Below are 54,760 nucleotides of genomic sequence, written 5' to 3' on the forward strand. Positions count from 1 at the left end.
CAGAGCAATTAAAATCCAGCCCGACAAATCAGTTACCGATGTATGCAGAAAACGCGGCGCCGGCAATCAGTAATAAGCATAAGGCTGAATTTATCGATGTTTTACATTCAAGACTGGATGAAATCGAGAAAGACTCCAAGAGAAAACGTGTAGAGAAAGTCATTAAAAAGTTGACAGTGAACAGTTGACAGTTAATTTGCTGAAACGTAAAACGAGCGTCTTAAATGCTGCGAAAACAACTTTACACACCAATAAACACAAGTTTTCAGCTTTGGATTTTCAATTTTCACATTTCACATTTCACGTTTGAAGGGCATTGTTAACTGTCAATTGTCAACTGTTCACTATTTGAATCAAGGTTTGGCTTAAAAATTGCTGATAATTTTATCTGGAATACCATTTCTATATCAATCAAATAATTATTTTCGCGGAATGAACAAGACTTTGATCATCACCGGTGGCGCCGGGTTTATTGGTTCTCATGTAGTACGCCTGTTTGTAACTAAATATCCGGACTATAAGATCATCAACCTGGATGCGCTGACTTACGCCGGAAACCTTGAAAACCTGAAAGATATCGAGCATTCGCCTAACTATACTTTTGTAAAAGCTGATATCACAGATGCAGAAACCATCCGCCAGATTTTCCAGCAATATCAGCCTGACGGTGTAATCCACCTGGCGGCAGAAAGTCACGTGGACCGTTCTATCGTTGATCCAAATGCGTTTATTCAAACTAACGTAATGGGCACCGCGAATCTTTTGAACGCTGCAAAAGAACTGTGGAAAGGCAATTACGAAGGCAAACGTTTCTACCACGTTTCTACAGACGAAGTTTATGGCTCACTGGGTGAAACTGGCTTCTTCCTGGAAACTACTCCATACGATCCACAATCTCCATATTCTGCTTCTAAAGCTGCTTCTGACCATCTGGTGCGTGCTTATGGCAATACTTACGAACTTCCGTTTGTACTGACCAACTGCTCTAATAACTATGGTCCGAACCACTTCCCGGAAAAACTGATTCCGCTCTTCATCAATAATATCCGTAACAATAAAGCATTGCCGGTTTATGGCGACGGTAAATATACCCGCGACTGGCTGTTTGTAATTGACCATGCCCGTGCGATTGATACAGTATTTCACAACGGCCGCAACGCAGAAACATACAATATCGGTGGTTTCAACGAATGGCAAAATATCGAACTCGTGAAATTGCTCTGCAAAACGATGGACGAAAAACTGGGCCGTGAAGCCGGTACTTCTGAAAAACTGATCTCTTATGTAAAAGATCGTCCGGGTCACGACAAACGCTATGCAATTGACGCAACCAAGATCAATAAAGAACTGGGCTGGGCGCCATCTGTAACGTTTGAAGAAGGTCTGGCGAAAACAATCGACTGGTACCTCGCTAATGAAGAATGGCTGGAGAACGTAACAAGCGGCGATTATCAAACTTATTACGAGAAGCAATACGCATAAACAGCGCTTCTTGCATCTTAGCAAAAATCAACTCAACGACTTCGCATCAATATGAAAGGAATTATCCTTGCCGGCGGTTCAGGAACCCGCCTCTATCCACTTACGATTGCCGTCAGCAAACAGCTGATGCCGGTTTATGATAAGCCAATGATCTATTATCCGCTCAGTACACTGATGCTGGCGGGTATCCGTGAAATACTGATCATTACTACCCCAGCCGATCAGGAAGGTTTCAAAAAATTACTCGGCGACGGCAGCAATATCGGTTGTCGCTTTGAATATGTAGTGCAGCCAAGTCCGGACGGTCTGGCGCAGGCATTTATCCTTGGCGACAGCTTTATCGGCAATGATCCGGCGGCGCTCGTTTTGGGTGATAATATCTTCTACGGCTCCGGAATGGGCACCATGCTGCGCAAAAAAGCTAATCCTGATGGTGCTGTGGTTTTTGCCTACCAGGTTCACGACCCGGAACGTTATGGTGTTGTTGAGTTCGATAAAAACTTCAAGGCATTAAGCATCGAAGAAAAACCGACACAACCTAAATCAAACTATGCTGTTCCCGGCCTTTATTTCTACGACAACGATGTTGTAAATATTGCCAAATCCATTAAGCCATCTCCTCGTGGCGAACTCGAAATCACAGACATCAATCGTGTGTATCTCGAAGCAGGTAAACTGGAAGTTGGCGTACTGGATCGCGGCACTGCGTGGTTGGATACAGGTACGTTTGATTCACTGATCCAGGCTGGTCAGTTTATCGAAGTAATTGAAAAACGTCAGGGACTGAAAATCGGTTGTATCGAAGAAATTGCTTACCGCAACGGCTGGATTAATGACGAGCAAATGAACAAACTCGGCGATCTGTATCTGAAAAGCGGCTACGGCAGTTATCTCAAGCAAATGATCGGCACGCTGTAATACTAAATCAAAAATCAAAACCTGTTTTTTATAAAAAACTGCATCTTTTAGGTGCAGTTTTTTTGTGTAAGACCGATTAAAGATTTGGCGTGCTGCCCAATACTCTTTTTAGCCTTACAATCATTTTATCGCAAAACGATTTACCGAAAAACAGCAAGCTGTAATAATAGATATAATAATAAAAAGATTGGTTGATATCGATCCGCTCTTCCAATTGTTTACAATAGTTCCGGAATGTTTTACTCCCTTTATTTCGCTGTATGGATATTACCGGATAGGCATATTTCGAAAAACTCCGTTTCATAAAACCGGATGATCGCAATCCATATTTTGCATCGATATAAGCGGTTATTTTAAAGAAACCATCCATAAAATTCAAAGAATTCGCAACAGTTATCTCACCTGGTTTATAGAGGCTTTTCTCCGTGTCCGAGCTTCCGAACAGAGGAACAGCCCTCAGGCTTTCGTCCTGACAGGTTAATGGAATGGAGCAAAAAGCGGAAGGATGATGGAGCGTAACCTCCGCCAGCAAATAAAGCTGATATAGCAACGTACCATCAAACTGATCCGTCTGCAACAGCGCTGCATAAGCACGTTTTACACAAAAGCCAGAGATCAGCACACTCTTCCGGAAAAGTGTCTGGTACGCATCTACACCTTTTTCAAAAAATTTATCCTCGGGAAAATATTTAAAGAGTTCCTTCGTGCCATCTCTGTGAATGAGCGTATGCGTTTTAAGAACGTAACCTAATTCAGGATGGTTTTTCAGAAATTGAATAAATGAAGGCAGGTTTTCAGTTTCAAACAAATCATCGTCACCCATAAAGATGATAAACTCACCACTCGCCTTTTCAACCAGCCGCCTGAGATTTGCATCATAGCCAAGATTCTTTTCGTTCAAAAACAATTTCACGTCAAGCACTGATGCCTGCATGAAGCTTTCCACCTGCGCAACAATCTGCTCACGTTGCAGACTATCATTTTCGCAGATCACTATCTCGATATCTTTCGCGCAAGCGGTGTTTATCGTCTTCAACAAACGCACCAGCTCAAGCGGGCGATTATAGCTAGGGATACATATGGAGACGAATGGCGGCATAAATGATTTACAGCGCAAGTGGCCTCCTCTAACTCCTCCAAAGGAGGAGGACACCCAACCACTCGCCACTCACATTTTTTAACTTTTGATTTAGACGCTCAAATTTAATTAAAACCCCTAACCCCTGAAGGGAAATCTCTGCGCGAGGCGTTTCCCGTCAAGATGCATAAAAGATAAAAATTACCATCTACACAAACACATTCCCCACATTCATTACATTCCAACACATTTATTACCGCATTGTCACATTTCCTTGAACCCCGCCTGTATGAATACAAAGGATTTTCGCATCGCGATCAAATTCGCCGCGGGCAATCATTTCCTGCAAACCGAACATCATTTTTCCTGTATAAACACGATCGAGCTGAATGTCTGTTTCTGAAAAAAATGAATCCATGAAAGATTGCAATGCCGGTGTAATTTTCCCGAAGCCACCGAAATGCCATTCATCCGTAATGTGGAAAGTATCGTGCTTTTCTTCTGATAAAAACGGTTTGATTTCCTCTTCAAGATAATGACCGCCTTTCATCGGCGCAAAGCCAATTACATGCTGATGCACTGGTAATATACTCCGGATTCCGGCAAGCGTGGTGCCTGTTCCAGCAGACAAACAAATATTAGTGTATTCATCACTGATCATTTCAGCAATTAATGCACTACCCTTCCTTCCAGCTTCGTTGGCGCCGCCTTCGGGAATAATAAAAGGTTGATTGAATTGCTTAGACACTGCCGATAAATAGTCGCTATCATTTTTCAGCTTGTATTCTTCTCTGGTCACGCCGTGTAATTGCATGCCATAAGCGATACAGTCTTTTAAAGTCACCGTCGACTGCGGCTCCATGCCGCGAACAATACCGATAGCACGGAATCCATATTTTTTTGCGGCAGCAGCGGCAGCAACGAGGTGATTAGAAAACGGTCCGCCGAAGGTTAGAATCGTAGTAAAGCCTTGCTCTTTTGCGGCTTGCAAATTATAAATCAGTTTATACCATTTATTACCGGAAATAACGGGATCAAAAAGATCAAGCCGTAGCATATCGACTCGTATGACACTGGCTCCAGTCCAGCTTTTCAGCGATTGAACCGGCAAGTTTTTTGCGGCTAACGTGGCTTCACTAATTATATCCATATTCACGGAGATAATTCTCATTGTCGCGCCATTTCGGACGCACCTTAATGAAGAGCTCGAGATGTACTTTGGCTTCGAGGAATTCTTCTATTTTTTTGCGCGCATTAATGCCCAGCTGTTTAATCATACTTCCACCCTTCCCGATCATGATCACTTTCTGTGTTTCGCGACTGACGATGATCTCGGCTTTGATCACATTCAGCGTTGGCTTTTCTTCAAACGACTGAATGATTACGGCACTATGATAAGGAATTTCCTCGTGGTATAAATTATAGATCTGCTCGCGGATCAGCTCACTGACAAAGAAACGAACCGATCTGTCGGAGATACTATCTTCCGGATAATATGGTGGCGCTTCCGGCATATGCTTCAATACCGCCGGAATGATTTTTTCAATATTCTTTTTCTTCGACGCAGAAACCGGCATCACTTCCCATTTCGGAAATTTCTCCTGAAACAGTTTTATCCGTGCTTCGATCTCTTTCTTATCCTTAACCGTATCAATTTTATTGAGCAACAGTATGGTCGGGACTTTCAGGCGCAACATCTCTGCAATGGCTTCCATCTCTTCGATCGGCTGCGCAATATCGTGCACCAGAAGGGCTACGTCCGCATCTTCCAATGCACTTTTCACATGCAGCATCATTTTGTTGTGCAGTTTGTATTTCGGCTCCACAATACCCGGCGTATCCGAGAAAATCAGCTGATATTCCGGTTCCGTAAGGATACCCAGAATACGGTGACGTGTGGTTTGCACCTTGGGCGAAGTGATCACTAATTGTTCGCCCAGTAAGGCATTGAGCAATGTAGATTTACCCGCATTAGGTGCACCGAATATATTAACGAAGCCAGATTTATGAACTGCTGCCATGTGCGCAAAAGTACTATCTGTAATGGGATTTAAAGAATTACCCGAAATAATATGTGATAAAGGCTTGGATTTTAAAAAGTTTGCTCTACTTTTGCATCCACATCGCGAGATAGAGCAGCGGTAGCTCGTCGGGCTCATAACCCGAAGGTCACTGGTTCGATCCCAGTTCTCGCTACAGATTAAAGGCCGGATTCCATCCGGCCTTTTTCTTTTATCCAGCCAAAAGCAACTTCCGATTTTTAAAGAACCTACATATTCAGGAAAGCGCCATCATGCTTTAAGGCATTCACCATAATACCTGCAGTTTCTTTTCTCGCCCAATCACGCTGCAACTCACAGGCCAATTGGGCAATGCTGATCATTTTAGCGCCCGCCTGCTCTATGCGCCGTAAAGCCATTTCATGTGCCACTACAGAAGTACCGCCAACCGCATCTGCAAGCACGTAAACATCGTATCCTTCCCGCAGTGCATCGATTGACGGAAACGTAAGGCATGCTTCTGTCCACAATGCTGCAATAATCAGTTTCTTTCTGCCGGTGGCCTTTATGGCATCGTTATATTCTTTGTCTTCCCAGGCATTGATGCTCGTTCTGTCATAAACAGGCAGATCTTTTAAAACATTGGCCAACCTTGGAATCGTAGGCTGATTAATGCCAGTCGCCACGTTGACAGTAGAAAGCACGATCGGAATCTTAAAGCCGGAAACGAGTTCCGCTGCCACGACAATCTTATCAATTAACTCCGCACGATTCATCGAGTTGATGGAATTTACCTGTACCGGCTGATAATCAATTATGGTCATTGCCGCATTGGCCGGCGTCAGCAAATGATCTGTCTTTGGATCGCGAATTGGAGCACTGCTCATAACGGTTATGTTTGAAGTGGATGTGTAAGCAAACTGCTTTTTCTGCAATGAAAAAACATCTTACTGTTCTACAAGTAAGTTAAGGCAAACTGGCGATAAAGGAATCCGAAACCAATTATTAATGTCTTACTCCGGATACTCGGGCTCAGGTTACCCCGTAAGTTGAAAACGTCTTGCATTTGAGGTGCAACATCCTACCTCTAAGGTGCAACATCGTGCCTTTTAGCTAGGATTTCCTGCCTCTTAGGTTCAACGTCCTGGCTTTGAGGCAGGATATCCTACCTCTAAGGTGCAACATCCTGCCTTTTAGCTAGGATTTCCTGGCTCAGAGGTTCAACGTCCTGGCTTTGAGGTAGGATATCCTGCCTCTAAAGTGCAACATCCTGCCTTTTAGCTAGGATTTCCTGGCTCAGAGGTTCAACGCCCTGGCTTTGAGGTAGGATTTTCGCACGCACAAAAAAAGCCCCTTCAAATGAAGAAGCTTTTACTGTTATCATCAGTCAAAAATTAAAACTCTGGTGTCTCCGTCAAAAATTCACTTACATAGTTATTAAAATCGGCACTGTCCTTTACCGGATAATGAAATAGCATGATACTGTTTTTAGGTTTGTCTTTTTCATAAATGACCATGTATTGATCACCGATATTCACACCTGATTCCGGCACATTGTAAGTTCCGTCGTTATAGCTCCTTGTGTAGGTTGATGAACCCAGGTAAAATTTATAGCTGACTCCAGAAGGGTAACTCCCTCTGCTGGAACTTCCCGGATTATTCGCCTTGTTGTATTTTGTTACGATACCGATTGCGTATGCCGGGTCATTCAGAATCTCTTTTCTCTTTTCCTTTTTGCAGGCAGAAAAACTAAACAGCAGTGCTGAAATGATGAGATACGCGCCATATCTCGCAACAGGGTATAATTTTCGACTTTGGAACATTTATCAGTCGTTTTAGCTGACGAATAAATGTAATGCTCACTATCTGAATCAACTGTTAAAGTCGGCCGAAATGCTTATCTCTTTCCATTGTGCATTTTATGTCCTGATCGATAAAAATACTTTCAGGCAACCGTCTAATATAAAGTTCATATTCTCTGATAATTGATCATCCTTTCTGAAACGACGACTTGAAATGGATATGCACATAATCAAACTCATCCCGCTTGAGCACGATGAGTTTAGGGTAGCGCTTGACTTCTTTATGCGAACTAAACAATCCATCCGACACCGTTTCGATATATTCTGCGCTGCTGTCAATGCTGTCATTGCCCAACCCAGTTCTGCAAGCCCAACAATAGATTAATGCATCTTTTGTAAAAGCTTCGGGGTTTATACGACTCAGCTGGCTTGTGGCAGTTCCTTCGTCACAGAGAAGTACGGCCTGTTCGGTTATTTTTTGTGGCATAGAATCTATTTTTCGAATTCCTCCAAATCCTCTTTTATTACCGTTCCGTTATAACCGTCAATTGTAATTGTACGTAATGCAAACTCGTCGTTTCGTTTAATCTTATAACTGATCCACCATACGGCCCTCATACCAGCCTCCCATGTGCGGCTAATTGAAGTATGCTGATCCTCTACATCTATGTTATTTTCCTTCAAAAAGGCCCGAATCTCTTCCCAACCAAATTTGAACCATAAGTCGTAGTTAATTTCTTTTGTAGTGCGTCCTGCAGCATCATTAAATTTCCAAATTCCTTTATAAAAATTTCCGCGGAGAAAACTTAGACCTGTTTTCTTTAAACTTCCGCCAGGATAAAATTCTTTGTAAAGGAAAAATAAACTGTCTGGATAAGTAATCTGCTCAACATAACCAGTTTCATAATTTCCAAATTGGAGAACATGGTTCCGCCCTTCATAAAATTCGTAGACTTCGTTTTTTTTGTGTTTATCGAATGTCTCGATGTCGAATACCTCAAACATGACCGACTGTTGATTTAGTAATTTATTTTTTTTCCCACCTTTTATCTGCTGTCCTGTACATGAGATTAACTCAGCAAAACAAAGAATGCCGACGATAATAATTTTTTTCATTTTCTATTCCTTATCGAGTGTACCATGTAAAATCTCCCACTGATATTTGTGACTTGCAACAACAGGTATCCCTACCATGTCTGAATAGTCCATAATATTGTTTGTATGATTTTGTTCGAAGGTGAATCGGCTATCATTATCGAAAGTATGTAGTAGGCCCATCGCGTGCAACAATTCGTGAGCCGTTGTGGAATCATTAAACCCTTTAGCATAGACGACAACTTCCCGGACTTTGTTATTTAAACTTCCGATATCGCGCGAATGACCATATAATCCCCCAGACTGCTCGTTTATGAAAAATACCTTGTAATAATCCTCATAATTTGTGTGCGAGTTCACCGGGTACTTCTTAATAAAAGCATTTAAAAGATAATTGTGAATTGAAATTGTCGGAGAAATTTGTTTTGTCCCAAGGGGTCTCATTACGCCAAGTGCCGTATACTGTTGCTTAAATGTGGCATCATTAGAAATATCCAATGAAAGAGTCACAATATTGGGCGTTACATAAGCTTGATTGAGATATTTTTCCAACTCGGTTTCACGCCCCGATGGCTGTCCAATCCTCATTATATTACCTAATTGCGTTTTTACCTGAACAAAAACAATATTTGCTTTGTATCTGTGAGGTTTGTCGTTCGCTAATATTGTTAACTTTCCGGCTAATCGCGTAGAACCGTCCTCCGTTATTGCTATTACCTCAACATTCTTACTTTTTGAAAATTCCTTTTTGCATTCAATTGTGAGCCCGTCAGGAATAAAACGTTTACCCTTTGTTTTTTTAGTAATTGTGGACACACTAAAATGTAAATCTCTTTCGTCATCCAGTTTTTTTCCATCACATATAAATTTCAATTCCGACGGCTCTTCGATGATATTTAACTTGAGAGAAAGCACGGCTTTGCCCCCCTTTAATAATGTCATTACGGGTACATCATATCCATAATATTGGTTATTTGCCTGCTTTAGAAATAAGATGTCCAACATTTCGAAACCTCTACAAAGCATCTGATACGCCCTGCTATCAGAAACCAACTTTATCGGAGGATTTAAATCTCTTTTAGTTCCGATATCATACACCTGCTGCAACACCTGTAGCTTGTTTTTATATCTACCTACAATTGGTTCATATTTTATATCACCAAGTTGCATAGTGTCTCCAATTCTTACCCAATCAAAACCATACTCTCCTTGGTAAGAACTTCCTACTCTAAATTTAACCGTACATTTAGCATCAAGAATTTTTCTCGTTGTTTCGTATTTATCAGCTTCGTTGCTATGCTTATTACCATTAGCACCACGTATTTCAACTGTCCCTTTACTGTTCGCAGTTAAAGCTTCGTCACTATGCAGCAGCATTTTATTTTGACCAGCTGCAGTTACCTCTTTTGCTTCAATTTTAATTTCTCCGTCCAATGAATTGATCAACGCCTTACCGGCCTGCGTATGGAAATACTCCGCAATCAGCTGTTGCATCACTGGTGTTTCAATCAGCATCTGCTGCATGATATTTAGTAATGCCTTATTGCCCACATTAAAGGTCATATTGTTACCCACATTCACATCCAGATTCGCTCCGGCAGTCATTGTAATGTTCTTCGGCGCAGTCAAATTGATATTTCCCTTCCCATCCAGATAGAAACTGTTACCACTTGGGTCCTTGACGGTAATGCTGCCCTGTCCGTCGGCATCATCAAACTGTACGGTGCAGCCGCTGCGGGTAATAATGCTTTTGATATGGTTCCCCATCATACCACCTATCCCATTTTGTCCATGAAACATGCCACCTAATACAAACGGTTTATCCGGATTGCCATTTTCAAAGCCTACCATCACCTGGTCGCCCACTTCAGGCACAAATACATGTCCCCTGTTTTTATTGACGGCATCACTGCTGCCTGCATCTGGAGTCATTACGCGGATGAAATCCGTCGGTTCATCCTGCCATGGGAACTGCACTTTTACACGACCGTTTGCTTTCCCATATTTATCATCGGTATTAGCAACCACTGTAGCTAGTTGCGGCTCCGCAACCGGCACGGTGAACTGATGAAATGGAAGATTCTCTGTCTTCTGGGGAATGCCCACAAACTCGCAGTCATAACTGCCGTCGTAACTCAATGTCTGCCTTAGTTCAGTAATGATCAGCGTGGCATAGTGTGTCTTTTTATTGGTACTTACGTCGCGGATTTCTAATATCACATTGCAACCAGGAAATAAATATGGATTGGTGCTGCGCCCTTTTATGTTGAACAGTTCTGTCGCCTTAGCGGTTGCATAACTTTTCTGCGAAGCGGTAACATCCATATCACCCACAGCACGGATCGGCGCTACTTGCCGTGTCGGCGTTTTAAACATTTGTTCACTGGCGGTGAGCGCCTTCTCGCCAAAGTAATCGACACCGGTTATATCAAACGTGTGATGGCGCAGTGCTTCGTTAAACGAACTATTATAACCATAGTGTTCTGTCTTGGTATGACGGGCGTTCATACTGGCTTCCATGTCGTATACATCGCGGCCTAATACCAGTTTTACATCTGGTTTAAAGAATGGTTTACCAAAGTAAAGATCTTCGCCATCGTACCAAAACCAGTCGCCATAACCCGCGGCCAGCCTTGCCAGATAATTGTAGTGTGTTTCATTGTACTGACAAGAATAGGGCAAATGGTTTCTAAACCGTGACTTTACATTTTTTGTATCCAAGCCGGCCTGATTTAAAATTTCGGTAGCTATGGATTGCACGGTCTTGTTGGTAAAACTTTGTGTATGCGGGGCCGCATCCAAAAGTAATGTAGGGCTGCCGCCGGAGATGACGATTTCACCAAAGCCATAGGTACAGCGGCGATAACTGACATTGGTTACGATACCTTCAAACCATCGTTTCTGATCAGGCCAGACATGATAATAAAAACCGATGCTGATTTTTTCGCCCATCAGTTTGCTGGCGTTCGCCAGCCATTGATCATCTACTACCGGACTGCCATCTTTTGAAAGCAACGCATCATGTGCTATGACAAGCTCAAAGGTATGATGCGCAGCTATGCTTTGTAAAAGTTGGAAAGACTCAAAAGACTTAATAGTGAAGCTTCCCACAAAGATATCGGCGCAGGTATACGCTGCTATACTATCGTGGTCATCCCAATTGATCTTTGTCTTTTTAGGACCGGAGTGAGCTGCTTCCTCGGGAGCAGAATCTGCCGAAGGCTTATTAATCTCAAATCCCGGTATTACAGGCTGTGTATCTCTGGTGATATAGCGATCTACATCTTCAATTTCCTGATTCCGCTGTTCAGCCGCATCATGCATCGTTATCGCAGACCGGCTTTTATCTGAAGGATTTGCCATAACTTCTGATCTTTAGTGTGATAAATAGAAGAACAACATTATTACTGATTAAAATCAACGCCATCAAAACTGAGCAACTGAGCGTTTAATGTGAAACAGCTTGTCAAAGAACCCGAATTATGGTTCTCACCTGTGTAGCTATTTCCAAATTGAATGCAGTAAGCATCTCCAAACTCCAGTACCTGATGGCTTCCGGCCATCACATTTACTTCATAAAATCTAATTGACCCTTCTTTTTTATCCGTCGGATTCATGATCCATTGAATCATTTCCTTCGGCGCAGGATTCTGAAGAGTTATGTTTATAGTTCCGCCGCGAACCTTCGTTTTAGGGACGCCGTCAATACGGGTATTTTGCAGATAGTTAAAAGAACAATGTCTAATTGGATAAACTGTTCCGTCAATAACCAATTCAGATTTAAATGAACTCATAAATAGTGATATTGTATTTTCGAGATAATTTGTAATTAAAAAAGGCCGACATTATCATGCGTCAGCAGATCTTCCTATAAACTTTAAAACTCCCTCCTGCACGCCATTTTACATACAGGAAGGAGTAACTAAACATTATAAAAGACCAAACTACTTAAGCCGTAGGCCACTTGCCATCATACTCAGAGTTACCATACTTAATGGTTTCTGCGTTGACGATAAAGCTTACGCGCATGCTGTATTCATTAACAGCATCAAAATTTACTTCATGCCTGGTAACATATCCTTCTTCCCAGCTCAATTCAATAAGTTTGCCTTCCTCGTTGCTCTTATTGAAAATAATGCTGCCTTTGCAAGGTTTGAATTTCGCGTTCAGCATGCTTTCAAGGATGTCACTGCTTTCTGTAGCTTCAATCGTTACTTTAACAGTAGCATCCGACGGATCTGATGCTACGCGGCCAGACGGATCTGCTTTGCGCGCTACATTATAATTTACCTCCAGCACTTTGTGGTCTTTGCCACCGTTGAATTTTAAAAGAGCGTTGTACGCCATAATTTTGAATTTTTTTAAGATTAAATAATCCTACAAAATTGGCCTGATGAGGTCCCAAAAAACTGCGCGAAATACTATATGGCTTCTAATTTATTTTCCCGCCTAAAGATTAGGCGCATCCGGCTTTTTCTAGTCATAGCCAACCAAGGTCATTTCCGCAGAAACATCTGATGTTTATCTGTTTTTTTTAAAACGCTAATCAATATTACCCCAATCCATATCGTCTATCACCGGATTAAATATGCTATCGCGACAACACCTTTTGTTTTTTCCTGCTTCGCAATAAAGCTTACAAACGCCATGCTCATATGCGTAAGATGCAAGACCGGTACGGCCGTTCAATCCGAGTCCCCTTATCATCCTGTCTATGTAAGTATCAATAGTGCGTTTGGATTTGCCCAACAGTTCTGCTATTTCGCAATTCGTATGCCCACTCGAAACAAGAGCGATCACGCGCAGATCAGTATTAGTAAATGGATATTCTTTTTTTGATTTGAATTCGGCAGGCAAACTGTAGGCATTAGACTTTGTCTTCCATTGCTCTACATACCGGTCATACGTAATTGGTTCACGTCTTTCTCCGTGCATCAGAAAATCGCAAATAACCTCTGCGCGACGCTCACAGTACAAAACGTTTCCAAGCTTGGAAAGCATTAGCGCAATATCCTCCTGGTAGGTAAAAGAACAGGCGATGATAAATACGCTTTCATTCTGTTTCCGTATCATTTGTATTGCTTCAATACCGCTTAAAAACGGAAGAAACAAATGCACGACAACATAGTCTGTTGGTCGCCTTCCGAACAGCGAAATTAGCTTCTCGCCGTCATTTGCGCAGAACGATACCTCATACCCGCTCTGCTCTGCCATAAAACGGCCAAGACGCTCTGCCGAAGCTACATGCTCATCAGCAATACCAATTGATATGGGTCTATTTTTCACATTCATCATCTTTCAGTTTGAATATTTAGAGGGAACGGCGTTTCGGTCCGACGCACCTTCCTCAAAAATATTTTTTCGAAAAAATATTTTGAGCACATCGTATTTCGCGCAGTTTTTAGCCTCGTCGAATAAATAGGTTTGCATTTTAATAACGTATGCAAAATGCGTGCCGATTTTTTGTTAAAGAATGGTGAAGAATGAAACCTAAGAATTACAAAATCATAAAAAGACAAGCCTTTATTTTCTGGGCATGGTTCGGAATCCTCCTATTGTGCGCCTTCGCACCTGTTTATCTTTTTGTAAAAAGTCACCAGATACAGCAAGAATATATAGCTCGTGACGTTGACGATTATAAACAAATCCTTAACAAACAGATATTGTTACACGAGAAAGTGGATTCATTATATAAGTTGACAGACTTATTGAATAAAGATGCTGTTACGAATGAACAACTGCTGGAAATTTTAATCTCCAGCAAAAGAAATGAAACAATCAGCATAATAGGCGCCGACAGTGGGTCTTTCCCTCAATATTCATTTCTCTTAAGTCATATCGATAGTATCATAACGCTTAAAGACACGATTCGCGAGATGACCTACCGGAAAAGTGTAGCATTTAAAGATTTTAACGATTGTAAATCCAATACAAAAAAAGTGCAGCTCGACATTTCCGATGACCCCTCCCGGCACTTCTCCGCAAGTCATTAAAAATACATTTTCTATTTAACCGAAATAAAATCCAACACGATGCCCAGTACTTCGGTCGTTGAAAAAGAACATCAATATTACTTCTATTACCTACTACTGTTAGTAACGGCAGGCCTACTATTGCTTGCGTTTATTTTCCTGCGGGGAATGGAGTCACCCTTCAGTAATAATCTGGCTTTCGAAATGCGACTTCTGGAGGACCGGCAGCAAATGGATATCCTTCAGAAAGAAACCACCCAATATATTCCAAATCTATTTGAAAAAATCAATACCCTGCCAATCGGTCAGTTGAAAGGATCTACTAAATCAGATCTTAAAATTGACATCGCTAGCATTTCAAGCATTGCAGGAAAGCACGATTTAAATGACAGTCGCAAAGACAGCTACCGACAAGTCGCAGACTTCTTTGAGATGTATCTATTGGATAAAGAAATCGCTTTTGCAAGACTTCAGGACATAAATCTCTTCACAAACCTATGTAACGATTGCAATATTGGTTTTAAAGAAAAACAGCGGCAGCTGGCCCAGAAAAAAATCGCTATCAGCGCCAGAAGTAATTAATTCCCTCTAGCACATGGATCTCATACAAAGAACTAAAAAACAGATAATCGGGCTTACCATTCTGCTAATCTTATTTGCGGGTCTTCTATTTGTATGGCTGGAGAAACGTGTCATACACTCTAACGCGGATTTACAGGTGGTTGTATACCCACAGGATCTGACAATCGGTGACACCTTACATTTTGCAGATCATACCAGCTTCGCGAAACAGCACAGATGGGAATTTGGAGACGGGGGTCTCTCCTTTCTGGAGAGTGACAACTACTGCTATACAAAACCTGGCTATTATCAGTTGCGACTCATAGTAAACAATGACTATTTCCGAACCATCAACATACATGTAAAAGACCGCCCCAAAATAAATGCCCTTGCAGATTCCATAGCAACTATTTCGGCACAGACAGTCGCGATGCAGGATGAAACTATTGAATTTCGTTGCAATGCGCTGGATGCAACTTCGTTTCGATGGAAATTTGGCGAAACAGGTCAGGTTGACTCTAAGGAAAAAGTAGCTTTCTATAGCTATAAAACGCCAGGGGATTATACCGTGTCACTTCAGGTAAATACAAATCAAGGTCCTGTTGAGCATCACATCAGAATCTTGCCCTCCTTTAAAATTGGCAGCGATTCTATATCATTTGATGACCCTTACCAAAAAAAAGATAACGATTTCAAACAGCATTTGCAGCAGATAGCCAATGGCAACAGTTTTAATCTGCATTACAATTACCTGCTGGAAACATATCTGTGTAAAAATGAAAAAGCATCTGTAAAAATAAACGGAAGCATCGTGAGTGAATTTTATAGCTATTGCGCAAGACTACGGTTTGATAAGAATACTACAATACAATCGGTAAAATGTGGTTTCGACGACAGCCTCCGATGTGTTACAAGAGTAGACGTACAGCAAGGCAAATAGCCTGAAAAATTGATTGAACGACATGAAAAAAACTTTGTTTCACATACTAGCCGGATGGTTGATAGTATTAATGCTATCAGGCTGTGCACTATTGCAGCGAAAAATTATCGTGGTACTGAAAACGCCGCATAGCGAGAATTACGTGGTAGATGGAGATACACTCATCGAAGGGTATGCACTCAACCGAAACTACTGGATTGCCTATTCAGACAGAAACCCCAATGCTACCCGCACCAGCCGCGAAAATGAGATGCCTTTAAAAAAATTATCTTTTATGGAACCTGTTTGTGTTGTGCAGGAAAAAGGCGACTACGTAAAGATTCTCAAATACAATGCAGATGTGGACCTTGCCGAAACAAAAGGCAACGTCTCCCGGAAAACAGCCAGGAACTATGGCTGGATAAAAAAAGAACACCTGCTACTTTGGCCGGCTTCCCTGCAAAATAGCGCCACCCGTTACACCGTAAAAGCAGTAACTCATTTTGGGGGAAACGCTATTTTAAATCAACCTCAGCGTTTTATTACCAACGATTCATTACTGTTATTCACTACGCCTTCTTTGCAAACGCCGTCAGACAAAAAAATAAGCGCGGGCAAAATTGTATACCTATATAAGCAATCACAGGATGGGAAAAGTGTGCTTATTGGTTCTGAGTCACTCGTAACGCCCGAAAACGCAAACCAAATAATGTTGGGATGGATCAGCAAAGATGCTGTCGCAATCTGGGGCGCGCGGACCGCATTTAACTTATACGCCAATGCCCCCGATTCTATTGGCCTGTACCGAACGGAACAGGAACTGAATGTAACGGATGTTTTCAAGCCGTTGCTGAACAGCAATGGCCTTAGAGCACGTAGCACTTTTGAAAACATTTTTCCGGTACGCAATAAAAATTGCTATAACAGCAAAACGTTGCAGACCGGATATCTCGAAAATATTATGGACTATACCCACAACAGTGTGTACAATGTTTTGGGGCAAAGCATCGACTACCAGAAATATCAGAAAATTGTCAGCGACGGAGATCAAATCAACATCGTTTTCGTGTTCGACATATCGGACAACAACAAGAAATACTTCCCACTCATTAAATCTGTAATCCAAGATCTGCAGGTGTATTTTGACACAACCAATCAACTGAGAAATTGCAGATTCGGTGCGGTAACCTACCGGCACAATACACATGACGGAGACACGGTCGCTAGTGTCCTGCCGCTTTCCCGAAATTTGCAACAAGTAGAAAAATACATCGATAAGAAATTCGCCAAAAATCTCTATGCCGACGAATCTATCTATCAGCCTTTGTTTGCGGGTTTAAATGAGGCCTGCAACATGTTACAACCGGTAAAAGATCAGACCAATATTATCGCCGTAATAGGAACCACGGGCAACGACGATGCCGCTACGACATACAGCATGGAACAGGTAATCAAAAAGATCATCTATGTACAAGCGCGGATGCTGTTCTTTCAAACCATCAACAAAACCGCAGACGCTTACAATGACTTTATGCTGGATGCAGAAAAAATCATTTTTAACTCTGCAACAAGTATTGCGGAATTAAAAAAGCAAAAACTCGTCGACATCAACGATGTTATTACGACACCTTCCTACAATATAAGTAATGGCGATTCTGGCATTTACAGTCTGGATTATCCACGCCAAAGCATGACGCAAGGCTTTGCCGTCTTCCCCAAAAAGGGAACTGTGATGCAAGCCGGCGTTTTCCGGAAATGTTTTGACAGCCTGGCTAAACAAGTAACGAGTGACAACCGGAATGTCAGTCAAAAACTAACAGAATATTTCCGAACGATTGGTATTAAAAGCACGTCATTCCGACCTGAATTTGCTGGATACACAGAGAAAGTAAACCTGAATCCAGACATGGCAAAATCATTTACTACCAGCGGCAACAGCTTTTTTATACCTGCCTATGTCAAAGCCGAACCAGGAAGTTTAGACATGCAAAATGTTTCATTTGGACTGTTTCTTAATGAAGCAGAATACGATAAACAGATGGAGCTGTTCTACCACATTTATGCGAAAACAGCTTCCGGAGAAAAATTCAGGAAGAAAAAAGCCTGTCGCAGGTATACGCGATTTATAAAACATTATCTGGCCACTAATAAAATTCATACTGATGAGAAAGTAAAATGGATGACACTGGGTAATGTACTGTATTCCTATACCGGTTTTATTTCACCAAATCTGCTTTACAATAAAGTAACACTTTATAACCTCAAAAGTCTGAGCAAAGAAAAAACACTAAACATCTTCAACAGTTACAAATACGCTGCAGACGCAATGCAAGAAAAAAAGAACACGGCCCGCGTCAGAATAAATAATAACGGACATAGCTACTACTGGATTTCAGAAGATATGATGCCCGGAACAGTGCAGATGACAAAAGCTGAATAACGATTCCAAATAACTATCCTGAAAAACTGATACATGAGCGTACCATTTGCAAACGACGCAGTCAAAAACATACTACACATAGCGGCAGCCATCGCGCGGGAAAACTATAACCCGGATTATGGCGCACCACATTTGCTTCGTGCATTAATGCATCCCGACACAGGCATGCAGGATTTTTTGCGCACGCTGGATAAAGACCCTGCCTATTTCATGGATTGGGCCGAAGTGCGTATCGAAGAATACCGGAAAACAAACACACTTCCGGAGGTCGCTGAACAAAATGAGGAAATAGAACGGTTGCTGGACGAAGCGGATGAGGTACGCCTAAAACTAGGGCTGGGTGAAATATCCGCTTTATGCCTGCTTACTGCACTGGTAAAACCGCATGTGGTATTTACCTCCCTACAATTAAAATCTTTGCCGCTCCGCGAAAGCGAAATCCTGTCATTATTCGAAAGCAAAGAACAGAATAAAATTCAGAATGTATCTGAATTGATGACCGGGGCAAATCAACAGCACCGGCCAGACGGTGCGTTGCGTAAATATTGCATTGACAAAACAATCCTGGCCGCAAAAGGGAATATTGATCCGATTATCGGTCGCGAGCGGGAAACACGAATGCTCATAGAAATACTGGGTCGCAGGAATAAACCAAATGTGATTATTACCGGCGAGCCCGGAGTCGGCAAAACAGCATTAGCAGATGGCCTTGCCTTTGAGATCAATGCAAACAATGTACCGTTGCATTTGCAAAAAGCGATACTGCTTGAGCTGGACCTGGGTGCACTGATGGCAGGTGCATCTTATAAAGGAGAAATAGAAGATCGGCTCAAGAAAGTAATTACGGAATTAAAAACGCTGGATAAGGCAATTTTGTTTATTGACGAAATACACCAGCTACTGGACAGTAAAGGATCTCTTGGTACCGGCACCGCTAATCTGCTGAAGCCAGAATTAGCCAGAGGTGCTATTACCGTTATCGGCGCTACGACACAAGAAGAATACCGAAAAATAATAGAACCGGATCAGGCATTCAGCCGCCGTTTTGAAGTCTTACCGATTCTTGAGCCAACTGAAGAAATCTGTTGCAAAATGGTAGCGTTCCTGGCGCCTAAATATGAAGCGCATCACAAGATAGCAGTAGCGCCGGACGCCGTTGCAGAATGCGTGCGTCTCTCTAAAAGATATCTCAAGGAAAAACGATTGCCAGATGCCGCACTTGATCTGCTGGACAGAACTATGGCAGCCATCCGTATGCTGGAGGAAACCTCGCTGAGCGAACTGCAACTCTGGAAAGAGAAATTTGACGCGCTAAAGACTGACCATCACACGGACAGTACAACTGCAATAAAAGAATACCGCTGGTGCTACCAACTACTGCAAAATATGGTAAGCCCGATTTTATGGGGCAGTCTTGAAGAACAACCAGACATCAGCCGCATCGAAAATATTGCAGCGCTGCAGGCGATATTAGAACAAACCTATACAGTGCTTACCAGATTCAGCAAAATTAAAAGCGATACTGTTGGCAAACTGGAATTAGCGGCGGTAATGGCTGCAAAAACAGGCATCCCACTGGGAAAAATACAGGCGCAGGAGAAGGAAAAACTGCTAAATATGGAAAGCCTGCTGATGAAACGCGTAATAGGTCAGGATCATGCGCTAAAGGTACTTAGTGACGCAATCATCGAGAGCCGCAGTGGCATCAATAAACCGGGACAACCAATAGGTTCATTCTTTTTGCTTGGCCCCACAGGTACCGGTAAAACCGAACTGGCGAAATCGATAGCTGAATTGCTCTTCAACGACGAAAAAGCAATGATCCGTTTTGATATGTCCGAATTTAAAGAAGAACATTCAGCAGCGTTGCTATACGGCGCGCCTCCGGGATATGTCGGTTATGAAGAAGGTGGAATGCTGGTCAATAAAATCCGGCAGCAGCCCTACTCTGTTGTGCTCTTCGACGAAATAGAAAAAGCGCATCCTTCAGTATTCGATGTTTTTCTTCAAATAATGGACGAAGGGAAAATAATGGATAAGCTGGGTAAAGAAGGCGATTTCAGCAATGCACTCATTCTGTTTACTTCCAATGTGGGCAGTCAACATGTGATTGAAAAGTTTGAACAACAAAAAATTCCAACCTCGCGGGAATTAATGAGCATTATGGCACAGAACTTCAGACCGGAATTCCTGGCACGTATTACCGAGATCTTACCATTTGCGCCAATTAGCGATGAAATGGCTGTTCGCATTTTTGACAAGCAGTTAAAAACGCTGATTCGTCCACTACAGCAAATGGGAATCAATTTTACCATAAGTATTGACGCAAAAAAACAGCTGGCGCTCAGCGGCTTCTCCACGCAATATGGCGCCCGGCAGATAGACGGCGTGATCCGCAGCCAGCTTAGTCGTCCCGTATCCAAAATGATCGTACGGGAGCAAGTAAAAAATGGTGACACCATACAAGTATCACTTAATGCAGACGGCCTTCTGGATTGGTTAGTGACATCAAATGTTGAAACTAAATAACGCTCAGATGCTTCCTTTGCGGTCTCTTTTCGTCACACTATTCATTGTATTCACCACTTATGCAAGCTGGTGTATGAATGGCATTGACACCACCGACAACAAAATAGCTTATTACCGGACTTCTGTAAACCGGAACAAAAATGTAGTCCAGTTTATTGACAAAGCCCTACAGGCATATGGACTTCCAAAAGCGTTGCACAATCTGGCATTGATAGAATCTGATTTTAACCGCAGCATCATATCAACCGCAAATGCAGTCGGCACCTGGCAAATAACGCCAGTAGTCGCATCTGATTATGGACTACGTATTGACAGTACACACGATGAACGCTACGATTTATATAAAAGCACTCAGGTTGCCTGCCGCAATCTTGCAGACCTCTACGGCATGTATAAAAACTGGATACTTGTTGTAGCAGCCTACAACTGTGGTGCCGGCAGGGTGAACAAAGCAATTGCCAAAGCCGGCAGTAGTAATTACGCCGACTTCTTCCGCTTTTTGCCAAACGAGACAATCATGCATGTCTACAAATTCCAGTTGGCTTGTTATGCAAACAACGACCGCTACGAGATCAGAGTAAGCAAACCAGAATCAACGCCAGGAGCGGACGAATTACCACAGACACGGCCAGGCATCAGTCAGATAAACATCAGCGCGGGATATAAACTTCTGATAATCGCTGACAAACTTCAGTTACCGCTGGAAGAACTACAACGATTGAATCCAGATTTCGAAAAAAAGATCAATGAAACGGGCAGCACTTTATTGTATTTGCCCACAGACAAAATGCCAGACTTTGTACTCATGCAAACCGAAGTGCTGAGCGAAAGTCTGGAAACCGAACAGTGAAAAAACACTAACATGAATTCGAATTATAAGTTACCCTTCAATCCCACAAGTCTGTTTTGCGAGGATGGAAAAATTGCGACTTGTCGCATGGAAGAAAGTATCGCGCAAAATATCATGTTGCTGATTACCACCCGTCCCGGAGAAAACCGGTTTGATCCGGATTATGGGAATGCCGTTTGGGACACTGAATTTGAAAATGCTACTTCAGAAAAAGACTGGGAGCGGATATTCTGCGCAAGCATGGCAACAGCAATTGAACGATACGAAACACGAATATGTAAGCCGGAAATTACTGTGCGCGTGAACCATGTGGAACAAACATATGACAACAAAAAATTCGTAGAAATAAAAAAGAAAGCCGTTATCCGGATAAAAGCCTTACTGAAGGAAAACTTTGAGACATTCCATTTTGCAACGGAAATATTTCTGAGTCCGCTTTCCGTAGACTAAAAAATTGAACAGAGATGATGAGACAGGTATTAAACGTGGATTCAAAAGAGGCAATCAAAGCACGGATGTTGCAGAACGCAGCCACACTCTGGGGTATTAAAAATCCGCAGGCACTGGACCCATTCGTAAAACTTTTGATTGAAGCCTTCGCTGCAGAAATATTCCGGCTCAGTAACGAAACGGAACGGATTGAGGCACGTTTGGTCGAAAAAATAGCCAGATTGCTTACACCATCGATCTATACAATTCCTCAGCCTGCTCATGCAATCGCCCGTGCATTACCGCTTGACCCGATTTGCATATTAAACAGCGAACAGGAATTCAGACATTCGATAATACTCCCCGCACAGTACAAAGGAGATTCGGAAACAACCTTTGGAATTAACTTTACAGCGGTCGACGGCGTAGAGCTGTCCCACACCGATATCGCCTGCATTGCGACGGGATATGGCTGCAAGTGGTTTGACGCCAAAATGAACCGCAGTGCAATCGCCTATACAAATGCAATGCCCATTAACTACGGAGAAATGTGGCTTGCGCTCGACATCAGTAAAATGGGATCTGATTTTCCGGAATCGCTATCCTTCTATTTTGCCAATCCGGCATTTGAACAGCTGCAATGGATCTATCAGTTACTTCCATATGCAACGGCTAGTATAGCCGGTCATCCACTGATTATAACACCGGGCCTTTCCTATATTTCCAAACCGCTAGCCGACGGTTATGAGGAAATTTTTAATGACTTTGATATTCAAAGACGTATTACCGACGATATAAAAAAACAATACGATCCACAGTTTATTACGCTAACCGGATTTCCGGATCAAATAAAAAAACAAGTCACCAATCTACCTGCATCACTCTGCCAGAATTTTACCGCACAGGACGTTGAAAGCAATTTTACGAAACCATACCTATGGCTTAAACTGAAATTTCCACCGCAGTATACATTTGACATACTCGACCAATTTTTCGTCAGCCTGAATGCGTTTCCCCTGATCAACAGGAAATGGGAACACAAGGATTATAAAGTAGAAATCACAAGTGACAATATTCCGATAGAATCGACGGCAGGAACACATTTCCTTTCTGTTCAAAAAGTACAGGATGACCACGGCAGGCATTATACCGAAATCCCTTACGGTGGCATTAATAACATGGCGACCGGACATTATTCTGTAAGGCGGAGCGGCATGGAGCGTTATGACAAACGCAGCGCGCTCGATATCGCAAACTATATGCTGGAGCTCGGGCGCGATGAAGTAGCAGCCTTCGGGTCATTAACCAACAGCGACGGAAAAGAACCCGCAAAAGAAATTGTCATACATCTGAACCGGCTGGAACGCGCGGCAAAAGAAATACGGCGCACAGCACTCGACGCTCCGGTTTATATTGTCATTGAACCACAGGAAAAAGTAGAACAAATCAATCTCGGATATTGGGTTACCAATGGTACACTCGCCAATAATTTCAGAGCCGGACAAATATTAAAAGCAGACACAGGCGCTTTGCTGGCCGACAATACGCTTACACTGTTAAGCGCAACCAGAGGCGGAGATGGGCCGCAGACCGGCACCGACAGTATTAATGCATATCGTTATGCGCTCACCTCAAGAGACCGTATTGTCACATTTCTCGATATCAAAAATTTCTGTCAATACGAATTAAAAGGCGTTATTAAATCTGTACTGGTAAAGAAGGGAACGGCACTGAGTTCAAAGCCGAAGGAAGGATTTGTGCGTACCACCGATATATTCATTACCGTAATCAATTACAGCTCTTATCCCCAATACTATTGGCAGGCAAAAGAGCAGGAATTGATTCAGAAAATAGATGCCCGCGCAGTAGACGGTGTAACGAGGCGTGTTTTTATAGCTGCAGAAAATAAAAACGCATAATCGTATGAAACGAAAATCCATTTTACCGCGGCATCCTAACGGGCTCAAAACTGATTTCAAAGCTGAAGTTGTCGCAGCTGCGCTGCTTCAGTTTTATGACTCGGCACAAAGCGTTTATATCAAACGGCTCGGTAATCGCGGCAGAGCGAAGAAAAAGGATATCGCCCGGATATGGGAAGACCATATGTCGCTCACACCATGTGATATTGTCATTGAAGTGAACCGGGAAGGCATATACGATTACATGCCAGAAGGTGTTTTTCATAAACCCACTTTGGGAAAAATAAAGCATGGAACGGAGGCCGTTATTGCAGCCATAAGAGAACAACGACGTCAGGAAAATGACAACAGACTTTTCTTCAGTCCGTTTGAACAGGAAACTTTTTTGCAGGAAATATTTGCGCTAAGCATTGAACAACGTATCGACAACAAAGGACTACATGATAATTTGCTGCAGCTTATCTACCCGCTCTGGCCGTTGTTGGAGCAACTAGATACCGCGACCGCCAAAATTTTCATTTACCTGCTGCCATTTTTCTATATGGCCAGCGGCAATAAAAAGTGGTTTACAAAAATATTGCAGTCATTACTTGGCTATCCGATAACGATAACAGAAGTACCGCATCTCATGAAGATTGACCGGCATCATCCAGAAATCGATTTCCGGATCAAGAGATTAGGTATCAGCACGGTACTCACCGGAGATCATTTCGACGGCAATACAAACTGGCAATTAACCATTGGACCGGTTGATGCAAAAGATGCTACGGCTTTTTTACCCAACAGCAAAATGAATCAGCTGCTACTGGCCATTTATGAAAATTTCGCACCCGAAGAAACTGAAATTAAGCAGAAACTAAGCATCCGTCACAAACCTTTCCGCCTTTCCAACCGCAAAAATGAATGGAGCGGACACCTTGGCTATACAACCTTTATTTAAATACGAAACATGATACTGACAGGCATATTCATACAATATCTGCTCTTCCCGCTGATTGCATTTGCAATGATCGGCGTGATGATCCTGCTAAAAAAGAAAAACGATTTTATACAGAACAAACGACTCGTGGTTTATCCATTGGTGGCTGTACTAATTTTGGCTATTCCCGGAATCGGAGGAATGTTGGGTAATAAATTCAGCCCGTGGGGATATCTCGCAGCGCAGCTGTTCTATCTCGTTTTAGGCAGATGGCATGTTGGTTTACTACATCATTATTTCACGGGCGATCGTACCACCGTTGTACCAACCGATGAACAAAGGGAAGCGAGGAGCTACGCTATCTTTTTCGAAATAGCAATTACTATTTTGATAATGGCCATTGGCGGATACATCTTTAGCTTTCTATTCAACTGGCTGAGCCCTTATAAAGGCTACAACATAGTTGCCGTAACATGTATACTCAGCTTCATCGTTCCACTGCTGTTTCACTATACTTACCGAAGTTTTGTTGCGATTCCCTTTGCGATATATAGCGTTTGGGAAGTACCTAAAGAAAAAAACGACGACAATATAATTTCCGGCGATATCGGCAATCTGACGGTCGTCAACCTGGAGCTTACCAAGACAACCCACGACGGCAGGCGCATCACGCTTCAGGTGAAGGCCCCGGAAAATATCCCATTCGGAGATTGGATGCACCGCGTACTTATGGACCACAAGGAGAAAAATCAGTCGGACCGCATCGACACTGCTACCGAGGATGGAAATCCTTATGGCTGGGTGTTCTACATAAAACCTTCTTTTTTCCGGCCGCGCCAATATCTCGACTTTGAAAAAACAATCGCGCAAAACCATATCAAAAGAAAACACATGGTAGTATGCAGAAGAGTTATCAATGGCGAAGAAGAAAAGATAATCGCACTGGGAACACCTAATAAATAATTCAAAAAAACAGAATCGAATGATACATTCTCTGAAACACCTTTCAGTAAACTGGATTGACGGCATGCAGATTTCCGAGCAGCATTATACTGGGCAGGAATGCTTTATTGCAGACTCGCTGCGCGATGTAGCATCCTTTCAAATTAACCGGTTTAACTACGGATTGCTACCGGTTGAAGGGCTCACCGACGAGAAAGACATTTTTAATATCTACACAACTGCAACAAACGATGTGCAGCTGCATATTAAAAAATGCCACGCCGTAACTGCTGCGGGTTACCGCATCGATATGACAGAAGTTCCGGTAAATATCAATTCTCTTTCGGACACCTCTAAAGAAAAAGAGCAGACGTTTTATGTTTTGATCAGCGTGAATCCATTTGATCGGGTCCCCACCGGAGATTTCGACCCGGAAGAAATACCACCGCGGCATCTGCATGTCCGCCCGCGCTACCAGGTACAACTTGTATCGGCAAATGATATCGGCAACAATCATATTTCCGGCAACTATCTGATGGCCGGTAAAGTAATATTTCATGAAGGAGCAATTGATATCGATGCATCCTTTATTCCACCCTGTACTACGGTTAGCAGTCATCCCCGCCTGCTCGCCTATCAGCAACAGTTTACCAATGCAACAGCACAATTGCAGCAGCACGCCATGACCATTCTTCGCAAGGCTAATCATAAAAACCAGCATACAATAATTACCTCGTGCGTTACCGGCATGTGCCGGTCTCTGCTGCATCAGTTCAGCAATCAGTATTTCCATCTGCGGAACATGTCGGCAGAATTGTCGCCCGTATATCTCGTCAACAGCTTTGCCAGTCTCGCTCATGCGCTGTATGTCTGCATCAATACCATGCAAGACGCCGATAAAGAAACGACGCTCAATTACTGTGCTGAATGGAGCGCTGTGCCACCGCACGCACTGCTCACCGCGTTGTCTTCGGTGGTAGAAATTAACTACAACCATTACAAAGCCGGTGAATACATGGAAACAATTGCGACAATGCTTACCAAACTGAAAATGATCTGGGAAAAACTGGCAGCCCTGGAATATCTGGGTCAACAACGTGAAAATATTATCGTCAGTGAACAGGTCATCACGCAAACGATAAAACAAAACAAAGGCTGGAGTCCGTTTGATTAAATAAGAAATCATGTCAGCAAACAAATTTCAAAACTGATGGGCTTTCCGTTTCACAGTGCATTCAAAAAAATCAGAAGTATGCTGGGATTGAGTCCCAGAGCACCAGACCGTGCGCAGGAAATTCCAGACAAAAATGAGTCCAATAACAATGGTCTAAATATTATTCTTAATCAATCAAAAAATAACACTATGTCAATGTTCAGTTACGGTGTAGGCGGCAACGAAGTAAAAATAGATGCCAACGAAGCCATTCAGGAGATTCAGGAAAACAAAACGCTTATGGTGGCACAGCTCACCAGCGACGTTCCAACCAAGCCTGAAGTCATTACCAATTTGCGGACTGTAGAAGATGTCTTCCGTCATTTTCAACCAACCATTAAAGTGGAACACGAAACTGCCGACGGCCAAACAAGAAAAGAAGATTTCAACTTTAAAACCGTTGCCGATTTCACACCGGATGGCATTACACAGCAAAGCGCATTTCTGAAAGAGCTCAATCTGCAGCAGGAGCAGTACAACACTATCATCCGCCAAATGAAGACCAACAAAGTGCTGCGCGCGATGCTGGAAAATCCGGAAAACAAACAGGCCTTCATACAGGCTTTAAAAGCGGTAGCTACTGAATTACAAAACGCACAATAATTAATCATCCACGAAAGACAAAATAATGGCAAAATCACAAAATGCAACAGCTGTTGCCGAACATCAGGGACTTGTTGCCGAAGTAATGGAAAGTCTGCAGCCGCTCGCTAAAGTAGGCGGTTTCGATTTCCTGGAATCAGTAGTAGAAGGCCTTGCCAATCTCAATCCCGAACGCAAAGCACGCAAGCAGATCTTCTTAACTGATAAAGAAAAGAAAACGGATCGTGATGCACTAACACAAAAGGTAAACCTCTGGATCAACCTGCTGGAAACTGCGGACTCTACTGAACAAATGATTGACCACTGCAAAAAACAGGCGGATCAGGCGAAAACGGTATTGCAGAAAAATCTCAAAAATACACTGGAAGCCACACGTGAGCTCGAAACCAGCTACCGTACCGTTGCACAGTTCTATAAAAACACAGAACTCGAAAAAGTGCCGAATGTGCATATCGTAAATGCCTCTATGGAGCAAATGACAGACCTGGATAATCCAGTTTTCGTCAATGCCATCGCAGGCGAATTCAAACAACATTATGACCGCCTCGATCTTCGTGAGAACTACTCTATCCTCGCAATACCTGGTTATCTGGGCTCCAATAAAGTGCTGGAGAAATGGGCTAAAATCTGTAACGAAAACAAAGTGATGCTTGTTACAGATTTCGCTAATCTCGACAAACCGGATGACGTAGTAGATATGTTTGATGCTGCAAACCTCACTGGTGGCGAATTGCACCGGAGCAATGTCATCATGACCTGCAACTGGCTTGTGGGCCGGGGAAAGGCTGCCGAGATTGGGGAAGAGGACGATATTTATATGCCGCCTTCTACTTCACTGGCCGGCAAAATCTATAAGACACTCATGTCGCAGGTGTCTGCTGGTAAAAAATTCGGCAACATGAATGAGGTCGATGCGGTACGTTTCGAGCTGAAGAAAAGTGAAATTTCCCATCTGGAAAGAATTGGATTGGTGCCAATGGTAAGTGAATATGGCAAGATCATGGCATTCTCCGCAAAAACTTTGTTCACCGGCGACAATATCGGTCTTCAGACTTATTCCGTAGTGCGCGTGTTTGACTATGTCACAAAAGTATTGCTCGACTTCTTAAACCGCCGTGCGTTTGAAAACTGGAACAGCAAAAATGAAGACAATCTACGTATGCAGATTGTACAATTCCTGGATAGCATTAAGGGTCCCGACAAACTGATCGAGAAATTCAAGATCACCCGCCTGGAGCAGGATCCGATCAAGAAAGACCAGGTGTGGCTCGATATCCGCCTGACACCTTATTTTCCAGCCAAAAGTTTTGTGATAAAGCTGGACGGTCACAAAGGAGACGATGGCAACGAATGGAACGCTGACTACGAGCAGGAATAAGCACAACAGAAACGCCCGGTCTCCCGGGCGTTTTGCTTTTTAAAAATGTCCGCGCCCATACCAAACATAAATTTTCGTCAGGAAGGATTTATCTTTAAGAGAATTTTTGAGATGTTGTTATGCCATATGCCGAAAAATTAACCCAAATCGAAAGTCTGCGAAATATCATTGACCAGTACGGCCCGATTTCTAATGATTTACTAAAGAAAATCAATTATAAATTCAGACTGGAATGGAACTACACGTCCAATAGCATGGAAGGTAACAGCCTGACCAAACAGGAAACCCGTAGCGTAATGGTTGGTAATATTACTGTTGGTGGCAAACCAATGAAGGATATTCTGGAAATGAAAGGGCATGATGACCTGATCAGTGACATCCTGAAAATGTCAAAAGGTGAGCTTAATATTTCGGAAAAGAGAATTAAGGAAATACACAAAGCCATTGTACATGAGGACGACCCGGCCAAACAAAAAATGATAGGAAAATGGAAGCTCGATCCAAATTATCTGTACAACTATAAGCAGGAACGTTTTGATTTCGTTGCACCTGGCGACGTTGAGGACGCGATGCACCAACTGATAAACTGGCTAAATGGCGAAAAAGATAAAATCAGCAGGCAGGCGAACGATGCCATGCATCCTGTAACATTGGCGTTCGAGTTTCATCTCAAATACATTACCGTTCATCCGTTTCACGACGGAAATGGCCGTACCGCAAGAATTCTGACCAATATCATTTTGATTGCGTATGGATTGCCCCCTATCTACATTACAGAAACTGAGAAAAAACTCTATTATCAATACCTTGCCGACATTCAAGGTTATGGCGGCGAACCTGATCTTTTCTATGATTTCATGGCTGATAGACTGATCCGTTCCATGGAACTCGTCATTGATGCGATAGAAGGCCGGACAATTGAAGAACCGGATGATCTGAAAAAGAAACTTTCATTACTCAAGAAACAGTTGGGGCAAGACCCTAATTCCAGAGTTGAAATCAGATATAGCAATGATGCTGTTGCAAATGCAATTAAAAAAAGCATCATTCCATTAACTGAAATCTGGGAAAATAAATTGCGGAATTTTGACGCTCTCTTTAAGTCGAGAGAAATTCGGGTTTCGGCTTCAAATCTGACTCGTAAAGGGATTGAAGCGAATAAAACACTTAACGATTTTTGCCAAGGGATGTTGACTTCAATTATGAAATCTGCTGTCAAAGTAACCGACGTCCGCATCAGATGCAACTTTAAAAACTTAAGAACAATCGATAAAGAGTTGAACATTAACGGAGGCGAAATAAATGTTCAATTCCATGACCATCTTTATGAAATAATCTATTCTGGTGCCAATCAATCAATCACCAAACTGTACGACCAATTTTTAACGGAAGCCGAAATAGAATCAATTACCGATTCCATCGGTAATTGGGCTTTTAACGAGATCGAAGAAATTGTAGCACGCGAAAAATAGATAACAACACAAACATCTGATGTTTAGCACAACATCAAACAAACAGAAAAAGCGGTTGTCACATGACAACCGCTTTTTTATTTAGTTTCCCCGACAGACGGAAAAAATTGGGTGAACAGTAAGTCCACCCAAGTCGGTTCATTAGACAATGATCCGATCCACCCACGAAAGATTACTTAATTATTGTTTTACGATTTTGAAAGATTCGTTGCCTTGTTTAGACAGAATGTTCAGGATGTACATACCTGCAGGCAGTTGTTGAATATCCATCTGGCTAGTGCTGCCGTTGCTTACCGGAACAACAGAAACTTTAGAACCCATCAGATCAGTCAGCAGAATCGTTGCGTCAGTTGCAGCACCGCTGATGTTGATTTTACCATTAGTAACAGTCGGATAAACTTTAGTACCAGTTGTAGCATTACCGGCAGTGAGTTTAAGCGTTCTAACATCGCTGAAAGACATTTCACCGCTGTAGTCAACAGTTACGAGACGGTAGTATACCTGGCCGCTGATTTCAGAAGCGTTATCAGTATAAGAATAGTGTTGCGTCAGATCAGAAGAAACTGCAGCTGGTTTGTCTTTACCGATTTCTTTCCAGTTAGTACCATCAGTGCTTCTTTGGATAGAGAAGAAGTTTACATTTTTCTCAGTTTCAGTAGTCCAGTTGATTTGAACCGAAGAACCGCTTGCGCTAGCCGTAAAAGAAGACAATGTAATTGGCAGTGGCGTTGGAGCAACTAAACAAGTGTTAGAACCGCTGCCAGTCACAAACTGAATGCTTTGACCAGCGAGAGAGGTTAACGAAGTTTGGTTTGAATTGCAAGAACCGCCGCCGCCGCCGGATTTAAATGATGCCGGAGATGCACTTGTACCTGCACCGCTAACGAATGTATAAGTGCTACCGTTGTAAACAACACTTACACCACTAAATGAACTTGGTCCATTGCCGTTCCACGTCAGGAAAATACAGAAGCTATTGGCAGAGATTGTTGCGCCGCTAACGCAATTGATTTGAGCGCTAGTCTGAGACGTAGACGCAAAGAGGCTTAATGCCAGCATTGGCATGAGTAAAAGTGATTTCATTTTGCTTTCGTTTTATTTTGATTAAATAGAAGGTAAATCCAGTAACGAGTAGGGGGTCACGATACAGTCAAAGGGTTGACCGATTAAATCTGGCGAACATAGTAAGCCCGTAACTACAGGTGCGTATGTTTAGATATTAGCCGTAAAATTGTCTGATTATTTTCGGAGCAATACACTGCTCTATGTCAAATATGACATTAGGTTGGTCTTTCGTTTCATCTTGGGTGTGTTTTAAATAAATGCTTTCGTTCCGCAAACATACAATTTAAATATTACGATAAAAGGAAAATTTCATCATTAACAAAAAAATCACCAAAATTGGGGAGCTCTCAAAAGCGCTACAGATGGGCGTATCAGAACATGAACGCATTTATCCGACTTTGCTTCTTTAAAAATTACTAATATAAAAACTGAATTATTTAATCATCATTTCAATCCAAATGCTGCGATTGCAAAAGCAATTATTCCCAATTTAAAACAGCTTTGATTTCATCCGTTGCTTACCGATGCAACAGCGTTTCAAAATCGAAATATGGCACTTCATACTTTCAAAATGTTAGTAGTTCACGTCTTTGTTTCTTACATCGTTGAGTTGCTCATCGAGATTACAGGCCGCACTGATCAAACCCAGATGGGTAAAGGCTTGCGGGAAGTTACCGAGGTGCTCGCCTTCAAAGCCAAGCTGCTCTGAATAAAGACCGAGATGATTGGCATAACCAAGCATTTTCTCAAAATAAAATCTTGCTTTTTCCAACTGACCTGAGCGCGACAAACATTCTACATACCAAAACGTACACATAGAAAACGTCCCTTCATGACTGATGAAACCGTCCGGTGCCGCAAGGTCTGGCTTGTAACGATAGACCAGCGAATCCGACACCAGGTCTCTTTCAATTGCTTTCAAAGTAGAAAGCCATCGCGGATCTTTCGGACTGATAAACTCTACGATCGGCATCAGTAAGGTAGATGCATCAACACTGCTGGCGCCGGGATATTGCACAAATGCCTGCAGTTTTTCGTCCCAGAAATCGTTGTATATCGATTCGAATATTTTATCGCGCGCTACCTTCCATTTAGCATTTAACGGAAACGAACGGTTTCTCGCCAGCTTGATCGCTCTGTCTAAAGCCACCCAACACTGCAATCGCGAGTAAAGAAATTTTCTTCTGCCACCACGCACCTCCCATATGCCTTCATCCGGCTGATCCCAATTTTTACTCAACCAATCGATCTGTTGTTCGAGGTCTTTCCAAAAATCGTATGAAATAGGCTCCCCGTGTTTGTCGTAGAGATGTACGGCATTCATCAGCTCACCGTAGATATCGAGCTGGAGCTGCCCATAAGCGTCATTACCAATACGGATGGGCTGCGAGTCACGATAGCCGGAAAACCCTTTCAATACATTTTCTTTCAGCTGCGGATGCCCATCAATCGAATACATAATACCCAGACGGCTCTGACCTTTGATGTCCTCACACTGCTTCTCCACCCATTGCATAAATGCACCGGCTTCTTTTTTATAACCCAGCTTCATCAACGCATTTACTGTAAAAGAAGCATCCCTGATCCAGGTGTAACGATAATCCCAGTTGCGCTGACCGCCAATCGTTTCCGGCAAACCGAAAGTTGCGGCTGCAATTATAGATCCATATTGAAATGAGGTAAGCTGTTTTAAAACAAGCGCCGAACGATTGACTGTTTCCATCCACCGGCCGCGATAGGTAGAGTGCCCTACCCAATCCTTCCAATAATTAACCGTGCGAAATAAACTATCAGTGATAAAAGTTTCAAAGTCTTCTTTCCCTACCTGCCCTTTATCAACCTGCTCCAATAAAAAATCCGCCGTCTGACCCGCGCCCAGCGTAAATTCCGCGATTGCATCATTGCCTTTTACGTGCAGGGGCACCGAGCTTTTCAGCCGCAAAACAATTTTATCTCTTCCTTTGCTGGTGAATATTAGCTCGTATCGCGATTTCCGCTTAATCTGATGTTTGCTTCGTCCATAATTAAACCGCGGTACACACTTCATTTTATAATTTACATTTCCCCGCACCGTTGTCACTCGCCGGATCAATTCTTTACCATCATACTCTTCGGCCACAGGCATAAAATCGGTGATTTCACCCACACCATCGGTTGATAAAAAACGGGTGAGCAACACGTTTGTATCAGGCAGATAAATCTGCTTGGTTTTCATCTCTGCGAATTCCGGCTGAATGTAAAAGTAACCGCCTTTTTGATCGTCGAGTAAGGCTGCGAATATGGTGGGTGAATCAAAATTGGGGAAACACATAAAATCAATCGAGCCGTTTAGCCCTACCAAGGCAACAGTATTAAGGTCTCCGATTACTCCATAGTTTTCTATTGGCTGATATCCCATACGTCTGATGTTTTCGGGTTCAACTACCCCAAAGTTCCTGTTTATCCAGCAAATAAACCATGCCGCGGATCATCAAGGTATAAATTTTAAGTTCTAAGTTTTATGTTTTAAGTTCTACGTTATGGGTTGTACGTTCTCAGCCGTAGACCTTTGACCATTACTACCATCCCTGTTCTATAATTCTGATGGTGATATCGCCCTTATTATCTACCAGCCAGTAATAATGAATTTTAACGCCGTACTTGATTATATAAGCGAGACAATCACGGAAACGTGTAGGATCAACGCCCCGACCACCGTTTTGCATAGCTACGACAAAACCTTGATAGGTTTTCGGTTTGATGGGTGTTTTAAAATAGCGACAATCCCAGTTGACGGAGTCAATATTGGTGAAAACCATTACACTTTTGTGTGGTGAAATACCGTGACCGGAACAACCCGTCCCTTCCTGAGTAGCGCCCATTCCGTAATAGAGATCAAACTCTGTTTCATTATCAATCGTAAACTTTTGACCGCAACAATTGAGCGCGGAAATCAATAATGCTGAAAGGATGACTATTCGCAGCATAAGAAGCGGTTTTACGGTAAAGCTTTGACTGCAGATCATCGTCAAAGTTGAAAACAAAATTACAGGATTGTGCGTTGCGAGATTTAAGTCTTTAAGTTGTACGTTTTAAGCTGTAAGTCCTAAGTTGTAAGTTGAAAAAATTAACTGTTTTGACTTTTGCCCTTCAACTCCGCTCAGGATAACGACGCCCCGCTAAATGTGGGCACACAATGCGCGGGATCCCTCTTGCATCGGGATGATTGCTATGACTTAGCCAAACAATTTTTATGCTGCTTTTTGATAGTTATCTACATATTTTCTTTGATTCTTAATGACGGCCACGACCCTTAGAACCATTTTATTCCTGATTGCATTAATTATAGCCAGATCATGTTTCCCTTCCGCTTTTTTGCGTTCGTAATAATTACGGAACTCAGAATTATGAGTTGCAACCGATCTCGCTCCCATATGCAATAATTTCTTTAGCTCCTTGTTAGCCATTTTGTGCACCTTATTCCGACCTCTTATACTACTACCGCTGCTATGCCCAAACGGAACTACTCCTGCATACGACGCAAGTTGCTTGCCGCTTACATTACCAGCAAAATTGTTAGTGCAACAGATCAGGTAAATGGTAGTTACGTGACCTATACCCGGAACGCTCAGCAGCAGATCATAACTCCTCTTGATCGCTTCGCTGGCCGTTATTATTCTCAATATCTGCGCCTCCACTTCTTCGAGTGATTTTTTGAGTCCCTCTGTAGCTGGCTTGTGTGCCGATTCCATCAGCTGCTGTACATCTGGCGTATTAGCCCGTTTCAATCCATGCAGATATACATTTATACTGTTACATTGGCTGATAAGCCGACTACGCGCAGTAAACAAATCTTTGAGTTTGAGCAAAACAGGATCCAATGCCGGTGTGGCTTTTAGATCGTCGGCATGCCTTAAGCAATATATACATAAACGCTGGCTGTCTACCAGATCATTTTTACCTCGTGTTATACCTTGGCTCCATTTAATCTGCGCCGCATTACCAATATGGATAGGTAGATTTTTATTGCTGCAATATGCCCACAATAACCTATGATACACACCTGTATTCTCGACGACCAGAAGGCTATTTCCATTGAAGGGAACTTCATTCTCCTTTAGCCATTTATTGAGCTGTTTGATGCCTTGCTCATCATTATTAAAACGAACCGATATCATCGCTTGTTTTTCATTATCGATAACGCTGATCATCGAAAGATCAAACCACGACTTTGACACATCAATACCCAGATAACATTGTTTTTCCTTTTTCATAATTTTGTTCACTCTTATTAAAGTTTGGCTAACCATTTTTGCCCCATCGTCCAAGTCCTTAATAGTGGGTCTCAAGCCCTAATTGCTATATGGACACAAAGGGAAAAATCAGCAGGGGATTTTATCATCCCATAGGTATTAAAACCTTGACAAAGTTGTTAATGCGTCCCTGCTGAGGTTAGTCTTTATCCACATAAAATTGTGGATTCTAAAGAAAAAAGAAGCAAAAAAGAAATAGTAATAATAATAGTAATGTCTTTAAGAAATTGCCAAGGCAAATCTAAAGGACAAACGCGAGTGAAATTGTATAACAACACAGTCATGTCGACGAAGGAGACATCCCGCGAAATAAGAGCACAACATCACACGAGACCCTTCCTTCATCAGGACAAACGCGAGTGAAATTGTATAACAACATGGTCATGTCGACGAAGGAGACATCCCGCGAAATAAGAGCACAACATCACACGAGACCCTTCCTTCATCAGGATGACAAACGCGAGTAGAACATTCTATCGCAAACATCAGATGACAATAGAATTTTTTGACTGTTGACGCTATCCGCGCTTTTTCGCCGGACTGATTTTCATGCCCGCATAAAAGCCATGATATCGGTCATTTCCATCGTTAAATTCATTGCGGAGTGCCATGATCATTTGATACAGCGCCTCAGCTTTTGCCGTGCTACGTTTCGAAATTATCAGCATGCAGTTCATTGAATCTCCACGCGGCTCAATTGCCGTCATCGAATCTATCCCATATCCATTCTTCATTGCATAGTCTGAAAAATGCTGCAGATTTGTAATTGCCCTCGAATAAAACTTAAAATAAACGGGTCTGCGCATATTCAGATCATCTTTGAGATGCGACAACAATGCTGCTTTCAATTCTGCCTCTTCCCATGCCTGCCGCATTTGACTCAGTTTATTTTCTTCGAAGAAAGAATTCCAACCGCTACTCTGCTCCATAAATGTAGCCATGCGGATATTATATTTGTGCGCTGCATAAACCTTTTCGATTATCGCACGCAAACCTGTGGTGTCTTTCACAGAATAGTAATTCCGAAGCTCATGACGAAACATTAAAGTACCCGTACCAGTTACCCCGGCGCGATTGTGGAGACTGCTGTCTATTTCATTCAACACAGCCACCATCTTCATCGAATCTTCCCCCGCGGCTGCATTGTAATTGTGATAAACAGAACCGGCCGAAACCACGAATGCACCGTCACCGGCAAACTTTTGAAACTGTTCCAGAAATTCCGACCATTGAAAATCTTTAAAACCCGGCAGATCGCTTACAAATTCATCGTACACCAAAAAATTGGTTTCCTTTTGCAAAAATTTTCCAGCCACCACCTTCAGCAATACACTGTCGGACCTATAGACCTTACCTGTGCTGCTTTTCATGATCGCCGGACCCAGCAAAATGTCTCCTTCATGACGGGCTCTTAACTTGAAACGATATTCTTGAGATGCTTTGGTCACTGAATCACCGATTCTTGTCACGGAGCTGCTCTCCGACATAAACGGGCCAGCAATGACATCAAACTGACTCAAACTGGGTGGAATAATTCTAATATCTCTGTTGGGTCCTTCAAAATAAATCCTGCAATCGAAAGTATCTTTTGTTCCCACCTGTGAGTGTTTAACTTCGAGCCTGAAAATTGGCTGTGCGGACACATGAAATGCGGTTAGCAGCAAAAAACTGAAAAAGGTATACAGGCGGAGCGGCATAGGAGTAAAATTTCAGTAAAATATAAAATACCCGGGGAGAAAGAAAGAGGGCTGCCGAACTATTGACTATTTTTAGACAATGATACAACGCCGGTTTTCAAAGGATGCTGAAGATGTAATCCGGGTTTCAAGAGAACTGGCGCTGCAACTTGGCTACGATTATATTTCCATCCTGCATTTTTTTCTGGCCGATTGCCATTTAAATAAATCTTCCTCCATCCGGAAATTCTGTTTTAAGGAAGATGCCGAATTCAATTCTTTTCTGGAGGCAAACAAAAGAGGACCTGCAATCATTATCATGGAAAATGTACCGCTGACGAAAGATGCTGAAATCATTTTAAAACAGGCCGCTGTCGAATCTTATTTATTTGCCGCAAAACGGATTCAGCCCTCTCATATTTTTATTGCTGCGGCAAAAGTTTCCGAAAGCTTTAAAAGTATATTTCCCGACACACCGAATTTGTACGAACGGCTAATTCAGTACTATACATCCATAGGTGAACTCCAAAACCCGCCAACGAAATTCAGAAAATGGCTGGCCAATAAGACGTTCAGGAAGTTGGGCGTGATTACTATTAAGTTTTGACTAGAATTTGCTGCCCGGAGCTAGCTTTTTCTAGCCCGAAGGTGCAATGTTCTACCCCAGAGCCAGGATTTTGTAGCTCAGAGGTAGAACATCCTGGCTTTGAGGTAGGATTTCCTGGCTCAGAGGTAGGAATTCCTACCTTTTACGTAGAAAGTTCTGGCTTCGACCTAGGATTTCCTTGCTTTGACCCAGGACGTTCCAGCTTTGAGGTAGGAATTTGAACCTTTGAGGTAGAGACTTTTGCCTATTCAGTAGTTTTTCTAAGCTTTGAGGTATTGGGAATTAATTTGGAGGTGCCGGCAATAAAGAGAAAATATTAAGGAATAATCCAGACGACAGAACGCTAAAGATCGTCATGGAGCATCAACCCACAAGCAACATTACAATCATTACCTCGGGAATTGTTTCCTTAGCTACTTTTTTGTCGCCAATTTTAAAAATGATACTCCAAAAATAATCTCATAAATATAATGCAGATTGCTTCGTACCTCGCAATGACGCGAGGAATCCTGTATGGAGCAACAGTCTACGCGAAATCAGATCACCACGTCGTGCCTCGTGACAACACGTGGGGTTGTCACAAATGCGAGTAGTAAACCTCAGCGTTGTGTCGTCGTGATCGTCGTGAGATGTTTCGGTTTCACACTGTGTGACTTTGCCTCTTTGCTTCTTTGTGGGAAACTCATAAAATGCGAGCAGTCACCTGATTCAGATTGCTTCGTACCTCGCAATGACGCGAGGAACCCAGCATAAAGTAACAGACTACGCGAAATCAGATCACCACGTCGTGCCTCGTGACAACACGTGAGTTTGTCACAAATGCAAGTAGTAAACCTCAGCTTTGTGTCGTCGTGATCGTCGTGAGATGTTTCGGTTTCACGTTGCGTGACTTTGCTTCTTTGCTCCTTTGCACCTTCGCGTGAAACAAAGGAACGCGTGTGATAACCATCGTTGATCCGCTTCGCGTCTCCGTGATCGTTGCGAGACATAAAAATTGTGAGACATAAAAAAAAGTGCCCGGCACGCCGGGCACTTCCAAACCAACCTGTTTGACCACCAGGATTTATTTTTACAGCTGATAGATCACCTTGAAGGTGTGCACATCACTGCCATTGCTTATTTTCAGAATGTACTGACCTTGTGCCAGTCCATTGAATTGAAGGTTTTGTTTTCCTTCGTTGTTGTTCTCGATTGTTTGTACGAGCTGACCAGTACCATTGTAAACTTCGATCTTCGCACCGGCGTAACCTGATGGCAGCTCAACAGTCACTGCATTTTTAGTAACCGTAGGATACACTGCAATCGCCTGCGCCGAACAATCAGATTTCACAGATACCACTTTGCTGTAGTTATAACTTCCGTCAACATCCATCAGACGGAGACGATAATAAGAAGCACCAATGTTTATCGATTTATCAGTGTACGCATAATCACCTGTGCCTTTTACATAAGCCAGTTTTACAATCGATGCGAAGTTGCGGCCATCATTGCTGCGCTCTACGACGAACTCTTTAAAATCAACCGCATTGGCCACTTTCCAGTTCAGATTTGCCTGACAGTTTTGAACCGCAGCTTCAAAATTCAGCAGTGTAATAGACAATGGATTTAGCAATAAAAGGTGAATGGTATCGCTTACGGTACAACCATCTACGAAATTCACGGTTACAGAATAGCGTCCAGTATCTGCTGCAACCAGAGAATCAGCGGTGCTATTATTGCTCCACAGGTATTGTGAAGAAGGAACACCGAAGAAGCCATCAGTATGCAGTGTATAAGGGAACGCGCTTGCAGCAATTGCAGTATCATTACCCAAACCTCTGATAGCAGCACCAGCATTGTAAGCTGCAATCGCCCAGTTGGTATTATTACCCTGATCAATGGTATGTTGCTGACCCACAAAACTAGCAGCACCGGCACCTGTGATGCGGTTCAGTCGCACATAATCGAATGTGGTATTACCGCTTGGTCTCGTTACTGTAGCATTTGCAGACGGACTGCTGCTGGCGATCTGCGTCAGGTGACAAGGTGTGCCGCTACCGTACCAGGCGTTATTGATGGTTGTATTAGTACCGGCCGTAAACGTATAAGTATCGCCCGGGAAGAAAATCAGTGTATCGATAACATTGTTGTTGCCGGCAATAATACCGCCACCTTTGAATTCAACTCTGTGAAGGATATTCGCATCGCCTACGATACCACCACCAGCGGTAGCGCTTGTGTTAGTAAACGTAAGATTGTTTACCGTAGAAGCAGCCATGTTGACATCTGTATTAATAACAGCATATACATTGACTGTATCGTAAGATAGACCGGCTGCTTTGAAATTGTTCGTTGTAATAGACGAATGCGTAGCGTTCAGGCTATGATTAGCAACGACACCCTGGTAACGCCAGCCAAGCGGTGCAGTAACCGTAGAGTTACTGATATTCATCGCAGACACATTGTTTGTGCCAGCGGAATTATCTACCTGGTATATGTTCAGATTAATGCCAGATGCATTCCACGTACCATTAAGCACTCCGATCGTAGTTTGACCATTGCTGAAATCGTTCAACATCGTCAGACTGCTACCCGGCTTGTCAACATTCAAATCAAAATTACCCAGTACATTGCCTTTCAGGAATGCAGGACGTAAGCCGCCTTTGGCAGTTACCCATGCATTAAATGTTGCCACAGGATTAAGGATAATGCTATCACCCCAAATCTCCATAGCCCATGAAACTGATACATTCCAGATAGGTGCATTCGTTGCATTGGCCCAATTAAGATTACGGCTGTAAGCATTACCATTACTTACTGTAACCGTTTTACTCAAAGAAGTAAATCCGCTGTTAGCATCAAAATAAACATCGTCAGAAACCGTAGGGATACAAGCGCCGCCAGTACCACCACTCGTTGCACTCCAGTGTGTATTATCATTCCAGTCGCCGGCACCACCGATCCAGTAGTGAGCGCTACCTGCAGTTGAAGTAATATTCCAACCAGAGTTGCCACCTGCATCAGCACCATTCACTGCTACCGGAGGCACACCCGTCGCCACCATATTCTGCAGATAAACATTGTTCATATTGATCACAGCTGCAGGATTAAAAGCGAAAGTACCCGTAGTATTCCCTCTTAATTCCAACAAACCGCTACAAGTAGTAGATACCGCCTGGAAATATTTATTGATGGTATTAACGTTATTGAATTTATAGACACGGGAACCTGCTAATACCAAGCTATCAATTGTGTTAATACCGGTTATATAACCAGCACCTTTAAACTCCAATCTGCGGATAGTATTACCGTTGCCGATTTGTGACTGACTCGTTGCAGAAGTACCGGAAAAAATAAGACTATCGATGGTGCTTTGTGCAATGGCATCAACTGCAACACCACCAGTGTAAGCACCTTCCATATAAGGATAATACTGACCGGAAATATTGATGTAGTAATCAGATATTACATGAGAGCCGATAGTCGCCAATGTCATATTCGTGCCGTTATAAGTCCAGCCGTGACTAACACGTATATTGGTACCGGTCATATCCTGATACCGTACGGTGCTACCACCGCTGGCCATCTCGTATATATTAATCGTTTTACCCTGCATATTCACGCGGCCCGACGCCAATGACATCGATCCACCACTATTTGTCCAGCTATCAGCAAAGGTGAGCGCGCCACTGCCGGTTTTCCTGATTGTAAGGCCTAGCGTACCTAATGAACTTCCGTTAAATGTAATGGTAGAATTAACTGCAGTGCCAAGAAATGCAAGTGCGGCATTCATCGTTACCAAAGAGTTGAGTGATACAGATCCGTAGACGCTCAGGTTATAACTAACCGACTGACTAAAGGTGCAAGTACCCACGCCAGGAAGCCAGCTCATATTATAGCAATAAGCGTTACCCGTAGTTGATACAATCTTGCCACCGGATAAACCACTACCTGAGTTGAAAATTACAGTATCGGCAATGGAAGGAATACACGCACCGCCCGTGCCACCGCTGGTGGTACTCCAGTGTGTGTTATCGTTCCAGTCGCCAGTACCACCTACCCAATACAAATTAGTACCCGCAATTGAAGTCGGTGCGGTAATATTGAAACCAGTATTGCCACCACCATCCAAACCAGAAACGTTGATAGGAGTAATGTTTCCTGAAGCCATGATATTGGTCAGGTAAACGTAATCAATCAATGCAGCCGCCGAAGGTCCGAAAACCAGCTTAGCAGAATCCGCGGCAGTAATTTCAGTAAAGGCCTGACAAGTGGCGCCCTGCGCCTTCAAGTATTTATTAATGGTAGTAGTACCCGCCAGCACAGTGGTTCTATTGGCAGCCAGCAATAAGGTATCTATACTATTCCCGCCAGCCATTGACAATTTATCCGTGGCGGTCATTTTGGCGATAGTATTATTGCTATTAACATTGGTTTGCCCGCCCAGAGAAACTATGCCTAAAGTATTAGTTGGCCCTACAGTACCAGCTCCGGCATAAGTAAGCGTGTCAATAGTATTCCCGTTTGTAATAACGGAGTACGCCAGACTGGACGCCGTAAAAGTCAGCGACTTGAATGTGGTGCCACTGATGATGTTCGAATAATTGGCCACCGAACTTGTAGAAATTACCTTGTTATAAGTACCTCCGTCAGTGATTACCCCTCCGGCTGTTATCAACGAACCCGTTGCATTCAGCGTTTTGCCGGTGCCCTGATAGCGATAGCCTGTATAGGTATTGAGCGTAGTGTTGGACATGTTCCAAGTCCGTGTATTGCTATTATTACTGGCACACACATAAACCGATACAGTTTTACCGGACATATCAAATGTCCCACTTGTAAAAGAGATGCCATTTGTAGTAGTTGCGTTCGTAATTGCCGGTGCTACGAGATTATCTGCCAGCGTCAAGCTACCAGTTGTTTTACTTACATCCAGACCAAATTCGCCAAGTACGTTACCATTAGTGGTAAGCGTAGATGCTGCTGAACCTACAAACGACAATACCAGATTATACGTAGTAGTAGTAGACAGCGAAGCGTTGCCGCTTATTTGTACATTATAAGCAACATTCGATCTGCCGAAGATTGGACTATTCGGCACTGCGCCCCAACTCATGTTGTTACAAAAACCCGCGGCATCGAGTGTCACAGTCTTCGTTGCGGTAGTAGTGCCAAAACCACTGTTGGCATCAAAAAATACGTTGTCGGATGCTGATGGCACAATGCTTGGGATAGATCCGGTACTGCTGCCCAGTCGCCAGTGATTCAGATCGCTCCAGTTCCCTCCCCCGTTTACCCAATAGTAGTCCGCTGCACCCGCTTTCAGAAAGCCCAGTGCAAGCACCATTAGTAGCGCTTTTTTCATAATAGATGGTTTTGTAATGATTGTTCTCTGTTCTCAATGCAAACATATCTATTCAAAAAGTGCTTATTTGTAGAACTATAGCCACAAGCGTTGCTGCGCAACGCAGTTAATTCGTTAATTGGTTAATTCGTCGTTACGTGGTTTGGACGACGAGTAAAATGTAATGTCGATGCGAGGAAACATTCGCGTAATGCAGATCATAGAACAACAAACTTTGCAAAATCAGTTGCGACGGACGCCGCAATGACGCGTTTTATATGATGTAACAAATGCGAGTGATGACCTTCGTTGATCCGCTTTGCGACTCCGTGATCATTGCGAGCTGTTTTTAGTTGCACGTTGCGTGACTTTGCCGCTTTGCACCTTTGCGTGAAACCAGGGAACCCGAGTAATGACCGCAGTTGATAAGCTTTGCGTCTCCGTGATCGTTGCGAGAGGTTTTTAGTTGCACGTTGCGTGACTTTGCCGCTTTGCACCTTTGCGTGAAACCAGGGAACCCGAGTAATGACTGCAGTTGATAAGCTTTGCGTCTCCGTGATCGTTGCGAGAGGTTTTTAGTTGCACGTTGCGTGACTTTGCCGCTTTGCACCTTTGCGTGAAACCAGGGAACCCGAGTAACAAAACTCCGGGGCTTTGTTTCGTAGTAATCGTTACGAGACATAAAAATTGTGAGACATAAAAAAAGTGCCCGGCACGCCGGGCACTTCCAAACCAACCTGTTTGACCACCAGGATTTATTTTTACAGCTGATAGATCACCTTGAAGGTGTGCACATCACTGCCATTGCTTATTTTCAGAATGTACTGACCTTGTGCCAGTCCACTGAATTGAAGGTTTTGTTTGCCTTCATTGTTGTTATCGATTGTTTGTACCAGCTGACCAGTGCTGTTATACACTTCAATCTTCGCACCGGCGTAACCTGACGGCAGTTCAACAGTCACTGCATTTTTAGTAACCGTAGGATACACTGCAATCGCCTGCGCCGAACAATCAGATTTCACAGATACCACTTTGCTGTAGTTATAACTTCCGTCTACATCCATCAAACGTAAGCGATAGTATGAAGTACCAATGTTTATTGATTTATCGGTGTACGCATAATCGCCTGTGCCTTTTACATAAACCAGTTTTGCAATCGATGCGAAGTTGCGGCCATCATTGCTGCGCTCTACGACGAACTCTTTAAAGTCAACCGCATTGGCCACTTTCCAGTTCAGATTCGCCTGACAATTTTGAACCGCAGCTTCGAAATTCAGCAATGTAATAGACAATGGATTTAGCAGTAAAAGGTGAATGGTATCACTTACCGTACAGCCATCTACGAAATTCACGGTTACGGCATAACGACCCGTATCTGCTGCTACCAGAGAATCAACGATGCTGTTGTCACTCCACAGGTATTGAGAAGAAGGTACACCAAAGAAACCATCCGTATGCAACGTGTAAGGGAAAGCATTTGCCGCTAAAGCTGTATCATTACCCAGACCTCGGATAGCAGCGCCTGCATTGTAAGCTGCAATATTCCAGTTAGTGTTGTTACCTAAATCAATCGTATGCTGCTGCGCAGTAAAAGCTGTTCCGCCAGTACCTGTTACTCGACGTAAACGTACGTAATCGAAAGTAGTAGTACCACTTGGACGATTCACTGTTGCATTTGCCGTAGCGCTGCTACTGTAGATCTCCGTCAAGTGACAAGGCGTACCACTACCAAACCATGCTTTATTAACCGTTGTATTGGTACCTGCGGTAAATGTATAGGTAGCACCCGGAAAGAAGATCAACGTATCAATAGTATTGCCAGTAGTATAAATACCGCCGCCACCTTTGTATTCTGCGGTGCCGATGGTGTTATTGCCGCCGTTAATTCCCGCAAGTGACGCCAATGACGGATTTGTAAAAGTCAGTCTGTTGACCGTCGTATTGCTTAATACGGCACTGGTATTTACCAGGTCATTTACATTGACCTCATTATACGACATACCCAGCGCATTAAACGTTTTGGTATTGATCGTTGAACCGGTTGCATTCAGCGTATGTGCTGTTGCTGTTCCGTTATATCGCCACAAGGAGTCTAAGGAAATGTTTGCATTGCTGATGTCTATGCTTTCGGCATTAGCCAATCCTTCATTACTGATGCTCGATGCTGCAACTGTACGACCTGAAAGATTCAAAGCACCATCGTTGATGAGGAAATCAGTTTGTGTATTCGTGTAATTGCCCGCCAGCGTAAGACTACCGCCCACTTTAGAGATTCTAACATCAAAATTACCGAGTGCAGTACCTGACATTATAGTAGCCGTATTTCCTTTGAGTGTCAGCGGAGCAACTGTAAATGTAGCTGCAGGATTGAGTACCACTGCAGGGCCCCATGCTTCAATTGTCCATGCTGCCGCTTTGTTCCAGATTGGGCTGTTGGTTGCTGCAGACCAATCGATGTTGCGTGCATATGCGTTGCCGTTGTTTACCGTAACCGTTTTGCTGGATGAAGTAAATCCGCTATTGGCATCAAAATAGACGTCATCATAAACCGTAGGAATACAGGCACCGCCCGTACCGCCGCTTGTTGCACTCCAGTGTGTGTTGTCGTTCCAGTCACCAGCACCACCGATCCAATAACGTGGGGTGCCTGCCGATGAAATAATATTCCATCCTGAATTACCACCTGCATCAGCGCCGCTGACAGATACCGTTGGAACACCGCTAGCACTCATATTCTGCAGATAAACGTTTGCCATGTCTATAACTGCTGCAGGATTGAACTGAAAACCGCCTGTTGTATTGCCTCTTATTTCCAGTAAACCAGTACAAGTAGCCGCTTGTGCTTTGATATATTTATTGATAGTACTAGTTCCTGTAACCTGATAAACACGGGAACCAGCAAGAATCAGCGTATCAATCACGTTGCCCGGGCCGGCAATAGCACCAGCACCTTTAAATTCCAGACGTCCGATTGTATTGTTGCTGTCGATATTGACGCCAGAGGTTGCATTTGTACCTGTAAAAGTCAAAGTACCGAAAGTAGTACCGGAAACAGCGAAAGCCTGAGGATTGCCGGAGCCTGTATAAGTCGCATCCATTTTCGGGTAAGACAAACCATCTGTATTAATCGCATACTGCGTATTAATATAAGAGCCTGTCGCATTCATTGTTTTGTTGCTGCTGATATATGTCCAACCGTTAGATAAAGTAATGCTGGCATTAGAAATATCGAGCGAACGAACACCATTTGTGTTACCTGTAAAACGATTAATGGAAAGTGTGCGGTTGGCTAAAATCAGACCCCCGCCAGTAAACGTAATGACACCATTGCTTAAATTGGTCCAGTTATCCAAAAGCGTTACGGCGCCTGTACCTTTCTTACGCACATTAAACGTTAAAGAACCCAACGTACTGCCATTCGTTGTTATAGTAGAAGATGGTACCGTACCCGAAAAATCAAGTGCAGCATTCATGGTTACAGATGAGTTAAGTGACACGGAGCCGTAAACACTTAATGAATACGTACCCGACTCATTGAACGTACAGGTACCAACCCCCGCTACCCAATTCATGTTGTAACAATATGTGTTTCCGGTAGTCGTCACGATCTTTCCACCGGAAAGTCCGCTTCCTGAATCAAAAATAACAGTATCAGCCATAAATGGAATACAAGCGCCACCAGCACCACCACTTGTAGCACTCCAGTGCGTATTATCGTTCCAGTCACCAGTGCCGCCAACCCAGTATAAATTAGCACCTGCCAAAGATGTAGGCGCAGTAATATTGAAACCGGTGTTACCATCTCCATCCACACCGGATACAGCAATCGGCGTGATGTTGCCATATGCCTTGATGTTGGTCAGGTATACGTTGTCAATAAGCGCTGTTGCAGCAGCACCAAACATTAAACGGACTGAATCTGTAGCTGTGATTTCCGTAAATGCCTGGCAGGTTCCGCCTTGTGCCTTCATGTATTTGCTGATATTGATCGTGCCGGCAAGCGTTGACGTTTTATTGGGCGCCAGCAATAAGCTGTCAATCGTATTTACACCTGTTATCTGCATCTTATTCAGAGAGGTAAGCGTTCCAATGGTATTACCACCACTTACGAAACCCTGCACCCCGCCAAACACAACATTTCCAACTGTGTTATTGGTGGCAATGTTGCCTTGTCCGTTAAATTGAATGCTTCCAACGATGTTCGCGTTATTAATGGAGCCTTGACCGTAAAAGATAAGTGAGTCAACAACATTGTTACTTTCAATGTCCGAATAAATATTAGTTGTTGATGTAAAAGTCAGCAGGTGATAGGTCGAATTGTTGATAACGTTTGTATTTGGACCGCCTGCGAGCGTCGCCGTTGCTATGTTATAAATGCCGCCATCGGTGGTAAGACTTCCAGTGTACAATGCCGAACCCGTTGCATTCAGCGTTTTGTTGAGACCCACATAGCGATACACCGAATTAACTGTTAGATTAGCATTCGTCATTTGCAACACACGGGTGTTACTATTATCGCCTATAAAATTATAAAGCGTCACATTTTTACCTGTAATATCAAAGGTGCCGGAAGTGAAAGTAAGTCCACTTGTTCCATACACAGTAGTAGTGGCCGGCACAATGAGATTATCAGTCAGCGTAAGGCTGGAACCCGGTTTATCAACTTCCATTCCAAATTCACCCAGTACGTTGCCGTTGGAAGTGAGTGTGGCTGCTGCTGCACCTTTAAATGCAAGCAGCACATTATACGTTGTTGTGGGTGCAAGCACTGTATTGCCACTCACTTGCACGGTAAACGATGTATTGGCCGTATTGAAAAACGGACTATTCGGCACTGCTGCATTCCAGGTCATGTTATTACAAAAACCGTTAGCATCAAGCGTTACAGTCTTTGTGGCGGTAGTAGTGCCAAAACCGCTGTTGGCGTCAAAGAATACGTTGTCGGATGCCGAAGGCACAATGCTTGGGATAGACCCGGTACTGCTTCCGAGTCGCCAGTGATTCAGATCGCTCCAGTTCCCTCCCCCGTTTACCCAATAGTAATCTGCCGCACCCGCTTTCAGAAAGCCAAGTGCAAGCACCATTAGTAGCGCTTTTTTCATGTAAGATGGTTTTATAATGATTGTTCTCTTCTCATTACAAACATATCTTTTTGAAAGGGGCTTATTTGTAGAACTATAGCCACAAGCGTTGCGCAGCAACGCAGTTAATTGGCTAATTCGTTGAAAGGTTAATTCGTCGTTACCTGGTTTGCGGAGAAACAAAACAAATGCACCTGATAACTCACCGCTTTGTATCGCCGTGATCGTTGCAAGGATTTTCTGTGCCGTGTGACTTTGCCCGCTGCATGTCCTCCAGAGCGAAGCGTGAGGATGCGGGAAACTATAAAACGCGGGCAGTTATATACCAGATTACTTCATTTTCATCGAGCGCTTAACTCAATGCAAAAAGTAAAGGCAATGGCCGGCGGGGGCTACGACTCCGACGAAGATGCCGGCCATTGGATCTCTACCAGCTGCTGTCGGCAATTACGGCAGTCTTATTAAGTTAATAGGGCTATAGATTTATACGCCTTGCGCATTTTACATCAAACTATCAATATGGGACGTCTCAGGTATTAACGTCTCAGCTTTTCAACATATCAACAAAAAACGCCCCTTCTAGTATTGGAATTTCAGCGTTCAGGAGCTTTCACCCAAAACTTCAATAAACCATCCAGCTGCATGCCCACGATCTGATAACTTTCAGGCACCTCGTCCTCCATACTGTGATAAGTAACTAAGCGTGTACCATCAGGACGGTCCGCAAGCATTTTGCGCAGGTTGAAATTATAATAGCGGTAAAGGTTGTGCGAGTACTCCAGCGCATAATCGATTTTTTCAGCCCAGGCAAGATTTTCATAAAATGAATTGTAGAAGTAAAAATGATCGTACTGATCAAAATCTACCTTCGTAAAATTGCCGTGCAAAAAGAAGGCGTTATCAATACAAAGCAATTCCTTTGCGATTTCCGCCTGTCGAATCAGATCTTTTCGCTGCTCAATGCCAAAGAACGAGCACGTTGGCTGATACCATGCCGCCGCCAGACAGAATTTACCTGCACCACTACCGATGTCGAGTATTTTACTCCCTTTGTCAACCGCTAAAAACGCGGCCGCTTTTTGAGCAACAACTAAAGGCGTCCAATGGCGGCTTGCGAGTGCCCGTATGTACGCCGGATAAATTTCATTGAACTGTTTATCGTCCTTAAACCAGCGATCTGTATACATTTTCCTTACTTCGGTCATAGGGATTATTATAGGGGCTTATGATTTGGCATGTTTATTTTTTCCGTTCATCCCATATTCTTTGGGCGGCACCAGGCCGTTTCGGTCATAAGGCTTTGCAGGAATTATCCGCACCAGCCAGCAGGCGCCGTCGGGCAATAAGCGGTTCATTTCTCCATTTACAAGCAGACCGTTGAGCTCAGCAATTTTGCCTGCAACCGGCATGTTCAAATCTATCTGATAGTCTTTGTAATAAACAGATGCAATCAATTGCCCCGCCTCTATATAGCCCGAAATATCTGCAAACACGATCTTATCAATCGCTTTAAATCCTGTCAGTTTAAATTTGCCAACACCCACATCAGCAACGGCACCTTTAAAATCAATCCAATCGTGTTCTTGTGTAAAATAACGCTGGGCTGTAATCGTATTTAAACTCATCCTGCAAAATTACCCGCACAGCTATTCAGCCGCGGTGAATGATTTTACACGAAAAAGTGATATTTATCACCTTTTAAAGGTTTTACCTTTGCTGTTCATGAGTATTCAGGGCCTTTTCCCAATCGACAAATGGGACTTCAAAAGTGAATCCGTTCTCCAGGACTTGCCACCGGAGGATTTAAAATTACTGCTGGCCCATAAATCGGAAGATGCCTATAAGAAAGGCGAAGTGATTTTCAGGGAAGGTGCGTACCCCACCGGCATTTTTTATATTACTGAAGGAAAAGTCAAAAAATATAAGGTAGACAAAGACGGTAAGGAGCAGATTCTGTATGTGGCCAACAAGGGTGAAATCATCGGCTATCATGCAATCCTTTCCGAAGACCGCTACCCTGACGCAGCCGCAGCATTGGAAGCTTCTGTAATCACGTTTATTCCCCGCGAAGATTTTCTCGCTGCGATTCAAAATTCTCCGGTATTGAGCAAACGTTTGTTGAAAACACTCAGCCATGAGTTTACCGTATTGACCAATAGTCTTTCCGCCCTTGGACAAAAAACGGTACGCCAGCGACTAGCACTGCATCTGATTGTACTGCGTGAAAAATACAAAGTTGATTTTCAGCCGGGCGATCCTGTGGTAATTAATATGCGACGCGAAGATCTGGCGGGCATTGTAGGAACTGCCAGGGAAAATGTTATTCGCATACTGAAAGAATTTAAGGAAGAAGAAATCCTGCAAACAAAAGGCGCGCAGATTATCATTTATGATATCGGCAAATTAATCGCGATTGCAGACTGGAAATAATGTTGGGTTAATGCGTTAAAAAGTCAAAGAGTTAATTAAGTTAAAGATGTAACCATACGCTGGAGAACAACTTAAAACGTACAACCTACAACGTAAAACTATCGCCATCGTGTCGGGAGTCCTTTTCTGGAATAGGTATTAGCCTGAAAACCTGTTTTTCCAAAACCTTTCGTTCTGCTTCCGATTTTGTGAGCAGTATCGCCTTCCGGTAATGTTCCAGCGCTTTATTGCTATCCAACCCGGTGTACAGATAACCCAACAACCCATGAAAATAACCGGACTCTTTAAGATTTAATTTTTCCGCTTCGCGAATGCCATTATCGTTTCCATAAACTTTTGCATAAGCGAATACTCTGTTTAATGCTGTGACCGGCGAATATTCCACCACAATGAGTTCGTTGTACAAATTCAGGATATGTTGCCATTTCTTTGGATCAGCAGTCGTGGTATGCCAATAAGCAATGGCAGCTTCGAGATGGTATTTTGAAAGCTCGGTGCCTTTGCTGGCCTGTATCAGATAGTGATTGCCTTTTTGTATCAGCGCCTGATCCCACAAGCTTCTGTCCTGCTCGTCAAAAAGTACAGCCGCGCCGCTTTCATCTGTACGTGCTTCCAGTCTTGAACTTTGAAAACACATCAGCGCCAGGAGCGCGTTAGCTTCCGGCGTATCGGTAAGCTCGTTGCCGGTGAGTACCAGCGCCAGCCGGATCGCTTCGAGACAGAGATCTTTACGGATTAAAAGACTATTGCTCTTAGAAAAATAGCCTTCATTAAATAAGAGATACAACGCCCTAAGCACGACTTCGAATCGTGTTTTAATTTCATCTTCGCTTAATGATTTGATCTGAAAATTTTCATTACGCAGATTTTCACGCGCTCTTTGCAAACGTTTTTTGATCGTTTCCTGTTTTGCAAGCAACGCATTCGAAATTTCCACCAGACTAAAACCACAAAGGATTTGCAACGTCAGACAGAGTTGCGCTTCCGATGAATTGACCGGATTGCACGCCGCAAAAATCATCGCCAGCTGACTGTCCGAAATCGTCTGATGATTAAAATCAAAATCAAGCTCCGTCCACGATTCATCATGCATCAATCCTTTCCTGATTTCAGTTTCAAAAATGGCTGTATGTTTCAGATAGTCTTTGGCTTTATTCCTCGCAACGGTATACAACCAGGCGGCGGGATTTTCCGGAACACCTTTCTGGGCCCAGTATTCTGAGGCTTTCAGAAAAGTTTCACTCGCAATATCCGCTGCAATTTCAATATGCCTGAAATGAAAAGTCCTGCAGAGCACCGCAACAATCTTGCTGTACTCCGTACGGAATAAATGCGGTGTGAGCTCCTGTGGTCCCATAAAATGATAAAAATGTGAGTAGTGGGTTGTCAATAGTGAGCAACAATATCCGGAACTCAAAATTCACTATTCACCACTCACATCAAAGCTACATCACATTAATTTCCCTTACTTCCACTTCGCCGCCGAAATTAAATATCGGGCAGCCTTTGGCAATTTCAGTTGCTTCATCGAGACTGTCCGACTTGATCAGTGTGTAGCCCATAATCGATTCTTTGATCTCCGTGTACGGACCGTCAGAGATGATTCCGTCTCCTTTTTTTACGACCGTGCCGGCACGATCCAAACGGTTACCACGATCGGATAATTTATTCTGTGCGGCGATTCCACCGATCCAGTTCATCCAGTTTTGCGTGTTTGCCTGCATTTCTTCCGGCGTTTTTGGCATCGCATTGTAATCTGCTTTGAATACTAACAAGAACTCTTTCATGATTTTTAGTTTTTTGATTCTACAGTTATGACGATCGATATGCTGCAACAGGGACAAAGTTCGGCGGATTTTTTTCAAATTCTTTTTCAGTGTTTGGCAGCCAGCGCTGTAACTCCGGTTAAACATCGTTGCGACGCATTACGTTCATCGCCGGTGCTACTATTGAGGATTGCCTTTGTATGTTATCATTTTATTTCGTCCGTCATAATCAATCATTTAGTCTATAAGTTTACAGCAAATAAATCCTGATGAAAAGAATTCACCTGTTACTCCTTATCGCAGGTTTGCTGTTGGCCTCATTCCGGAACGATCATTTAACAATCAGACCCATAACGATCGGCGAGGTTCAAGATGACACCGTAGTACACGAAATTGAGCTCATCACCAAAGATCTGGCTGAGCCCGGAAAGAAACTTACCGGACTGATAAAGATTGGCCACATTAAACAACACAACAATCTTGTCATGTGCAACCAAAAAGGAGTAGCATTTTATGTACGCTATCAAACTACACCAAAAAGCTGCGTCATTAAAAATAGTAGTGCATCCTTTTCCCTTTCCGTAAAAGACAGCCTGATCAGAAGTCTCGACGCCCGTCATGTGACGTTTATGCTGGAAATGGATTCTACTGCATTTACCGAAATCAACAAAATACTTGAAGACAGATATGCAGGCACCAACATAACTGTACAGAACAATTTTTACGCATCAAAAGACATCACCAGAAAATACTTTGTACTCAGTACCTCCAACCAAAAATCCAGCCTTCGTCTGATATTTGTAGTCGGCAGAGGATATTTGTATGCTTGTGTGATGATTTAGGAAGCATTATCTCTTCGCCCACATCGATTTTGAAAACCTGAATGAATAGTAATTCTGGCGCCGCAATGTGCGACGCAACTCCGCTAAACAGGAAATGGCAGCTGGTGGCAAAAAAGCACCCAGGCATGATATTTATCAGATTTCCGTTACCATCTCTTATTTAACTTTAGCTACGCTTAAAAAAAAACAATCATCATGCTCAACCAAATCAAAACTTTCGAAGGAAACGTGCTCGCACTGGAATTGACCGAAACATTTACCGAAGCCGATGCGCAATCTATCAAACAACTTTTTGAAGAGAAATTAGCAAACGGTGCAGCTCATGTCAACCTCCTGATTAAAGTGAAAGATATGTCTGTGATGAAACACATGGACTGGCGCGCTTTTGTGGACGGTGAAGTGTGGGGTTTTAAACACTTTGGTAAAATAGGTCGCTGTGCAGTAGTAGCACATTCCGACTTTATTAAAGCTGCCGTAAAAATTGAAAGCAAAGTTTTGCACCTTGCCAATTCCGCTTTTGAAGAAAGATATTTTGATACCGATCAACTGGATGAAGCTATGGCATTTATCAGTGCGGCATAGGTGAAGGAGGGGAAACGTCAAAAATGAAGGGGGAAACCTAACGCAAGTAAAATTTTAGGTTTTGACTTTTGACTTTAAAAGTGATTAATGTCACCGTTTAAGTCTGGTCGTTTTTTTACTTTTGCCGCCATTAAAATTTCGTAAAATGAGTGAATTCGCCCCATGTCCGCAGTGTAAATCTACGTTCACCTATCAAATGGATAATCTGCTGGTATGCCCGGAATGTGGCCATGAATGGAATCCGGAAGAAGCCAGTATCAGTGAAGATACGTTTGTCGTAAAAGACTGCAATGGTAATATCCTGCAGAACGGCGATACGGTAGTAACAATCAAAAACCTTCCTGTAAAAGGCGCTACGCAAAGTATTAAAGCAGGTACGAAGGTGAGAAATATTAAACTGGTGGACAGCGATCACAACATCGATTGCAAGATCGATGGATTTGGTGCAATGGCACTCAAATCTGAATTCGTGAAGAAAGCGTAATAATTTTTTACTTGAATAGTCCTGAAAAAAGTTGACGGATTTTAAATAGTCCCGGTTGCCTCAAGTGGCCGGGATTTTTTATGCACCTGTT

The 54,760-nt window shown here is 43.1% G+C and carries 44 protein-coding genes and 1 tRNA gene (1 of these 45 running past the window's edge); 23 read left to right on the plus strand and 22 right to left on the minus strand.

Translation table 11 applies throughout. The annotated features are described in order from the left end of the window. The 3 genes from DN068_RS12760 to rfbA all read left to right on the plus strand — a co-directional run. Window positions 1-188: the 3' portion of a HEAT repeat domain-containing protein gene (locus DN068_RS12760; RefSeq protein ID WP_110999316.1), read on the plus strand. It extends 445 nt beyond the left edge of the window; 188 of the gene's 633 nt are visible here — the last part of the coding sequence; its start codon lies beyond the left edge, outside the window; it ends in the stop codon at window positions 186-188. Between the two features lie 244 nt (window positions 189-432). Next, a complete protein-coding gene (gene rfbB / locus DN068_RS12765; RefSeq protein ID WP_110999317.1) occupies window positions 433-1,482 on the plus strand; it encodes a dTDP-glucose 4,6-dehydratase in 1,050 nt (349 codons plus the stop codon). A 51-nt stretch (window positions 1,483-1,533) separates the two neighbouring features. Beyond that, on the plus strand, window positions 1,534-2,400 hold the full coding sequence (gene rfbA / locus DN068_RS12770) for a glucose-1-phosphate thymidylyltransferase RfbA (protein WP_110999318.1): 867 nt from the start codon (window positions 1,534-1,536) through the stop codon (window positions 2,398-2,400). 76 nt (window positions 2,401-2,476) lie between these two features. Here rfbA and DN068_RS12775 read toward each other — a convergent pair whose 3' ends face one another. The 3 genes from DN068_RS12775 to era form a co-directional block, all read right to left on the minus strand. Then, entirely contained in the window at window positions 2,477-3,499 is a 1,023-nt protein-coding gene (locus tag DN068_RS12775; RefSeq protein WP_110999319.1) for a glycosyltransferase family 2 protein, read from the minus strand. A gap of 232 nt (window positions 3,500-3,731) precedes the next feature. Then, on the minus strand, window positions 3,732-4,628 hold the full coding sequence (locus DN068_RS12780) for a 1-aminocyclopropane-1-carboxylate deaminase/D-cysteine desulfhydrase (protein WP_165836387.1): 897 nt from the start codon (window positions 4,626-4,628) through the stop codon (window positions 3,732-3,734). After that, window positions 4,615-5,499, minus strand: a complete 885-nt coding sequence (gene era, locus DN068_RS12785; RefSeq protein WP_110999321.1) for a GTPase Era — start codon at window positions 5,497-5,499, stop codon at window positions 4,615-4,617. The genes DN068_RS12780 and era overlap by 14 nt, the downstream gene beginning before the upstream one ends. A gap of 103 nt (window positions 5,500-5,602) precedes the next feature. Between era and DN068_RS12790 the strand changes: the two genes are divergently transcribed. Then, a tRNA-Met gene (locus DN068_RS12790) sits at window positions 5,603-5,674 on the plus strand. Window positions 5,675-5,747: 73 nt separating this feature from the next. Here the strand turns inward: DN068_RS12790 and DN068_RS12795 are convergent. The 8 genes from DN068_RS12795 to DN068_RS12830 form a co-directional block, all read right to left on the minus strand. Further along, window positions 5,748-6,365, minus strand: coding sequence for an isochorismatase family protein (locus DN068_RS12795; protein WP_110999322.1), 618 nt, complete (start codon window positions 6,363-6,365; stop codon window positions 5,748-5,750). A gap of 507 nt (window positions 6,366-6,872) precedes the next feature. Beyond that, window positions 6,873-7,301, minus strand: coding sequence for a hypothetical protein (locus DN068_RS12800; RefSeq protein ID WP_110999323.1), 429 nt, complete (start codon window positions 7,299-7,301; stop codon window positions 6,873-6,875). Between the two features lie 166 nt (window positions 7,302-7,467). Beyond that, window positions 7,468-7,767, minus strand: coding sequence for a hypothetical protein (locus DN068_RS12805; protein WP_110999324.1), 300 nt, complete (start codon window positions 7,765-7,767; stop codon window positions 7,468-7,470). Window positions 7,768-7,772: 5 nt separating this feature from the next. Further along, window positions 7,773-8,396 carry a hypothetical protein gene (locus DN068_RS12810; protein WP_110999325.1) on the minus strand — a complete coding sequence of 208 codons (624 nt, stop codon included), beginning with the start codon at window positions 8,394-8,396 and terminating at the stop codon, window positions 7,773-7,775. Between the two features lie 3 nt (window positions 8,397-8,399). After that, on the minus strand, window positions 8,400-11,738 hold the full coding sequence (locus tag DN068_RS12815; RefSeq protein WP_110999326.1) for a phage baseplate assembly protein V: 3,339 nt from the start codon (window positions 11,736-11,738) through the stop codon (window positions 8,400-8,402). 41 nt (window positions 11,739-11,779) lie between these two features. Beyond that, window positions 11,780-12,169, minus strand: a complete 390-nt coding sequence (gene tssD, locus DN068_RS12820) for a type VI secretion system tube protein TssD (protein ID WP_110999327.1) — start codon at window positions 12,167-12,169, stop codon at window positions 11,780-11,782. A 154-nt stretch (window positions 12,170-12,323) separates the two neighbouring features. After that, complete coding sequence (gene tssD, locus DN068_RS12825) at window positions 12,324-12,722, minus strand: type VI secretion system tube protein TssD (RefSeq protein ID WP_110999328.1); 399 nt, start codon at window positions 12,720-12,722, stop codon at window positions 12,324-12,326. Between the two features lie 195 nt (window positions 12,723-12,917). Continuing rightward, the gene (locus tag DN068_RS12830) at window positions 12,918-13,661 is read right to left on the minus strand and encodes a response regulator transcription factor (protein ID WP_165836388.1); all 744 of its coding nucleotides are present in this window, start codon (window positions 13,659-13,661) and stop codon (window positions 12,918-12,920) included. A 197-nt stretch (window positions 13,662-13,858) separates the two neighbouring features. Here DN068_RS12830 and tssO (DN068_RS12835) point away from each other — a divergent pair, with 197 nt between their 5' ends. The 14 genes from tssO (DN068_RS12835) (at window position 13,859) to DN068_RS12900 (ending at window position 30,521) form a co-directional block, all read left to right on the plus strand. After that, window positions 13,859-14,368 (plus strand): type VI secretion system TssO, encoded by a 510-nt coding sequence (gene tssO / locus DN068_RS12835; protein WP_110999330.1) that lies wholly within the window; start codon window positions 13,859-13,861, stop codon window positions 14,366-14,368. 39 nt (window positions 14,369-14,407) lie between these two features. Beyond that, on the plus strand, window positions 14,408-14,929 hold the full coding sequence (gene tssO, locus DN068_RS12840) for a type VI secretion system TssO (protein WP_110999331.1): 522 nt from the start codon (window positions 14,408-14,410) through the stop codon (window positions 14,927-14,929). A 13-nt stretch (window positions 14,930-14,942) separates the two neighbouring features. Then, window positions 14,943-15,848 (plus strand): PKD domain-containing protein, encoded by a 906-nt coding sequence (locus DN068_RS12845; protein WP_110999332.1) that lies wholly within the window; start codon window positions 14,943-14,945, stop codon window positions 15,846-15,848. Between the two features lie 22 nt (window positions 15,849-15,870). Next, window positions 15,871-18,267 carry a type VI secretion system protein TssR domain-containing protein gene (tssR, locus tag DN068_RS12850; protein WP_123985338.1) on the plus strand — a complete coding sequence of 799 codons (2,397 nt, stop codon included), beginning with the start codon at window positions 15,871-15,873 and terminating at the stop codon, window positions 18,265-18,267. A 33-nt stretch (window positions 18,268-18,300) separates the two neighbouring features. Next, a complete protein-coding gene (locus DN068_RS12855) occupies window positions 18,301-20,796 on the plus strand; it encodes an ATP-dependent Clp protease ATP-binding subunit (protein WP_110999334.1) in 2,496 nt (831 codons plus the stop codon). A 7-nt stretch (window positions 20,797-20,803) separates the two neighbouring features. Beyond that, window positions 20,804-21,646, plus strand: coding sequence for a lytic transglycosylase domain-containing protein (locus tag DN068_RS12860; protein ID WP_165836389.1), 843 nt, complete (start codon window positions 20,804-20,806; stop codon window positions 21,644-21,646). Between the two features lie 87 nt (window positions 21,647-21,733). Then, window positions 21,734-22,096: a GPW/gp25 family protein gene (locus DN068_RS12865; RefSeq protein WP_207798924.1), complete on the plus strand. Its 363-nt coding sequence runs from the start codon at window positions 21,734-21,736 to the stop codon at window positions 22,094-22,096. A 14-nt stretch (window positions 22,097-22,110) separates the two neighbouring features. Further along, window positions 22,111-23,994, plus strand: a complete 1,884-nt coding sequence (locus DN068_RS12870; RefSeq protein ID WP_110999337.1) for a type VI secretion system baseplate subunit TssF — start codon at window positions 22,111-22,113, stop codon at window positions 23,992-23,994. Between the two features lie 4 nt (window positions 23,995-23,998). Then, window positions 23,999-24,934, plus strand: coding sequence for a type VI secretion system baseplate subunit TssG (locus DN068_RS12875; RefSeq protein ID WP_110999338.1), 936 nt, complete (start codon window positions 23,999-24,001; stop codon window positions 24,932-24,934). A gap of 9 nt (window positions 24,935-24,943) precedes the next feature. Next, window positions 24,944-25,876, plus strand: a complete 933-nt coding sequence (locus tag DN068_RS12880; protein ID WP_110999339.1) for a TssN family type VI secretion system protein — start codon at window positions 24,944-24,946, stop codon at window positions 25,874-25,876. A gap of 19 nt (window positions 25,877-25,895) precedes the next feature. Next, window positions 25,896-27,029 (plus strand): type VI secretion system baseplate subunit TssK, encoded by a 1,134-nt coding sequence (tssK, locus tag DN068_RS12885; protein ID WP_110999340.1) that lies wholly within the window; start codon window positions 25,896-25,898, stop codon window positions 27,027-27,029. A gap of 36 nt (window positions 27,030-27,065) precedes the next feature. Continuing rightward, on the plus strand, window positions 27,066-27,671 hold the full coding sequence (locus DN068_RS12890; RefSeq protein WP_207798925.1) for a type VI secretion system contractile sheath small subunit: 606 nt from the start codon (window positions 27,066-27,068) through the stop codon (window positions 27,669-27,671). A gap of 25 nt (window positions 27,672-27,696) precedes the next feature. Continuing rightward, window positions 27,697-29,049, plus strand: coding sequence for a DUF5458 family protein (locus DN068_RS12895; protein WP_110999341.1), 1,353 nt, complete (start codon window positions 27,697-27,699; stop codon window positions 29,047-29,049). 119 nt (window positions 29,050-29,168) lie between these two features. Then, window positions 29,169-30,521, plus strand: coding sequence for a Fic family protein (locus DN068_RS12900; RefSeq protein WP_110999342.1), 1,353 nt, complete (start codon window positions 29,169-29,171; stop codon window positions 30,519-30,521). Window positions 30,522-30,701: 180 nt separating this feature from the next. Here the strand turns inward: DN068_RS12900 and DN068_RS12905 are convergent, their stop codons facing one another. The 5 genes from DN068_RS12905 to DN068_RS12925 form a co-directional block, all read right to left on the minus strand. Then, a complete protein-coding gene (locus DN068_RS12905) occupies window positions 30,702-31,604 on the minus strand; it encodes a T9SS type A sorting domain-containing protein (protein ID WP_110999343.1) in 903 nt (300 codons plus the stop codon). 556 nt (window positions 31,605-32,160) lie between these two features. Further along, the gene (locus DN068_RS12910) at window positions 32,161-33,984 is read right to left on the minus strand and encodes a glycoside hydrolase family 15 protein (RefSeq protein WP_110999344.1); all 1,824 of its coding nucleotides are present in this window, start codon (window positions 33,982-33,984) and stop codon (window positions 32,161-32,163) included. 160 nt (window positions 33,985-34,144) lie between these two features. After that, a complete protein-coding gene (locus DN068_RS12915; protein WP_123985339.1) occupies window positions 34,145-34,552 on the minus strand; it encodes a hypothetical protein in 408 nt (135 codons plus the stop codon). A 264-nt stretch (window positions 34,553-34,816) separates the two neighbouring features. After that, window positions 34,817-35,839 carry an IS110 family RNA-guided transposase gene (locus DN068_RS12920; RefSeq protein ID WP_165836390.1) on the minus strand — a complete coding sequence of 341 codons (1,023 nt, stop codon included), beginning with the start codon at window positions 35,837-35,839 and terminating at the stop codon, window positions 34,817-34,819. A gap of 557 nt (window positions 35,840-36,396) precedes the next feature. Beyond that, window positions 36,397-37,575 (minus strand): BatD family protein, encoded by a 1,179-nt coding sequence (locus tag DN068_RS12925; RefSeq protein ID WP_110999347.1) that lies wholly within the window; start codon window positions 37,573-37,575, stop codon window positions 36,397-36,399. A 79-nt stretch (window positions 37,576-37,654) separates the two neighbouring features. On the opposite strand from DN068_RS12925, the gene DN068_RS12930 reads away from it, so the two are divergent. Then, window positions 37,655-38,161 carry a hypothetical protein gene (locus tag DN068_RS12930; RefSeq protein ID WP_110999348.1) on the plus strand — a complete coding sequence of 169 codons (507 nt, stop codon included), beginning with the start codon at window positions 37,655-37,657 and terminating at the stop codon, window positions 38,159-38,161. 1,069 nt (window positions 38,162-39,230) lie between these two features. Here the strand turns inward: DN068_RS12930 and DN068_RS12940 are convergent. From DN068_RS12940 to DN068_RS12955, 4 genes are all read right to left on the minus strand, one after another. Then, the gene (locus DN068_RS12940) at window positions 39,231-43,505 is read right to left on the minus strand and encodes a T9SS type A sorting domain-containing protein (RefSeq protein ID WP_110999350.1); all 4,275 of its coding nucleotides are present in this window, start codon (window positions 43,503-43,505) and stop codon (window positions 39,231-39,233) included. 740 nt (window positions 43,506-44,245) lie between these two features. Beyond that, entirely contained in the window at window positions 44,246-48,586 is a 4,341-nt protein-coding gene (locus tag DN068_RS12945) for a T9SS type A sorting domain-containing protein (protein ID WP_110999351.1), read from the minus strand. 572 nt (window positions 48,587-49,158) lie between these two features. Further along, on the minus strand, window positions 49,159-49,770 hold the full coding sequence (locus DN068_RS12950) for a methyltransferase domain-containing protein (protein ID WP_110999352.1): 612 nt from the start codon (window positions 49,768-49,770) through the stop codon (window positions 49,159-49,161). An 18-nt stretch (window positions 49,771-49,788) separates the two neighbouring features. Next, window positions 49,789-50,190: a hypothetical protein gene (locus tag DN068_RS12955; protein WP_110999353.1), complete on the minus strand. Its 402-nt coding sequence runs from the start codon at window positions 50,188-50,190 to the stop codon at window positions 49,789-49,791. 97 nt (window positions 50,191-50,287) lie between these two features. On the opposite strand from DN068_RS12955, the gene DN068_RS12960 reads away from it, so the two are divergent. Then, entirely contained in the window at window positions 50,288-50,995 is a 708-nt protein-coding gene (locus DN068_RS12960) for a Crp/Fnr family transcriptional regulator (RefSeq protein WP_110999354.1), read from the plus strand. Between the two features lie 85 nt (window positions 50,996-51,080). Here DN068_RS12960 and DN068_RS12965 read toward each other — a convergent pair whose 3' ends face one another. Together DN068_RS12965 and DN068_RS12970 are read right to left on the minus strand one after the other, a co-directional pair. Next, complete coding sequence (locus tag DN068_RS12965; protein WP_110999355.1) at window positions 51,081-52,352, minus strand: RNA polymerase sigma factor; 1,272 nt, start codon at window positions 52,350-52,352, stop codon at window positions 51,081-51,083. 88 nt (window positions 52,353-52,440) lie between these two features. Next, window positions 52,441-52,782 (minus strand): YciI family protein, encoded by a 342-nt coding sequence (locus tag DN068_RS12970; protein WP_110999365.1) that lies wholly within the window; start codon window positions 52,780-52,782, stop codon window positions 52,441-52,443. A gap of 248 nt (window positions 52,783-53,030) precedes the next feature. Here DN068_RS12970 and DN068_RS12975 point away from each other — a divergent pair, with 248 nt between their 5' ends. The 3 genes from DN068_RS12975 (at window position 53,031) to DN068_RS12985 (ending at window position 54,669) form a co-directional block, all read left to right on the plus strand. Further along, window positions 53,031-53,603 carry a hypothetical protein gene (locus DN068_RS12975; RefSeq protein WP_110999356.1) on the plus strand — a complete coding sequence of 191 codons (573 nt, stop codon included), beginning with the start codon at window positions 53,031-53,033 and terminating at the stop codon, window positions 53,601-53,603. Between the two features lie 195 nt (window positions 53,604-53,798). Further along, window positions 53,799-54,185: a SpoIIAA family protein gene (locus tag DN068_RS12980; RefSeq protein ID WP_110999357.1), complete on the plus strand. Its 387-nt coding sequence runs from the start codon at window positions 53,799-53,801 to the stop codon at window positions 54,183-54,185. Window positions 54,186-54,330: 145 nt separating this feature from the next. Further along, window positions 54,331-54,669, plus strand: a complete 339-nt coding sequence (locus DN068_RS12985) for a zinc ribbon domain-containing protein YjdM (protein ID WP_110999358.1) — start codon at window positions 54,331-54,333, stop codon at window positions 54,667-54,669. The last annotated feature ends 91 nt before the right edge of the window (window positions 54,670-54,760 follow it).

Source organism: Taibaiella soli, from assembly GCF_003236175.1.
Classification (GTDB): Bacteria; Bacteroidota; Bacteroidia; order Chitinophagales; family Chitinophagaceae; genus QKTW01.

Coding starts and splice junctions, on each gene's coding strand:
- DN068_RS12845 (WP_110999332.1), top strand. CDS start 14,943: ATGGATCTCATACAAAGAACTAAAAAACAGATAATCGGGCTTACCATT.
- DN068_RS12920 (WP_165836390.1), bottom strand. CDS start 35,839: ATGAAAAAGGAAAAACAATGTTATCTGGGTATTGATGTGTCAAAGTCG.
- tssR (WP_123985338.1), top strand. CDS start 15,871: ATGAAAAAAACTTTGTTTCACATACTAGCCGGATGGTTGATAGTATTA.
- DN068_RS12875 (WP_110999338.1), top strand. CDS start 23,999: ATGAAACGAAAATCCATTTTACCGCGGCATCCTAACGGGCTCAAAACT.
- DN068_RS12870 (WP_110999337.1), top strand. CDS start 22,111: ATGATGAGACAGGTATTAAACGTGGATTCAAAAGAGGCAATCAAAGCA.
- DN068_RS12775 (WP_110999319.1), bottom strand. CDS start 3,499: ATGCCGCCATTCGTCTCCATATGTATCCCTAGCTATAATCGCCCGCTT.
- tssO (WP_110999331.1), top strand. CDS start 14,408: ATGCCCAGTACTTCGGTCGTTGAAAAAGAACATCAATATTACTTCTAT.
- tssK (WP_110999340.1), top strand. CDS start 25,896: ATGATACATTCTCTGAAACACCTTTCAGTAAACTGGATTGACGGCATG.
- DN068_RS12970 (WP_110999365.1), bottom strand. CDS start 52,782: ATGAAAGAGTTCTTGTTAGTATTCAAAGCAGATTACAATGCGATGCCA.
- DN068_RS12985 (WP_110999358.1), top strand. CDS start 54,331: ATGAGTGAATTCGCCCCATGTCCGCAGTGTAAATCTACGTTCACCTAT.
- DN068_RS12975 (WP_110999356.1), top strand. CDS start 53,031: ATGAAAAGAATTCACCTGTTACTCCTTATCGCAGGTTTGCTGTTGGCC.
- DN068_RS12965 (WP_110999355.1), bottom strand. CDS start 52,352: ATGGGACCACAGGAGCTCACACCGCATTTATTCCGTACGGAGTACAGC.
- DN068_RS12910 (WP_110999344.1), bottom strand. CDS start 33,984: ATGGGATATCAGCCAATAGAAAACTATGGAGTAATCGGAGACCTTAAT.
- DN068_RS12805 (WP_110999324.1), bottom strand. CDS start 7,767: ATGCCACAAAAAATAACCGAACAGGCCGTACTTCTCTGTGACGAAGGA.
- tssO (WP_110999330.1), top strand. CDS start 13,859: ATGAAACCTAAGAATTACAAAATCATAAAAAGACAAGCCTTTATTTTC.
- DN068_RS12810 (WP_110999325.1), bottom strand. CDS start 8,396: ATGAAAAAAATTATTATCGTCGGCATTCTTTGTTTTGCTGAGTTAATC.
- DN068_RS12795 (WP_110999322.1), bottom strand. CDS start 6,365: ATGAGCAGTGCTCCAATTCGCGATCCAAAGACAGATCATTTGCTGACG.
- DN068_RS12800 (WP_110999323.1), bottom strand. CDS start 7,301: ATGTTCCAAAGTCGAAAATTATACCCTGTTGCGAGATATGGCGCGTAT.
- tssD (WP_110999327.1), bottom strand. CDS start 12,169: ATGAGTTCATTTAAATCTGAATTGGTTATTGACGGAACAGTTTATCCA.
- tssD (WP_110999328.1), bottom strand. CDS start 12,722: ATGGCGTACAACGCTCTTTTAAAATTCAACGGTGGCAAAGACCACAAA.
- DN068_RS12860 (WP_165836389.1), top strand. CDS start 20,804: ATGCTTCCTTTGCGGTCTCTTTTCGTCACACTATTCATTGTATTCACC.
- DN068_RS12940 (WP_110999350.1), bottom strand. CDS start 43,505: ATGAAAAAAGCGCTACTAATGGTGCTTGCACTGGGCTTTCTGAAAGCG.
- DN068_RS12865 (WP_207798924.1), top strand. CDS start 21,734: ATGGAAGAAAGTATCGCGCAAAATATCATGTTGCTGATTACCACCCGT.
- DN068_RS12950 (WP_110999352.1), bottom strand. CDS start 49,770: ATGACCGAAGTAAGGAAAATGTATACAGATCGCTGGTTTAAGGACGAT.
- DN068_RS12780 (WP_165836387.1), bottom strand. CDS start 4,628: ATGGATATAATTAGTGAAGCCACGTTAGCCGCAAAAAACTTGCCGGTT.
- DN068_RS12890 (WP_207798925.1), top strand. CDS start 27,066: ATGGGCTTTCCGTTTCACAGTGCATTCAAAAAAATCAGAAGTATGCTG.
- era (WP_110999321.1), bottom strand. CDS start 5,499: ATGGCAGCAGTTCATAAATCTGGCTTCGTTAATATATTCGGTGCACCT.
- DN068_RS12905 (WP_110999343.1), bottom strand. CDS start 31,604: ATGAAATCACTTTTACTCATGCCAATGCTGGCATTAAGCCTCTTTGCG.
- rfbA (WP_110999318.1), top strand. CDS start 1,534: ATGAAAGGAATTATCCTTGCCGGCGGTTCAGGAACCCGCCTCTATCCA.
- DN068_RS12895 (WP_110999341.1), top strand. CDS start 27,697: ATGGCAAAATCACAAAATGCAACAGCTGTTGCCGAACATCAGGGACTT.
- DN068_RS12960 (WP_110999354.1), top strand. CDS start 50,288: ATGAGTATTCAGGGCCTTTTCCCAATCGACAAATGGGACTTCAAAAGT.
- DN068_RS12930 (WP_110999348.1), top strand. CDS start 37,655: ATGATACAACGCCGGTTTTCAAAGGATGCTGAAGATGTAATCCGGGTT.
- DN068_RS12925 (WP_110999347.1), bottom strand. CDS start 37,575: ATGCCGCTCCGCCTGTATACCTTTTTCAGTTTTTTGCTGCTAACCGCA.
- DN068_RS12945 (WP_110999351.1), bottom strand. CDS start 48,586: ATGAAAAAAGCGCTACTAATGGTGCTTGCACTTGGCTTTCTGAAAGCG.
- DN068_RS12855 (WP_110999334.1), top strand. CDS start 18,301: ATGAGCGTACCATTTGCAAACGACGCAGTCAAAAACATACTACACATA.
- rfbB (WP_110999317.1), top strand. CDS start 433: ATGAACAAGACTTTGATCATCACCGGTGGCGCCGGGTTTATTGGTTCT.
- DN068_RS12880 (WP_110999339.1), top strand. CDS start 24,944: ATGATACTGACAGGCATATTCATACAATATCTGCTCTTCCCGCTGATT.
- DN068_RS12955 (WP_110999353.1), bottom strand. CDS start 50,190: ATGAGTTTAAATACGATTACAGCCCAGCGTTATTTTACACAAGAACAC.
- DN068_RS12815 (WP_110999326.1), bottom strand. CDS start 11,738: ATGGCAAATCCTTCAGATAAAAGCCGGTCTGCGATAACGATGCATGAT.
- DN068_RS12980 (WP_110999357.1), top strand. CDS start 53,799: ATGCTCAACCAAATCAAAACTTTCGAAGGAAACGTGCTCGCACTGGAA.
- DN068_RS12915 (WP_123985339.1), bottom strand. CDS start 34,552: ATGCTGCGAATAGTCATCCTTTCAGCATTATTGATTTCCGCGCTCAAT.
- DN068_RS12900 (WP_110999342.1), top strand. CDS start 29,169: ATGCCATATGCCGAAAAATTAACCCAAATCGAAAGTCTGCGAAATATC.